The organism is Pseudophaeobacter leonis (assembly GCF_002087335.1).
In the GTDB taxonomy this organism is placed as follows: Bacteria; Pseudomonadota; Alphaproteobacteria; order Rhodobacterales; family Rhodobacteraceae; genus Pseudophaeobacter; species Pseudophaeobacter leonis.
Genome location: NZ_MWVJ01000067.1, coordinates 1 through 42367 on the forward strand (window position 1 = coordinate 1; position 42367 = coordinate 42367).

Annotated in this window: 35 protein-coding genes and 7 pseudogenes; 18 read left to right on the top strand and 24 right to left on the bottom strand. The window is 60.0% G+C overall.

The genetic code is table 11. From position 1 onward, the window contains the following. Window positions 1-200: pseudogene (locus tag B4968_RS14895) on the bottom strand (hypothetical protein); the annotation flags it as partial. Window positions 201-287: 87 nt separating this feature from the next. Between B4968_RS14895 and gloB the strand changes: the two are divergent. From gloB to B4968_RS26395, 3 genes are all read left to right on the top strand, one after another. Continuing rightward, the gene (gloB, locus tag B4968_RS14900) at window positions 288-1055 is read left to right on the top strand and encodes a hydroxyacylglutathione hydrolase (protein WP_083100235.1); all 768 of its coding nucleotides are present in this window, start codon (window positions 288-290) and stop codon (window positions 1053-1055) included. Between the two features lie 205 nt (window positions 1056-1260). After that, window positions 1261-3588, top strand: a complete 2328-nt coding sequence (gene clpA / locus B4968_RS14905) for an ATP-dependent Clp protease ATP-binding subunit ClpA (RefSeq protein ID WP_083100237.1) — start codon at window positions 1261-1263, stop codon at window positions 3586-3588. A gap of 227 nt (window positions 3589-3815) precedes the next feature. Next, window positions 3816-4745, top strand: coding sequence for a M23 family metallopeptidase (locus B4968_RS26395; RefSeq protein WP_241525778.1), 930 nt, complete (start codon window positions 3816-3818; stop codon window positions 4743-4745). On the opposite strand, the pseudogene B4968_RS26400 reads toward B4968_RS26395, so the two are convergent. The 3 genes and pseudogenes from B4968_RS26400 to B4968_RS14925 form a co-directional block, all read right to left on the bottom strand. Beyond that, window positions 4746-7123: pseudogene (locus B4968_RS26400) on the bottom strand (peptidoglycan -binding protein); the annotation flags it as partial. It lies immediately after the preceding gene. Window positions 7124-7126: 3 nt separating this feature from the next. Then, window positions 7127-8344 (bottom strand): biopolymer transporter ExbB, encoded by a 1218-nt coding sequence (locus tag B4968_RS14920; RefSeq protein WP_083100241.1) that lies wholly within the window; start codon window positions 8342-8344, stop codon window positions 7127-7129. Window positions 8345-8419: 75 nt separating this feature from the next. Continuing rightward, window positions 8420-8950, bottom strand: a complete 531-nt coding sequence (locus tag B4968_RS14925; RefSeq protein ID WP_083100243.1) for a gamma-glutamylcyclotransferase — start codon at window positions 8948-8950, stop codon at window positions 8420-8422. A gap of 85 nt (window positions 8951-9035) precedes the next feature. Here B4968_RS14925 and B4968_RS24600 point away from each other — a divergent pair, with 85 nt between their 5' ends. Further along, on the top strand, window positions 9036-9404 hold the full coding sequence (locus tag B4968_RS24600; protein ID WP_241525769.1) for a DUF2125 domain-containing protein: 369 nt from the start codon (window positions 9036-9038) through the stop codon (window positions 9402-9404). Between the two features lie 37 nt (window positions 9405-9441). Then, entirely contained in the window at window positions 9442-9822 is a 381-nt protein-coding gene (locus B4968_RS24605) for a DUF2125 domain-containing protein (RefSeq protein ID WP_241525770.1), read from the top strand. A 53-nt stretch (window positions 9823-9875) separates the two neighbouring features. On the opposite strand, the gene B4968_RS14935 is transcribed toward B4968_RS24605, so the two are convergent. The 4 genes and pseudogenes from B4968_RS14935 to B4968_RS14950 all read right to left on the bottom strand — a co-directional run bounded on the left by B4968_RS14935 (window position 9876) and on the right by B4968_RS14950 (window position 14296). Next, on the bottom strand, window positions 9876-10658 hold the full coding sequence (locus tag B4968_RS14935; RefSeq protein WP_083100245.1) for an extensin-like domain-containing protein: 783 nt from the start codon (window positions 10656-10658) through the stop codon (window positions 9876-9878). Next, window positions 10655-11574 (bottom strand): annotated as a pseudogene (locus B4968_RS14940) (prephenate/arogenate dehydrogenase family protein). The gene B4968_RS14935 and the pseudogene B4968_RS14940 overlap by 4 nt, the downstream one beginning before the upstream one ends. After that, window positions 11571-12662 (bottom strand): histidinol-phosphate transaminase, encoded by a 1092-nt coding sequence (hisC, locus tag B4968_RS14945; protein ID WP_083100247.1) that lies wholly within the window; start codon window positions 12660-12662, stop codon window positions 11571-11573. Before hisC ends, B4968_RS14940 begins: the two are co-directional and overlap by 4 nt. Before the next feature lie 209 nt (window positions 12663-12871). Then, window positions 12872-14296: pseudogene (locus B4968_RS14950) on the bottom strand (aminotransferase class V-fold PLP-dependent enzyme). Between the two features lie 106 nt (window positions 14297-14402). Here B4968_RS14950 and B4968_RS14955 point away from each other — a divergent pair. Next, window positions 14403-14864, top strand: a complete 462-nt coding sequence (locus B4968_RS14955; protein WP_083100249.1) for an Lrp/AsnC family transcriptional regulator — start codon at window positions 14403-14405, stop codon at window positions 14862-14864. Window positions 14865-14912: 48 nt separating this feature from the next. Here B4968_RS14955 and B4968_RS14960 read toward each other — a convergent pair whose 3' ends face one another. The 5 genes from B4968_RS14960 to B4968_RS14980 all read right to left on the bottom strand — a co-directional run bounded on the left by B4968_RS14960 (window position 14913) and on the right by B4968_RS14980 (window position 20145). Beyond that, a complete protein-coding gene (locus B4968_RS14960; protein ID WP_083100251.1) occupies window positions 14913-15485 on the bottom strand; it encodes a PA14 domain-containing protein in 573 nt (190 codons plus the stop codon). 242 nt (window positions 15486-15727) lie between these two features. After that, the gene (gene rpsD / locus B4968_RS14965) at window positions 15728-16348 is read right to left on the bottom strand and encodes a 30S ribosomal protein S4 (RefSeq protein ID WP_083100253.1); all 621 of its coding nucleotides are present in this window, start codon (window positions 16346-16348) and stop codon (window positions 15728-15730) included. Window positions 16349-16623: 275 nt separating this feature from the next. Beyond that, window positions 16624-17697, bottom strand: a complete 1074-nt coding sequence (locus B4968_RS14970; RefSeq protein ID WP_083100255.1) for a Hint domain-containing protein — start codon at window positions 17695-17697, stop codon at window positions 16624-16626. 110 nt (window positions 17698-17807) lie between these two features. Beyond that, entirely contained in the window at window positions 17808-18818 is a 1011-nt protein-coding gene (locus tag B4968_RS14975) for a lipid A-modifier LpxR family protein (protein WP_083100258.1), read from the bottom strand. 316 nt (window positions 18819-19134) lie between these two features. Further along, a complete protein-coding gene (locus B4968_RS14980; protein ID WP_083100293.1) occupies window positions 19135-20145 on the bottom strand; it encodes an AraC-like ligand-binding domain-containing protein in 1011 nt (336 codons plus the stop codon). Window positions 20146-20283: 138 nt separating this feature from the next. Between B4968_RS14980 and B4968_RS14985 the strand changes: the two genes are divergently transcribed. Beyond that, window positions 20284-20742, top strand: a complete 459-nt coding sequence (locus tag B4968_RS14985; RefSeq protein WP_083100261.1) for a cupin domain-containing protein — start codon at window positions 20284-20286, stop codon at window positions 20740-20742. Window positions 20743-20757: 15 nt separating this feature from the next. Then, window positions 20758-22245, top strand: coding sequence for a flavin-containing monooxygenase (locus B4968_RS14990; protein WP_083100264.1), 1488 nt, complete (start codon window positions 20758-20760; stop codon window positions 22243-22245). Between the two features lie 146 nt (window positions 22246-22391). Here the strand turns inward: B4968_RS14990 and B4968_RS14995 are convergent, their stop codons facing one another. From B4968_RS14995 to B4968_RS15020, 7 genes are all read right to left on the bottom strand, one after another. Further along, on the bottom strand, window positions 22392-23306 hold the full coding sequence (locus B4968_RS14995) for an ABC transporter ATP-binding protein (protein WP_083100267.1): 915 nt from the start codon (window positions 23304-23306) through the stop codon (window positions 22392-22394). Then, a complete protein-coding gene (locus B4968_RS15000; RefSeq protein ID WP_083100270.1) occupies window positions 23303-24289 on the bottom strand; it encodes an ABC transporter ATP-binding protein in 987 nt (328 codons plus the stop codon). Before B4968_RS15000 ends, B4968_RS14995 begins: the two co-directional genes overlap by 4 nt. Continuing rightward, window positions 24286-25167 (bottom strand): ABC transporter permease, encoded by an 882-nt coding sequence (locus B4968_RS15005; RefSeq protein WP_083100272.1) that lies wholly within the window; start codon window positions 25165-25167, stop codon window positions 24286-24288. Before B4968_RS15005 ends, B4968_RS15000 begins: the two co-directional genes overlap by 4 nt. Continuing rightward, entirely contained in the window at window positions 25167-25829 is a 663-nt protein-coding gene (locus tag B4968_RS15010; protein ID WP_241525771.1) for an ABC transporter permease, read from the bottom strand. The genes B4968_RS15005 and B4968_RS15010 overlap by 1 nt, the downstream gene beginning before the upstream one ends. A 35-nt stretch (window positions 25830-25864) precedes the next feature. After that, window positions 25865-26143 carry an ABC transporter permease family protein gene (locus B4968_RS24610; RefSeq protein WP_241525772.1) on the bottom strand — a complete coding sequence of 93 codons (279 nt, stop codon included), beginning with the start codon at window positions 26141-26143 and terminating at the stop codon, window positions 25865-25867. Between the two features lie 76 nt (window positions 26144-26219). Beyond that, window positions 26220-27806 carry an ABC transporter substrate-binding protein gene (locus tag B4968_RS15015; protein WP_241525773.1) on the bottom strand — a complete coding sequence of 529 codons (1587 nt, stop codon included), beginning with the start codon at window positions 27804-27806 and terminating at the stop codon, window positions 26220-26222. Between the two features lie 94 nt (window positions 27807-27900). Further along, window positions 27901-28860: a LysR substrate-binding domain-containing protein gene (locus tag B4968_RS15020; RefSeq protein ID WP_161492598.1), complete on the bottom strand. Its 960-nt coding sequence runs from the start codon at window positions 28858-28860 to the stop codon at window positions 27901-27903. Window positions 28861-28957: 97 nt separating this feature from the next. Here B4968_RS15020 and B4968_RS15025 point away from each other — a divergent pair, with 97 nt between their 5' ends. Genes B4968_RS15025 through B4968_RS24615 form a run of 3 tightly spaced genes read left to right on the top strand, consistent with a single transcriptional unit; the run spans window position 28958 to window position 31589 of the window. After that, window positions 28958-30586, top strand: a complete 1629-nt coding sequence (locus tag B4968_RS15025) for an amidohydrolase (protein ID WP_083100278.1) — start codon at window positions 28958-28960, stop codon at window positions 30584-30586. Next, the gene (locus B4968_RS15030) at window positions 30583-31371 is read left to right on the top strand and encodes a CobW family GTP-binding protein (protein WP_241525774.1); all 789 of its coding nucleotides are present in this window, start codon (window positions 30583-30585) and stop codon (window positions 31369-31371) included. Before B4968_RS15025 ends, B4968_RS15030 begins: the two co-directional genes overlap by 4 nt. Continuing rightward, window positions 31338-31589, top strand: a complete 252-nt coding sequence (locus tag B4968_RS24615) for a GTP-binding protein (RefSeq protein WP_241525775.1) — start codon at window positions 31338-31340, stop codon at window positions 31587-31589. Before B4968_RS15030 ends, B4968_RS24615 begins: the two co-directional genes overlap by 34 nt. A 76-nt stretch (window positions 31590-31665) precedes the next feature. On the opposite strand, the pseudogene B4968_RS15035 reads toward B4968_RS24615, so the two are convergent. Then, a pseudogene (locus tag B4968_RS15035) lies at window positions 31666-32297 on the bottom strand (TetR/AcrR family transcriptional regulator). 118 nt (window positions 32298-32415) lie between these two features. On the opposite strand from B4968_RS15035, the pseudogene B4968_RS15040 reads away from it, so the two are divergent. From B4968_RS15040 to B4968_RS15055, 4 genes and pseudogenes are all read left to right on the top strand, one after another. Continuing rightward, a pseudogene (locus tag B4968_RS15040) lies at window positions 32416-33227 on the top strand (ABC transporter ATP-binding protein). A 40-nt stretch (window positions 33228-33267) separates the two neighbouring features. Further along, window positions 33268-34038, top strand: coding sequence for a transporter substrate-binding domain-containing protein (locus tag B4968_RS15045; RefSeq protein WP_083100281.1), 771 nt, complete (start codon window positions 33268-33270; stop codon window positions 34036-34038). A 37-nt stretch (window positions 34039-34075) separates the two neighbouring features. Next, entirely contained in the window at window positions 34076-34801 is a 726-nt protein-coding gene (locus B4968_RS15050; protein WP_083100283.1) for an ABC transporter permease, read from the top strand. After that, window positions 34798-35574 (top strand): ABC transporter permease, encoded by a 777-nt coding sequence (locus tag B4968_RS15055; protein ID WP_083100286.1) that lies wholly within the window; start codon window positions 34798-34800, stop codon window positions 35572-35574. The genes B4968_RS15050 and B4968_RS15055 overlap by 4 nt, the downstream gene beginning before the upstream one ends. A 19-nt stretch (window positions 35575-35593) precedes the next feature. Here the strand turns inward: B4968_RS15055 and B4968_RS15060 are convergent, their stop codons facing one another. The 3 genes from B4968_RS15060 to B4968_RS24625 form a co-directional block, all read right to left on the bottom strand. Next, window positions 35594-38029 (bottom strand): GcvT family protein, encoded by a 2436-nt coding sequence (locus B4968_RS15060; RefSeq protein WP_083100288.1) that lies wholly within the window; start codon window positions 38027-38029, stop codon window positions 35594-35596. A gap of 140 nt (window positions 38030-38169) precedes the next feature. Beyond that, window positions 38170-38748, bottom strand: coding sequence for a LysR substrate-binding domain-containing protein (locus B4968_RS24620; protein ID WP_338153277.1), 579 nt, complete (start codon window positions 38746-38748; stop codon window positions 38170-38172). After that, window positions 38666-39175: a LysR family transcriptional regulator gene (locus tag B4968_RS24625; RefSeq protein WP_241525777.1), complete on the bottom strand. Its 510-nt coding sequence runs from the start codon at window positions 39173-39175 to the stop codon at window positions 38666-38668. Before B4968_RS24625 ends, B4968_RS24620 begins: the two co-directional genes overlap by 83 nt. A gap of 263 nt (window positions 39176-39438) precedes the next feature. On the opposite strand from B4968_RS24625, the pseudogene B4968_RS15070 reads away from it, so the two are divergent. The 3 genes and pseudogenes from B4968_RS15070 to B4968_RS15080 form a co-directional block, all read left to right on the top strand. Then, a pseudogene (locus B4968_RS15070) lies at window positions 39439-40441 on the top strand (taurine ABC transporter substrate-binding protein). A 72-nt stretch (window positions 40442-40513) separates the two neighbouring features. Then, entirely contained in the window at window positions 40514-41320 is an 807-nt protein-coding gene (locus B4968_RS15075) for a taurine ABC transporter ATP-binding protein (protein ID WP_083100296.1), read from the top strand. Beyond that, a partial coding sequence (locus B4968_RS15080) for an ABC transporter permease (RefSeq protein ID WP_083100291.1) occupies window positions 41317-42367 on the top strand: 1051 nt, incomplete at its 3' end. The genes B4968_RS15075 and B4968_RS15080, both read left to right, overlap by 4 nt.

Below are 42367 nucleotides of genomic sequence, written 5' to 3' on the forward strand. Positions count from 1 at the left end.
CCCGGCATCAGGGCGATAACCCGGCGGGCCTCGGCCAGATAGGGCCGCATAAGCGGCGCGGCAAAGCCAAAACCCGCCATGGTTTGCCCCGTCGCCTCGGGCCAGAACTCCAGCAGGCGATTGCGCACAGACGCCTGCGCCGCACGGCCCAGTTTGCTGCGGTAATAAAAGTTCCTAAGATCCTGAACATCAAGATGCATTGCGGGAGCCTGCTGCTTGGGCCAATCTGGAGGCAGTGTAACAATTCAGTCTAACAATGCAGTTTAACAATACGGAGGCGAAAGACCATGCCCCTCGAAATCATCACCCTGCCCTGTCTCTCGGACAACTACGCCTATCTTCTGCATGATGCCAAGAGCGGTCGCACCGCTCTGGTTGACGCCCCCGAAGCCGCCGCAATCAAATCTGCCCTCAGCGACCGCGGCTGGAGCCTCGACGCCATCTTGCTGACCCATCACCACAACGACCACATCGACGGCGTGCAAGAGCTGCGCCGCACCTATGGCGCCAGCGTTTACGGCGCCAAAGCAGATGCCCACCGTCTGCCGCCGCTGGATCATGCTCTGAATGACGATGCCAGCTTTGATCTCTTTGGCGAAGAGGTCAAAGTCCTCGATGTCTCAGGGCATACGGTTGGCCACATCGCCTTTTATCTGCCCGAGAGCCAGGCGGTCTTTACCGCTGACAGCCTGATGGCCCTTGGCTGTGGCCGCCTGTTCGAGGGCTCTGCCGAAATGATGTGGCACAGCCTGCAGCGCCTGATGGCCCTGCCGCCCGAAACCATGGTGTATTCCGGCCATGAATACACCCAATCCAATGCCCGCTTTGCCATCACGGTTGAACCCGAAAATGCGGCTCTCGTAGAACGAGTCGCTGAAATCAATGCAAAGCGCAAATTAGGTGAAGCCACCGTTCCCTCCCTTTTGCGCGTCGAACTCGACACCAATCCGTTCCTGCGGGCCAACCGCGCCGACCTAAAAGCCGCTGTAGGCATGGAAGACGCTGAAAATGCAGAGGTATTTAGGGAGATACGCCTGCGAAAGGACCGTTTTTAGACCGAAACACCAGATATGGGGCCAAAGCAGACTGGTAACAATTTGACCGCGTTCACAACAATTGTGACCGAATTTTGCAATAAAGCCCTTGAAGCTGGCGTTCTATCAACCAAACTCTAACACTATGACGACATGGTTGATGCAGGGGCGCAATTGGTAAACAGGCCAGCCGCCCCGGCCAACCCAAGAACAGAGGAGCACGCCCGTGCCTTCATACTCGAGCACAATAGAACAAGCCATTCACGCCGCACTTGCGCTGGCGAATGAGCGCCGCCATGAGTTTGCCACGCTGGAACACCTGCTGCTGGCACTGATAGAAGAACCCGAAGCCGCCCGCGTGATGCGCGCCTGTAGCGTCGACCTTGGGCAGCTGCGCACCTCGCGGGTTGAATTTGTTGAGGAAGACCTCGCCAAGCTGGTGACAGACGTCGATGGCTCAGAAGCGGTGCCGACCGCCGCCTTCCAGCGCGTTATCCAGCGCGCCGCCATTCACGTTCAAAGCTCTGGGCGCACCGAGGTCACCGGCGCAAATGTACTGGTCGCCATTTTTGCCGAACGCGAAAGCGATGCCGCCTATTTCCTGCAGGATCAGGACATGACCCGGTATGATGCGGTGAACTTCATCGCACATGGTGTGGCCAAGGACCCCGCCTTTGGCGAATCCCGCCCGGTTACCGGCGCCCCCGAGGGCGAAGAAGAGGCCATGGGCTCTGCCGCCCCCGAAGGCGAAAAGAAAGAGAGCGCGCTGGACAAATACTGCGTCGATCTCAACGCCAAATCCCGCGAAGGCGATATCGACCCTCTGATCGGTCGCAGCCAGGAAGTCGAACGCTGCATTCAGGTGCTGTGCCGCCGTCGCAAGAACAACCCGCTGCTGGTTGGCGACCCTGGCGTTGGCAAAACCGCCATTGCCGAAGGTCTGGCCCGCAAGATTGTGCAGGGAGAAGTCCCCGAGGTTCTGGCCAATACCACCATCTTCTCGCTTGATATGGGCGCGCTGCTTGCAGGCACCCGCTATCGCGGCGACTTTGAAGAACGGCTCAAGGCGGTGGTCACCGAGTTGGAAGATCACCCGGACGGTGTCCTGTTCATCGACGAAATCCACACGGTGATTGGCGCCGGTGCGACCTCAGGTGGCGCTATGGATGCCTCTAACCTGCTGAAACCTGCCCTGCAGGGCGGTAAGCTGCGCACAATGGGCTCGACCACCTACAAAGAGTTCCGCCAGCATTTTGAAAAGGACCGCGCCCTTGCACGCCGGTTCCAGAAGATTGATGTCAATGAACCCAATGTGCAGGATTCCATCGAGATCCTGAAAGGGCTGAAGCCCTACTTTGAGGAACACCACAGCATCAAATTCACCGCCGAGGCGATCAAATCAGCGGTGGAACTGGCCGCGCGCTATATCAATGACCGCAAACTGTCCGACAAGGCCATCGACGTGATCGATGAGGCGGGCGCGGCCCAGCATCTGGTGCCGGAAAGCAAGCGTCGCAAGACCATCGGCGTCAAAGAGATCGAGGCCGTTGTGGCCAAAATCGCCCGCATTCCGCCCAAGAGCGTCACCAAAGACGATGCTGAGGTGCTGAAAGATCTGGAGAAGAGCCTGAAACGGGTGGGCTTTGGCCAGGACGATGCCATTGATGCGCTCTCCAGCGCCATCAAGCTGTCGCGCGCAGGTCTGCGTGAACCTGAAAAGCCCATTGGCAACTACCTCTTTGCCGGTCCAACTGGCGTCGGCAAAACCGAAGTCGCCAAACAGCTGGCCGATACCCTTGGTGTTGAGCTGCTGCGCTTTGACATGTCGGAATATATGGAGAAACACGCGGTTTCCCGTCTGATCGGTGCGCCTCCCGGCTATGTCGGCTTTGATCAGGGTGGTCTTTTGACCGATGGCGTTGATCAGCACCCGCATTGCGTTTTGCTGCTTGATGAGATCGAAAAGGCGCATCCGGATGTCTTTAACATCCTGCTGCAGGTGATGGACAATGGTCAGCTCACCGATCACAACGGCCGCGCGGTGAATTTCCGCAATGTCGTGCTGATCATGACCTCCAATGCCGGAGCTTCCGATACGGCCAAAGCGGCCATCGGCTTTGGCCGTGATCGCCGCGAGGGCGAAGACACCGCCGCCATCGAGCGTACCTTCACGCCCGAGTTCCGCAACCGTCTGGACGCAGTGATCTCCTTTGCACCGCTGCCAAAAGAGGTGATCCTGCAGGTCGTCGAGAAGTTTGTTCTGCAACTCGAAGCCCAGCTGATGGACCGGAATGTCTCGATTGAGCTGACCCGCAAGGCGGCTGAATGGCTGGCAGACCGGGGCTATGATGATCGCATGGGCGCGCGTCCTTTGGGCCGCGTCATTCAGGAGCACATCAAAAAGCCCCTCGCCGAAGAGCTTCTGTTTGGCAAGCTGGCTAAGGGTGGCCTGGTCAAGGTTGGGATCAAAGATGGCAAACTGGAGCTGCGCATTGAGGGCCCGACCAAGCCCCGGATCTCCGGAGACAAACCGCCGCTGCTGACTGCTGACTGAACATGCGGCAGTCACTCGGAGCGTTCTTTTTCTCGCTCGTCGCGGCACCTGCCGTGGCGAGCGACATAACCTTGCAATGGCCGATTGACTGCAGCCTTGGCGAGACCTGTCGCATCCAGCAATATGTCGACCATGACCCTGGCCCCGGCGCTGAAGACTATCGCTGTGAGCCGCTGAGCTATTCCGGCCACAAGGGCACTGATATCGCCCTGCCCTATCTGGCAGATATGCGACGCGGCGTTGCTGTGCGGGCAGCGGCTCCCGGTGTCGTCAAGGGCCTGCGGGACTCGATGCCCGATGCCTATGCGACAAAAGCCACTGCCGAAAACCTGAAGGGCCGCGAATGCGGCAACGGCGTTGTCGTAAGGCATGAAGACGGCTGGGAAACGCAGTATTGCCACATGAAGCGCGGCTCGGTCCGCGTCGAAAAAGGCCAAAAGGTACAGGCTGGTGAACAGCTTGGCGAGGTTGGCCTCTCGGGGAAAACCCAGTTCCCGCATCTGCATTTGTCGCTGCGCCACAAAGGCAAGGGGGTTGACCCCTTTGCACCGCAGGGCCACAACAACTGCAAGGCTGAGGCAGCAGAGCCAGGCCTGTGGGCCTCGCCGCCAGCCTATGAGGCCGGCGACTTTCTGGGGGCCGGGTTCAGCAGCTATGTTCCTAACTTCCAAGAGATAAAATCAGGCGATGTAAAGGTTGTCCGTCTGTCAGACACGGCGCCCGCGCTGGTCTTTTGGGCCTATGCCTTTGGCGGACAAAAGGCCGACCGTATTCGCCTGTCCATTTCTGGGCCATCTGGCTTTTTCTCGGTGCATGAAATCGCACTGGAACGCAATCAGGCGCAGTTTTTCCGCGCCTCCGGCAAAAGATTGCGCAACGAGGCATGGGTCCAGGGCACCTACGAGGGTGTGGCGGTCTTTATGCGTGGTGACGAAGAAGTCGACCGGATCAGCAGAATTATCAATGTCAGGGAATTTGCCCATTTGATGACAGGGGCCATTGGTAACAGGGCGGCTGCTAACACGGACGGCGAATGTGCCGCTACGCCTTGTCACATAGCGCGCTTGCGGCGAGACCGGACTGGACTGGACTGGGTGGGGCCAGCTGGGAGGGGCTGGCTGGAAGGGGCCGGTCGGGCAAAGAGCGGGCCCTGCTAAGCGCTCTGTGAACTTCAGCTCGATCCGACGGTTCTGTGCCCGCGCCTCGGGTGTGTCGGCCGGGTTCACCGGTTGGTATTCACCAAACCCATTGGCCGCAAGACGACCCGGCGGAATGCCCAGACCTTCGATCATAAAGCGCACCACCGAAAGCGCCCGCCCCTGGCTCAACTCCCAGTTATCGCTGTACTTTGGGCTGCCCAGCATAGCGGTGTTATCCGTATGACCATCGACCCGAATGATCCAGTTCAGCTCCGGAGGGATTTCTGCCGCCACGGTCTGCAAAATGCGCGCCACTTTGGCGATTTCCACCTCACCGGCGGCTGACAACGTCGCACTGCCCGGATCAAAAAGAACCTCAGAGGCAAAGACAAAGCGGTCTCCCGCAATCCGCACACCTTCCTGATTGCCCAGGACATTTCTCAGGCGGCCAAAGAACTCAGAGCGGTACCGTTCCAGATCTTCTGCCTTGGTCTCAAGGTCTTCAGCCCTGCTGGCCAGACGCTCCGCTTCAACCTCCAGCCTTTTGCGCTCGCCTTCTTCCAGAAGACGGCGACGGCGTTCTTCAGACGCGGCCCGTGCCAGGGCAGCATTGAGGTCCTGCCCAAGGTTCTGCAATTGCACATTCTGGGCCACATCCCGCTGCTGATAGTCGTCCAGAATGGCCTGCAATCCGCCCAGCTGCTCTCTGAGGGCGGCAACCTGCTGGTTCAGCAATGCTGTCTCGCGCTGCGCTTTTTCGGAAACGGATCGTTGTTCGGACAGCGCATCCTGCGCCTGGGCCAAGAGGTCCGCCCGCGCCTGCGCCAGATCGCGCTGCTCAGAGGCGCTGGTTTCTGCGTCGGACTGGGCATTAAGGGCTGCCAAAAGCCGTTGCTGCAACACCGCCTGCTCACTGGCCGCTGCCTGCGCATTCTCCAATGCATCCAAAGCCTGCAGCAGACGCGTCTCAATCAGGGCACGCTCTTGCGCCGTCGATGAGGCCGCGTTGCGGGCCAGCACCAGATCATTCTGCGCCTGCGATAGCTCGGTCTCAAGCCCGGCCATCACGGACGCCGCATCAGCCTGCAGCGCCGCAAGCTCAGATTCAAGCTGGCGGCGGCTGGCATCCGCCTCAGTGCGCAGCGTGGCCATCTGCTGCTGCAGCGTGGCCAGGGTTGCCGCGTGTTGGTTTTGCAGGTTTTCCAGTTCGGCCTGATACTGCGTTTCGCTCTCGACGTTTGTTGCCCGCTGTCGTGCGAGCTCAGCCTCAAGATCCGCCTTGCTCTGCGCGGCAGCCTCACGGGCACCTGCAAGATCTGCAGTCAGTTGTTCCCGTGTTGCGGTGCTGTCCTGCCGCAGACGGGTCAGTTCCGTTTCCAGCGCTGAGACCCGGCCTTCGGCGGCGGATTGCGTTACCTGCATCTGGGCCAAAATCCGCGTCAGGCGTTCTGCCAGCTCGTCCCGGTCCTGCGTCTGCGCCTTTGCAGCCTCAAGCGTCGTGGTCAAAGCCTTTTCCAGCTCAGTGCTCAGACGCTCCTGCGCCACCTCAGCCGCGGCCAAGAAGGGTCAGGGTATCCTCAGCCTCTTGGCCGCTGGCGCTCCAGAGACAGGGTCATGGCGGTCCGCTCAGCATCTGCGCTTTCCAGTCTGGCCCGCAGAGCCTCGGCGGCGGCGGCCTCAATCAGTCGGGATTCTTCTTGGGCGCTGAGCCTGCTGGACAGATCCGCCAACTCAGCCGCACGGCTGTCGCCCTCAGATTTCGGCGCGGCAATCAAAGCTTCAAGCGCCTCGCGTTTGGCGGCGGCAAGCCGGGCCTCTTCTGCGCCCGCATCAACTTCGCCCCGCGCCTGCGCCAGCGCGAGATTAAGCGCGTCCTGATCGCTCAGCAACGTGCTGCGCTCGGCCGTGAGCCGGTCGCGGTCCTGCGTCAGGCCGGCGATTTTTTCCATCGCCGCCTCGCGCCCCGCGACAAAAGCCGCGACCTGGGCCTCAAACGCGGTTATCTGGCTTTGCGCCTGCGCCAGGGCTGCAAGTTGCTGGTCACGCTCTACGGTCAGGCCGGAAATAACGGCGCGTTGGTGATCTATCGCGCTTTGCGCCTTCGCCAGATCACCCTGGGTGGTCGAGAGGGTTGAGCTGAGCGCGCCAAGACGCGCGTTGAGCCTACTGTTGTCGCGCTCTTCCAGACCCAAGGCGTCTGCCAAGGCCTGAATTTCGGAGGACAGATCGTCCAGCTCGGTTTCCTGACCGCTGATTGTTTCGCTTAGCACAAACTGCACCACCATAAAGATGGTGAGCAGGAACATCAGGACCAGCAGCAGGCCGGTCATGGCATCGACAAATCCCGGCCAGATCGAGTTTTGAAACCTATGACCGCTGCGCCGCGACAGGGCCATAGCCTATTCCTCGTCCTGCGGAAAACCGGGTTGGGCCGGGGTCTGCGCCTGCTCCGGGGGCTGGCGCATGCGCCCGCGTGGCACCGCAAAGGCCTTGACCATAAGGTCGATGTCCTTACGCAATTCAGCCAGGCTTTCCTGTCTGCCGGCAGAGATCTCTTCCAGAATGCGCAGCATTTGCACATCGATCGAGCGCAGCCGCATGCGGCTTTCAGCGTCCATTCCAACATCGCCCTGGGCGCGCATGATTTCAGTCAGGGCTTCCTGCCCCACCGCCACCCGGTCCAGAGCGCCTGAAATAGTCGAGGTCTGGTCCTGACGGGCATTCATATCGGTGATCGCATCGACCAGCCGCGACAGTTTGTTGTCGACTTCGGCGCGGCTTTGCGCGTTCTGGACGAACATCGCCTGCAGCGCGTCCATCTGTTCCGCCATCGTATCCAGAACTTCGGTCACGACACCAGCCTCACCGCTATCGCCCTCTTCACCTGACGAAAAACTGACCCGGGTGAACGACGACAGCCACTCCTCCAGCTCGCGGTAAAACCGGTTCTGACCATGGCCTGCGAACAGCTCCAACATCCCCACAATCAACGAGCCCGCCAGCCCGAGCAACGACGATGCAAAGGCGACGCCCATACCGCCAAGCTGTGCCTCAAGGCCGGTCATCAGGCGGTTGAACACCGCCAGGCTCTCTTCGCCCTCCTGCGGTGACAGACTGCGGATGGTATCAACAACTGCTGGAACCGTGGTGGCAAGGCCGTAAAACGTCCCCAAAAGTCCAAGGAAAATCAATAAGTTGCCGATGTATCGCGTGATCTCGCGCTCTTCGTCGATACGCTGTCCGACAGAGTCGAGAATGGAGCGCGTCGAAGAGGAGCCCAGCTGCATACGGGCGGCACGCGAGCGCAGCAAAGCGGCCAGCGGCGCCAAAAGTGACGGCGCCCCTCTCTCGCCGCGGCTGCCGCCAGAGGCAAAACTCTCGATCCAGCGCACCGAGCCGATCAGCTGAAACACCTGCCAAAAACAGGAGAGCACACCGATCACAAAGACAATAAAGATAAAGCCGTTGAGCCATGGATTGGCCTGAAACACCGGCAGCACCTTGGGCAGGGCCACAAAGACCCCAAAGCTGGCGAGGCCAAGGACAATCAGCATCAGGATGATCTGGCGAACCGGTTGTGAAAACTGCGGCCTGATCTTGCGGTCTGGTTGGGCCATATTCGGATGCGTCCTGATACGTTTTTGCTGAGTTACCAAAGGAGCTTAAAGGCAAAGATGGTAAAGCACAAGGCTTTATGCCGTTATTTGCCGTACCCGTGCCATCAACCTCTCCAGTTCCGCATCTCCAAGGCCGATCTCGGCCAGATGTTCGGCAGTATTATAAAGATATTCCGTATTAGGGCCGCGCCCGCCCACCGCTGTGGCGATAATCTGGGCCTGCTTTTCCAGCGCCATGCCACCGCAATACTGTTCGTGGTGCGGGTCAATCACATAGGTGACGGCTGTGACCTGTTCGCCCGAGTGCAGCTCAATCGCAAGATCGCGCTCAAGATAGGCCGAAGAGATCAATTCGCGCGCGCGCAAATAGGCCACCGTCTGCTGCTCTTCACCCTGGGCGACCGCCAGTGCAAGCCCCTGACAGCGGGAGCCAGTGATTTCGTCCAGCGCCAGCACCAGTCCCGGCGCCGCCTCGGTGCCGCGATGATGAATGGAGGACATGCAGAAAGAGCGTGCAAAGCCCTGCAATGTCGCAACTTCACTGCGTGCAACCGGAAAACCCGGATTCCACAGCAACGATCCATATCCGAAAACCCACATTGTCATGATCTATGGCCCTTTTTACTCGGGGCCTATAAACAGCAAAAATCAATCAAGAAAAAGAGGATCTTTGCAGAATGCGACTGCGGAAATGGCTCAGCCTCGGAGCTGCGGTCTGGACGCTCTATTGGGCTGTCGCGGCCTGGGGAGGCTGGAAAGCTGGTTTGCGCATCAGCATCGCCTGGGCTGGCAGGTCTCCTATGGGCCCCTGAGCACCGGTGGTTTCCCTTTGCGACATGTGACAGGCATCGCCCAGCCCGTGCTGGCGGACCCCATGACCGGCGCGGCCTGGAGCGCCGACTGGATTGCCTTTGACAGCCCGGCCCTGTTGCCCGGCGCGCAGACCCTGCGCTTTCCCACAACCGAGCAGCGGTTTTCCGTCTTTGACCGCACCCATACATTGCGCGCCCAACATATGCAGGCCGCCTTGCAACTGGCACCGGGGCTGGCGCGCAGTTGAGCAGCGCCGCCCGCAGCCGCGCAACATTGATCTGGAGGTGGCCGAGGCCAGCTGGGGCGGTATGCGGTTTAAGGCCACCGGCCAGCTGCAGGTTGATGCGCAGGGGCGCCTTACCGGCGCGTTGGCGTTAAGGGCCGAAAACTGGCGGGAAATACTGGATCTCGCGGAACGGGGCAGCCTGTTGCCCCCCAGCAGCCGCGCGGTGGTGGAACGCCTGCTGTCTCTTTTTGCCAGTGGCAGCGGTGGCGGCAGCGGTGGCGGCGTGGGCAGCGGTGGGGGCGAAAAGCTCAATACAACCCATGCGCTTGCACCAGGGGCAGATGTGGATCGGGCCTTTGCCCGTCGGGACGGCTCCAAAACGGGTGTTGTGCTAGCGAGACCTTATGTCTGGCCAGATATGATGTCTAACCAGAGATAACAGCCGACACCTCAAAAGCCCGCAAACCGAATGCCGCCAAACCTGCGATAATACTATCGACAGTACGATCCGCCGCGATGACGCGCCACGTCGAGATGGAAATGATCGCGGTGATGGCGGTCCGCCTCCGGGCCAAGAACGGTGCCAAAGGGGCCGCACGCCGCTTTCCAGATCTTGGCCAGCCGTTTACGGGTGTCTCGTGCCTTCCAGCCTTCGAGCACCGTCACCAGCGTGCCATCTTCCAGTTTAAACCCAGAGATATCGATGGCTTTGCCACGCCCGTGTTCGGAAATTTTGGCGCCGGGGCGATTGTTGCGGGTGCGGCAGGCATAATGCGCTGCAACCCGCAGACTGACGACACGGTTGCGGCGGCCAAAGGCCTTTTCGACATCCTTAGAGACCCAGCGCTTCAATGCCTTTGCCGTCTCGCAGGTCATCACCGATTCCCGGCTGAGAGTCACACCGGCGATGGATTTCACCCGCACCGCATTTTTGGCACCGCAGCCCGGCAGCTTTGCCACCACTGATCCAACCGTTGAGCCCTGAATATCGATATCGCCACAAACCGACCCCTTACGCAGACGTCGCCGCTTGAACAGCGCCTGCTCGACAATTGTGTCGGGCCGCACAGCCGGGCGCAGCGAGAGTTGCATCACATCTGCTAGGACATCCGCAGGCAGCATCGCGGCGGCCAGAATCTGCGCCGAGACAGGCCGAGTTTCTGGGCGCAGGCTGGGGCGTAGCGACACATCAGGTGCTGTGGCCTGCAAGGGCGCGGCGGTAGCAGCCAGGGCCAGAACCACTGCAGCCAACCTGAGACAAGGCGCGCAGGTCATGGTTTTTTCACCCGGCCAAAATCCGGCGCGTCAGTATCCTGACCGGCCTCGATGATGCCACGGCGAATGGCCCGCGTGCGGGTGAAATAATCATGCAGATGCTCGCCATCACCGGTGCGGATCGCCCGTTGCAGGGCAAAAAGCTCTTCTGTGAACCGCCCAAGGATCTCAAGCGTTGCCTCTTTGTTGGTCAGGAAGACATCGCGCCACATGGTCGGATCCGACGCTGCGATCCGGGTAAAGTCGCGAAACCCCGCCGCCGAGTATTTGATCACCTCGCTATCGGTCACCCGGCGCAGATCATCGGCGACCCCGACCATGGTATAGGCAATCAGATGCGGCGCATGGCTTGTCACCGCCAGCACCAGATCATGGTGCTCGGCGTCCATTTCCTCGACATAGGCGCCCATGCCCTCCCAGAGCGCGCGCAGCTGCGCTACGGCTGCAGGGTCGCTGCCCTCAACCGGCACAAGCAGGCTCCAGCGGTTGTCAAAGAGCTCGGCAAAGCCCGCCTCAGGACCCGAGTGTTCGGTGCCAGCCAGCGGGTGCGCCGGGACAAAATGCACGCCTTCAGGGATATGTGGTGATACCGCCTCGATCACATGTGCCTTGACCGATCCCACATCAGAGACCGTCGCTCCGGGTTTCAGCGCCGGGGCGATCTCGGCATCACCGGCCCCATGGCGCCAATTGGCACACAGAGCACCACCAGATCGGCGCCTTTGACCGCCTCAACAGCGCTGTCACAGACGCGGTCACACAACCCGATGCGCCGGGCGGTATCGCGGGTTGCCTCACTGCGGGCATAGCCGGTCACTTCGCCCGCCAGCCCGGCGCGCTTCATCGCCCAGAACATGGACGACGCGATCAGGCCGAGACCGATCAGGGCAACGCGATTGTAGACAATTGTGCTCATGCTGTACCCTGCTCTGATTTGAAACCCGCGATGGCCGCAACCAGCTTTCGACAGGCGGCCTCATCGCCAATTGTGATGCGCAGCGCGCAGGGCAGCCTGTAGCCCGCCACCCGGCGCACGATCAGTCCCTGCGCCTGCAGGTAGGTATCGCAGGCCTCAGCCTCGGCCTGATCCGCAAACCGCGCCAGGATGAAATTGGTACAGGAGGTATCCGAGGCAATGCCGAGTTCGGCCAGGGCCTGCGACAGCCAGCTGCGCCATTTGGCGTTCTCGGCGCGGCTCCGGTCGATATAGGCACGATCCCGCACCGCGGCCTCGGCCCCGGCCAGCGCTGTGGACGAGACGTTGAAAGGCCCCCGCACGCGGTTCAGCACGTCAATAATGGCAGCCGGGCCATAGCCCCAACCGACACGTGCGCCGCCAAGCCCGTAGATTTTGGAGAAGGTGCGGGTCATGAAAACATTGTCGCGCTCAGCCATCAGCGCAGCGCCTGCATCAAAGCCCTCGACATATTCCGCATAGGCGCCATCCAGCACCAAAAGCGCGCCACCGGGTAGGCCATCAGCCAGACGCGCCACCTCGGCGGCGGAAATCATTGTGCCGGTGGGGTTGTTGGGGTTGGCGATAAAGACCAATTTGGTCCGCGCGGTGCAGCCTGCCAGCAGGGCATCCACATCGGTGACCCGTTCGCGCTCCTTGACCTCCACCGGCGTCGCACCCGCTGCCAAAGCGCTGATGCGATACATGGCAAAGCCGTGTTCGGTATAAAGCACCTCGTCGCCGGGACCTGCGTAACACTGGCACAAAAAGGCAATGATCTCGTCGCTGCCTGCGCCACAAATGATCTGGTCGGGGTTCAGCCCCTCGACTGATCCGATCGCCTGACGCAACGCCAAATGATCGGAGCTGGGATGGCGATGCATAGTCGCCGCCGCCTCTTGCATGGCTGTGATCGCGAGTGGGCTGGGCCCCAGTGGGTTTTCATTGGAGGAAAGTTTAATTGTATTGCTCACCCCCGCCACATGGGCCGCGCCGCCCTGATAGAGAGCGATATCCATAATACCTGGCTGCGGCGTGATCTGGGTCATTCTTCGGGCTCCTTGGTTCCCCTTGGTAATAGCGAGCCAGAACCCAATGGGAAAGCAACAAGATTACCAACGCGCCAAGGACAGCCCGCCCAATCAGGCCGCCCACTGAACCGGTCGACTAACACTGGAAAGCTGCCACCGATTTCAGCGCCGGCGTTTGAGGCCAGTCTTTGAGACCCGTCAGGGGGAACGCTGTTAAGATTTCCCCATCAGGCCGCAAAAGGCTGAAACCGCGCAGTGCTGGGGTCCGCCTGATAGTGCGGCGCCAGATCCTCGGCGCGGCGGCTCAACTCATTGACGCTGTCGATGATATATTGCGCCGTATCCCCGGACATCAGGTAAGAAAAATTTAGCCGCACCCAGCCGGGTTTGCGCAACTCACGCCCCGCCTGCAACTCCTGAAACAGCTGATCTGATTCCGCGTGATCAATACCCAACAGGCGATGCGCATAGGGACCTGCACAGGCGCAGCCGCCGCGCGCCTGAATGCCGTAGTGGTCGCTCAACATACGGGTAAAGAGCTGCTGGTGCACCGGCGCGCCGGACACACCCTGCACGGTAAACGAGAAAATCGGCAGGCGATGCGCTGTGGCGTGGCCCAACACGGTGAGCTGCGGGTTATCCGCCCAGCCCGCGCGCGCCATCTATGCAAACCTGGCTTCTGTGCTGGCAATTGCCGCCTCTCCCACGGCCTCTTTCACCAGAAAGGCCAGCGCGGCCCGGATGTCACCAATCACATTAGGGGTGCCGGCCTCTTCGCGCGCTGCCAGATCCTCGCTGTAGTCATGCCCCCAGGGCGAAACAAAGCTGACAGTGCCGCCGCCCGGCCAGGACGGGCTCCGGGTGCGAGTGGCGTCCTGATTGACAATCAACACCCCCGAGGCACCGGGCCCACCGGGGAATTTATGCGGCGAGACCACCACCGCATCCTTGTGAGCGCCGTTGGCTCCCTGCATCGAGATCGGCAAATAGGGCCCAGCCCCGGCATAGTCCCAGATCGCCAGCCCACCAGCCGCATGCAGCAGGCGGCTAATGGGGTCGGGGTCGGTGACAATACCGGTCACGTTGGAGGCGGCAGAAAAACTGCCAATCAGCAAATCACTTCCCGCATGCGCCGCAAGGGCAGCCTCCAATGCGCCCAGATCAACGCCGCCTTCGCGGGCCTCGGGGATCTCCACCACCTTTGCCTTGCTCTCGCGCCAGGGCAGGATGTTGGAGTGGTGCTCATAGGGGCCAATGAAAACCACCGGATCGCGGGCCTCATTGACCCCAAGCAGGCTGACCAGCCGGTTCAGTCCTGCAGTTGCCCCCGAGCCCGCAAAGATCACCGCATCGCGCGCAGAGGCCTGGGTCAGGCGGGCAATCTCGGCCCGGGCGGCGCGACGCAACCGCGTCACATAGGCACCACAGAACGAGGCCTCGGTGTGCGAGTTGGCGAAATAGGGCAGAACCTGAGTGGCGATAAACGCCTCGACCTGCTGCAGTGCGCGCCCCGAGGCCACGTAGTCGGCATAGACCAATGGCACCTCACCAGCGGGACCGGGAATCATCATGCCTTCCCCTACGAGGCCCTTTGCAAGGCTGCCATCACTTGCGGCCTGTGCCAGCTCTGCTTTGAATGTCTCAAGGGTCATGCGCGCATCTCCAGTTATCGCTGAAGATGAGTTTCCTATGTGTGATGCGCGAAATCATTCCAAATTATTGATTGATTCGGTGAATTTTTGTGTCATATGATCGCAAATGCCCCACATAATAGATCATATTGACAGAGAACTTTTGAAAGCACTGCAACGGGACGCGGGCCTGTCGCAACGGGAGTTGGCCGAGGTGGTTGGCCTATCCCAGAACGCCTGCTGGCGACGTCTGAAGGCTCTGAATGACAGCAAAACCCTGTTGGGGGCCACCATGCGGGTTGATCGTGCGCAGCTGGGACTGGATCTGGTGGTCTTTGTCATGCTGCGCACCGGGCACCACTCTGCCGACTGGCTCGACACCTTCCGCCGCCATGTTCTGACCATACCGGAGGTGGTCGATTTTCACCGTATCGGCGGCGACTACGACTATCAGCTGAAGGTGGTGACGCAGGATATGGCCAGCTATGACCGGGTGTATCAGCACCTGATCGGTGGCGTCGAGCTGGACAGCGTCACCTCGTATTTTGCAATGGAGACGATTGCCGAAGGTCGCCTGCTGCCGCTTTGACAGGGCGGCAGCGGCACATGAAACTCTGGGAAGCCGCGCCTTCAGGCCCTAGTGGCCAAAGGCCTTGTTTGGCATCCAGGAAACGCGTTTGCCTTTGGCGCCCATGCGCATGTGCAGGCACGAGGTATTGTAGCGCTGGAAATACAGAATATCCAGTTTGTACCAGCCAGCAGAGGGCACTTCGACCTCGCTCATGATGGTGGTGTCACAGGTCTGACGCCCATCAAATTTGCCCACCACCTGGCCGCCAATCGTGGCGCGCAGACCGTCGTTGGTGAGGAAGTCGATATTGTGAATGCCTGGCTTTGCAAAATGCACATAGCCCTTGATCGCAGCCGCGACATGTTCTGCCCGTTTGGAGGTAAGTGCTGGCTCCCCTTCGTTGGTATCGCGGTAATCCAGGCCGCTCAACGGACGTCCACGCTCAGAGCGGATCGTCAGGGCAGAAGACGCCTCCGACAGGTTTTTGACATTTTCAGGATAGGCATAGCGCACCGAAAGCCCCGATTTCAGGCCAGACGGCTGCGGGTTGGCCGGCTGCAGCTTCAACGGTGCCGCACTCAGCGCGGTGGCACAGGTCAAAACAATTGCGGCGATTGTGCTGGTCCAAAGCTGTTTCATCTCACACTCCCCTTTTCGCCCGACTCTCTGTAGTCAGGCTCATTTCCTTCACGGTAGCGGCGAGACCCGGCAAAAGACAACCGCTTTTCCGCCTAGGGAGTATCGCAAGCGTGACTTCAAATCAGGATTGCACATTCAGATCGCGGCGGATCACACAGCCTAATCACACAGCCAAAATCCAAAAAACAAAAAGGGCCGCCCGCAGGCAGCCCTTTTCTCCAGCACCCAAAGGGGCGCAAGGATTAGTTTTTGGCGTAGAATTCCACCACCAGGTTTGGTTCCATCACAACAGGGTAAGGCACATCGGCCAGACCTGGGGCGCGCACGAATGTGGCGGTCATTTTGGAGTGGTCGGCTTCGATGTAGTCAGGAACATCACGCTCGGCCAGGGTCACAGATTCCAGCAGAATTGCCAGTTGCTTGGACTTGTCACGCACAGCGATTACATCGCCTTCTTTAACACGGTAGGACGCGATGTTGACGCGCTGACCGTTGACGGTGACGTGGCCGTGGTTGACGAACTGACGGGCAGCAAAAACGGTTGGCACGAACTTGGCGCGGTAGACAACGGCGTCCAGACGGCGCTCGAGCAGGCCGATCAGGTTTTCACCGGTGTCGCCTTTAACACGCTCAGCTTCGGCGTAGATGCGGCGGAATTGCTTCTCAGTGATATCGCCGTAGTAGCCCTTCAGCTTCTGCTTGGCGCGCAGCTGGATACCAAAATCGGACAGCTTGCCCTTGCGGCGCTGACCGTGCTGGCCGGGGCCATATTCACGACGATTGACTGGGGACTTAGGACGACCCCAGATGTTTTCGCCCATGCGGCGGTCAATTTTATACTTGGCAGACGTACGTTTAGTCACGGCTGTTCTCCTTTTTAGTGGCTCCGCAATTTTCCCGAAAACCGGTTCCCACTTTTCGGATTGCGGACGCGGGCGCCTACAATCATGATCAGCCAGAACGCAGCCGGAAAAACGGCGGCTATAAAGGGCGTTGTCCTCTTAGGGTTGGATCAGAGATCCGCACCTATGACAGGAATCCCCTTGCGGGGTCCACCAACACCAATGAGGGGCGCTTATATGCGCAAAGGGAGCGGAGTCAACAGCGCTCTCTTTGCTTTTTTGCCAGCGGCACAGGTTTATGCAGCCTCATGCATCAGGATGGCCGCTTCAGAGCTGCTGAGGTTGCGCCGCGCATAGGCGCCATAGCTGTACGGGTCGTGCTCAAGCTGCGGCAAAATCCCGTTCAGACGAATACGATCCTGGGTGTCCAGCGCCGACATCGAGGCACTGGCGGGATGAAAGCTTTCGCTTTCCACCCCATTGGCCCAAAGCACCTGATGCGCGCCCAGCAGGAGATGAATGTAGGTCACGTCCGGCACTGCAGAATCGCTCACGATGGTGCGGCCATTGATCAGGTCCCGTGCCGCCACCAGCACCTCAGGGGTGTTGAACAGAGCCTGCACCTGAGAGCCCCGCAGCAACATGCGGTGATCCGGGGACACCAACAGCTCTTTTTCAGGCCGCTCGATCCCCAAAGCCCCGACACAGATCCGTACCGGCCGCAGCTTTGGCACCACAAAAAGACGCGCCCCACTGATGCGCCGCGCGCCAATCCACTGGATCTCGCAGGCGCCATTATCGCGGGTCTGAACCCGGTCGCCTTGGCGCAAATCCTCAACCCGGAGCGGACCATTGGGCGTGGCGATTTTGGTGCCCGGCGTGAAACAGATAACCCCACTGCCCGGCTGGCCCGGCATCGCATCGCCCGGACAGGCGATGCTGCCCAAAGAGTGGTGCACCACCCAGAGATCCGTCGCCTTTGGGGGGATTTCATCCACGAACATCAAGAGAGGTCGTGCGCCATCGCCGACTTCAATCAGGGTGACCGTGTAGCTTTGCACCCCGTTGGTGACCACAAAACTCTTGTCCAAAAGTGGATCATCGACCGCGACCTCGTTCAGATCACTCTGGTTCTGCACGGCGGCTCCCACCAGTCGGCGCACCGAGCGCGCAGCCCGCCGCCTCAGATCGGATTCTCCGTTCGCCTTCCCCAAACGCAACAGCTCTGTGGGGCCATCGACCCGCAGGGCCTCCCCTTGCCAGGACCATACAGCCCCGGCATCGATCATCTCGACCGGTGCGGCCAAAAGACCGTCTATTTCTGTTTGCGACCAAGAAATGACAAACGTGCCTCGAAAGCCCGTTTTCATCTGCCTGTTTGCCTGCTCATTATTTTTATTAAGCAAAACTTAACAAACATGCTTTTTCAGATAAAGAGCCAAGTCACGCAAGCAGTCCCAACCCTATGCAGGGTGTGTTTTCAAAACCTCAATTGCAGCTGCAATGATCCGGTCAGCTGGCTGTCGCTTTGGCCCGTGAACTCTTTGCCAAGGTAGGTCAGGCCATAAAAGGCAGCAACGCTCTCGCCCTGCCACCGCAGGCCCACCCGGGCCCGGCGGCGACTGTCTGCCAAATCATAGCCATTGCTGTCGGGCAGATAGATCGAGTCCGACACATAGGCGATATCCGCGCCTGCCGTCAGCGTGAGGCCCGTCGCCTCGCCCTGGATGGTGCGGTAGCGTTGTCCGGTGACCGTCTCGCGCACCAAGAGGCCGCCCTGGGCCAACTGGCCATAGGTCAGGTCCAAACCGGCACGCAGATAGGTCTCATCTCCGGCCCGCGCCTCAACAAAGGGGCGCAGCTCAATCCGGTCAGACAGCGTCATGGCCCGCCCGACCTCAGCCGAGATCAGCGGCTGGATCTTATTTGCCACCTGCCCGTTCAGGACCACATCCGAAACTTTTGGTGCGCTGACCAGACCATGCAGCCAGCTCTGCACCCGGTCCAGCTGCGTCTGTGGGCCAATCACCGCCAGCCCGCCGCCCAGCAAGATCTCATTGGAGCCGCGTTGCATGTGGCTGTTCAGCTCAGCCGTCAGGGCCCCGGCCCAGGGACGATCCGCAGCGTTGGGCACCTTTAGGTTGGCAGGCTGGACAATCTGGCCCTGCAGCCGCAGCTCTAAAAGGGCGCCAAACTGCGCCGGTGCCTGCCCCTGCCAGTCCGGGCCATAAAGCCTGGAGGACGTCACAGATCCGGTCCGCCAGCGGTCATGGCCATCGCCCAGAAGGTCGTTGGTGAACAGTAGCCCGTAGCCAATTTTGTGCCGCTCTTGGTTCTGTGTCTCGCCCTGTGTCACGCCCAGTGCCACCACCTGTGCCACCGGCTCTGCCCCCTGTGTCACAGGCTCTGCGAGCCCCGGCAGTACTGGCTCTGCGAGCCCCGGCATGGGGAGCAAAAATGCGAGGGCTATGGCCGCTATCTGTCGTCGCATCAAATTTATCCTGCTGTTCCCTGCCTTCACTGAAACAAGGCTAACAAATCGCTAGCACTTTGCGCACAACTGCAACTAGTGCAGCAAAGGCACAGTATAGGGGAATGCCCGGCGCTGATGCCCGCGTCTTGCCACAATCGCGCCACAGTTCGCGTGCAGCGCTGATCCGACAGGTAAAAACTTCATATTTTCAATACCCTACCCCATCAGGTAGCGGCCCAGCCAAGCCACAGCCCCCTGCCTCAATTGCCGCCGCAAAGGCGCAGATAATCTGCAGCTTTTTAACGACCGCTCATATGCGGTGTCCCTGCAGAGATCAGGCAGGGCCGCCCTGCCTCAGGGTTTCGCGTGGGGAGCGGCCAAAAGCCGCCCTATAGGCGATTGAGAATCGCCCCAAGTGGCTGAACCCCGCATCAAAGGCCACCGCCCCCACCCGGTGCTCCGGTGGCAGGCTTTGTAACAGATAATGCGCATGGATCAGCCGCTCGCGGGTGAGATACTGCATCGGCGAGCAGCCCATATGACGCTTAAAGCCCATTTGCAGGCTGCGCAGGCTGCAGCCTGCCTCGGCGGCGATCAACGCCAGGGTCAGCGGCTCGCCAAGATTGCCCCGTATGTAGTCCTGCGCCCGGCGCAGCTGAAAAGGTGCGGCGCCCGACAGATCCCCCTGCTGGAGGGCATGCAAGATATTGCTGGGCTGATGGCTGAGCAGGCCCAGGATCAGCTCTTCCTCCAAACGCGCCTGCTGCAGCGGCATTTGCCCACCAAAGGCCCCCTGGTTCTGCGCCAGACGCACCGCCAGGCCCAGTGATTTTGCCCAGCGCTGCAGGGCGGGCGTGGTCAAGTCCAGCAAAGGGTCAAACACCACAGCTTCGGTCAGACGACGCCCCAAAAGCTGTTCGGCCATAGCGTGCAACGCCGCACGGTCGATCTGCAGCAAGAGTTTTCGACAGCCAGCGTACCAGGTCATACGGGTTTCGCGGGTTGGGTTCAGAACCGAGGCCGTCGCAGGGCTCGCCCCAACCACAACCTTGCCATTTTGCACCCGCGCCGTTCCCTCAATCGGCACCTGGATCAGATAGAACCGCTCCAGCTCTCCGGGGTTGATGGCCACCTCGCAGCCATAGCTGAGATAGTTCAGAGACAGGCTCTGACCTGCGACGTGATTATGGCGCGCCTCAAAATTTCTGAACTGGCGTCCAGGCGTCAGATCATGCGCGCAAAACTTGCGGGCAACATTGTGCCGGGCACGGTCAATATCCCGCGTGTGAAACAGGGGATGCGCGCTCAGAGGATCGGCCAAAGGTGTCGAGGCTGTGGGCTCCATGCCTTCACCCTGCATAAACTTTAGACTTAAAACAAAGCTTTTCAGCCCATGGCGGCTTTCTTTTCGCTTTCTGGACAAAGAAAATGTCACAGCGAGCCTAGGCTAACGCAATAATCTTTCAATTTCGGGGAGCAAAACATGAAAGAGACAGCTGGCGTTACCCAATCTGACGAGGGGATCAACGGCGTGGCCTGGAACGTGGTTGGCCATACCTACACTCCTAAACTTCACTCGGACAATGCCTTTACCTGGCATGCGGATATTCCGGCCGACACCTTTGTGCCGCCGCATATTCACCCCACCCAGGACGAGTGGATCTATGTGCTTGAGGGTAATCTGGAGGTGGAGTTCGGCCATGACCAAGGCCCGCCCACCACGCATAAGGCCGCTCCGGGTGACACCGTGCGCATGCCCATGGGGATTGCCCACGGGATCTTTAACCGCAGCGGTGCAGGTGCCAAATGCGTCTTTGGCGTCGCCCCGGCTCGCAAGCTTTATGATCTGTTTGTGGCCCTTGACGGTGTGACCGACCCCGAAGAGCTGACGCGCCTTTCAGCGCTGCATGAAGTCGACTTTTTGCCACCCCCGGCCGAATAAGAAGGGGCAAGCACCATGGTAAAACGTAAAACCATCGCTGTCATTGGCGGCGGCGTCAGTGGGCTGGCAGCAGCCAAGGCCTTTGATGAAAAGGGTCACCGGGTTATTGGCTTTGAACGCAGTCACGACTTTGGCGGCGTCTGGGAGCTGTCACGCTCCTATCCTGACGTGCAGACGCAGTCGCCAAAAGACCTCTATTGCTACACGGATCATCCGATGCCAGAGGACTATCCAGAGTGGCCAAAGGGGCCGCAGGTGCATGCCTATCTGCACAGCTACGCCCAAAAGCACAAACTCAGCCGTCTGTTTCGGCTGAACAGCAACATCCTGTCGATGGACCGCCGCCACGATGGCAAGCCCGGCTGGACCCTGACGATTGACGAGGCTGGTCACGTCCGACAGGAAGATTTTGACTTTGTCGCCATCTGCACCGGGCAATTCTCGGAAAAGAACATCATCAGCCATCCGGGGCAGGAAGATTTCATCGCCCAGGGTGGCCAGGTGATCCATTCATCCGACTATACCGACCCCGCGATGATGCAGGGCAAACGCGTGGTGGTGCTGGGTGGGTCAAAATCGGCCACTGACATTGCCGTCAACGCCGCCAAGAATGGTGCCAAACAGGTCACCATGGTCTACCGCGAAAACGTCTGGCGGGTGCCCTATTTTGTCGGCGGCATCAATTTCAAACACCTGCTTTACATGCGCGCGCAGGAACAGCAGTTCAATCAATGGGGCAAATCTCCGTTTCAGCGCGTCATTGCCGGAATTCCGAAACCGCTGGTCTGGGCCAACTTTCGCGGGCTTGAGACCCTGCTCAAGCTGCAGCTGGGGCTGAAGAAATGGAACATGGTTCCGGACACACCGATTGAGAAAGAGGCCTCCTGCTCTTTGCCCATTGTGACACCCGGCCTGTTTGAGAGCTTCAAATCCGGGGCGGTGACACCAATCCGGGGCACCTTTGAGCGCTACGAGGGCGATGAGGTTCTGCTCACCACCGGCGACAGGGTAAAAGCTGATATCGTTGTGCTGGCCGTGGGCTGGAAACTGGGCATTCCCTATCTGGCGCAGCAGTTCCGCGACAAGCTGATCGAGGCGGACGGGCAGTACCGCACCTTCCGCCTGTCGGTGAACCCGGATCTGCCGGAAATGGGGTTTGTTGGCTTCAACTCCAGCTTTTGCACCATTCTGTCAGCCGAAATGATTGCCAACTGGCTGGTGCGCTATGCCGATGGCCAATTGGCACAGCAGCCAAGCCGGGCCCAGATGGAGGCCAATATCGAGATGATGCTGGACTGGCGCCGCCGTGAGCGGCCCGCCGCGCAGGTCTATGGCGGGCTGTGTTCGGCACCTTTCCACTTTAAGCACTTTGATGAATTGCTCAGCGACATGGGGGCCCGCAGGCGCAAGCGCGCAAACCCTCTGGCCGAGCAGTTCTCATACCCAAGTGCCCCGGCCTATGGGGAGTTCCTGGCCTCGACCCCACAGTATCACGCCGAATAGGCCTGATCGCTGCGACACTGCGCGCTCAGCGCGGCGCTCCCTCGGGGTCGCGCTGACGCGTCTTTCTGCACGGTTTCGGCCTGGCCTCAGCCTTCCACAAGATGACAGGCCACATTCCCCTGCCCGCTCTGGCGCAACGCGGGTTGCTAATCACGGCAAACCGCCGCCACCAGCGGGCAGCGGTCCGCAAAGGCGCAGCCTTTGGGCGGGTTGAGCGGGCTTGGCGGGTCTCCCAATAATTTTGCAGGCCGTACGTAGCCTTGCGCTTTGCGCCCTGTCAGCGAGGGCGCGGCCGAAAGCAGCGCTTGGGTATAGGGGTGTTTCGGATCCTCAAACAGCGCATCGCGCGGACCCTGCTCGACGATTTTACCCAGATACATCACGGCCACATCATCGCAGAGGTGGCGCACCACGCCCAGGTCGTGACTTATGAACAGATAAGACAGCCCCAGCTCCGCTTTCAGCCGCGCCAGCAGGTTGAGGATCTGCGCCTGAATGGCCACATCCAGCGCCGAGACCGGCTCATCACAGACCAGAAGTTTGGGATTGGTGGTAAGCGCCCGTGCAATCGAAATCCGCTGCCTTTGCCCGCCCGAGAACTGATGCGGAAACAGGTTGAGCTGATCCGGCCTGAGGCCCACCAGTTCAAACAATTCGCGCACCCGCGCTGTGCGGCTCGCCATATCGCCAATTTCCATGAGGTCCATGGGCTCGCGCACGATATCCACCACCCGCGCCCGCGGGTTGAGCGAGGAATAGGGATCCTGAAAGATCAGCTGCACATCACGTCGGCGCTGGCGCATGGCCGCGTCATCCAACTGCAGCAGATCATCGCCTTCAAACAGCACCTGGCCTCCAGAGGCCTGAACCAGTCGGATGGCCGCCATGGCGGTGGTGGTTTTGCCAGAGCCGCTTTCGCCAACGATGCCCAGCGCGCGGCCCTTCTCCAGTGAGAACGAGACCTGCCGCACCGCCTCTAGGTAGGGTTGTTCGGCAAAAAAGCTCGGTTTGGGCAGCGCAAAGCGCACCGCGAGGTCTTTGACCTCTAAAAGCTTGCTCATAGCCGCCCCTCCTCAACTGCGTGGCAAGCCACCGGGTGATGGCCATGGGCGAAGAGATGCGGTTTTTCCAGCTCACAGCGGGGTGCGCGCGCGGCGCAGCGATCGGCAAAGGCGCAACCTGCCCCCAGCAAATGCAACGGAGGCACCACGCCGGGGATTTCCGCCAGCATATCCGTCGCCCCCCCGTCCCGTTTGCCCAGCGCGGGAATGCAGGAAATCAGCCCGCGCGCATAGGGGTGTTGCGGGAAATCCAGCACATCATCCGCCCGGGCTTCTTCAATCACGCGGCCTGCGTACATCACCGCCACCCGATCCGCCATTTCGCTGATCGCGCCCATATCATGGGTGATCAGAATGATGGCCGAGCCATACTCGCGCTGGATCTCATTGAGCAGATCAAAGATCTGCGCCTGCACCGTCACATCCAGCGCTGTTGTCGGCTCATCCGCGATCAGTACCTTGGGGCGGCAGCTGACGGCCATGGCGATCATCACCCGCTGACGCATCCCGCCCGACAGTTGATGCGGGTAGTCACGCGCGCGCTGATCCGGCGAGGGAATGCCCACCCGGTCCAGCAAAGCCACCGCCCTGCGCATGGCCTGAGAGCGGTCGACGTTCTGATGCAGCATGATCGCCTCGGCAATCTGGGCCCCCACGGTAAAAACCGGGTTGAGCGAGGTCATTGGCTCCTGAAAGATCATCGCCATCTCGCCGCCGCGCAGCGCCTGCATGCGCCGCTCGCTGGCCTGGGTCAGATCCTCACCGTTCAGCCGGATCGCACCACCCGCGACACGCCCCGGCGGCATCGGGATCAGCCCCATCACCGAGAGCGCCGTGATGGATTTGCCGCAACCGCTTTCGCCCACCACGCCCAGGGTTTCGCCCTCGTTCACCTGCAGCGAGACTGAATCGAGCGCCGTGACCTCGCCATAGCGCGTGTTGAAGGTGACGCGCAGGTCTTCGATTTCCAACAGACTGCTCATCGCTCTCTCAGTTTTGGATTGAAGGCATCATTTAGCCCGTCGCCAATCAGGCTGACGGAAAACACGGTGAAAAAGATCGCCAGCCCCGGAAAGGTAACCGGCCACCAGGCATCAAGGATGTCCCGGTTGGCCCCGATCATCCGTCCCCAGCTCATGACATTGGGATCCCCCAGCCCCAGAAAACTGAGCCCCGCCTCAAACAGGATCGCGACCCCCACCGTAAGTGTTGCCGACACAATGAGCGGCGGCAGGGCGTTGGGCAGGATGACCTTCCAGATGATGCGCCTGTTGCGCGCGCCTATGGCACGGGCAGCGGTGACATATTCCAGTTGCTTGATTTTCAGAAACTCAGCCCGCGTCAGCCGCGCGGTTTGTGGCCAGCTGACCAGACCAATGGCCATGGCGATTGTCAGCAGCGAGGGCGAAAACAGCGTCACCAGCACCATGGCAAACAACAGAGCCGGCAGGACCTGAAAGAACTCGGTGATCCGCATCAGCAGATTGTCGATCCATCCGCCGTAATACCCCGCCAGCGCCCCCATCGTGATGCCAATCCCCATGGTGATGGCCGCCGCTGCTGATCCCACCGCCAGGGTTGGTCCACCTCCGGTCAAAAGACCGGCAATGATGTCGCGTCCCAGATAGTCGGTGCCCAGTGGAAACTCCGGTGTCATGCCGGGGGGCTCTTGCGGCGCCCAGACGATGTCAAAGGGGTCGCCCGCATAAAAGAAAGTGCCATAAAGGGTCGCCAGTATGATCACAGAGAGCATCACCACCCCAATGAGGGCCGGGATATTGCGGCGAAACATTCGCCAGGCCTCAAGCGCCGGGCTTTCGGCCTGAAATTCCGCTTGTTTCGCGGTCGCCTTGCTCAGCATCAGCCTTTCCCCCTCAGCCGCGGATCAGCCCATCGGTAGCGCATATCGGTCAGAATATTAGCGACCACCACCATGGCACTGGCAAAGAACAGCACCCCCATGATTGTGGGGTAGTCGCGGCGCAGGATGGAATCAAAGGCGAGCCGCCCCATACCGGGCCAGTTGAACACTGTCTCAACCAGCAAAGCCCCGGAGATCAGATTGCCAAACTGCAGGCCTGCCACGGTGAGGATCGGCAGGGCGGCATTGCGCAGCGCATGTTTGAACAGCACCGCGCGCGGCGAGGCGCCCTTGGCCCGGGCTGTGCGAATATAGTCAGAGCCCAGCACCTCAAGCATAGAGGCGCGCGACAGCCGGGCATATTGTGCCAGATAGATCACCGCCAGGGTAAAGGCCGGCAGCGCCAGATGATGCAGAATATCCAGCGCCTTTATCAGCACCCCGGCCTCGCGCAGCCGGACCGACTGCATGCCCTCGACCGGGAAAACAGGAAAGACACTGGCAAAGAGGATGATCAGCATGATGCCGGTCCAGAACACCGGCACCGCATAGCCAATGGTGGCAAAAACGCTGACAAAGGCGCTCATCACGCCATTGGGTTTGCGCGCCGCCAGCACGCCCAGCACCACGCCAATCACAATCGACAACAGCTGCGCTGTCATCACCAGCAGGATCGTGGGCAGGATCCGTTGCCCGATCAGGCTCGCAACCGGTTGGTTGAAAAAGAAGCTCTCGCCCAGATCCCCCGCAGCACATTGCCGATGTAAAACGCCAGCTGCACCAGCACCGGTTTGTTGAGGCCATATTCCTCGCGGATACTGTCGAGCATCTCTTGAGTGGCGCCGCCCATTTCGCCTGCAATCACCAGGGCCGGGTCGCCCGGAGCCAGACGGATCAGCAGAAAATTCAGCACCACGACGCCAAGCATGAGCAAGAGCCCATAGCCAAAGCGTTTGAGCAGAAAAGAGATATTCATTTAGGTGTCCTGTTCGGATGCCTTGGATAAAAAGCGGCGGACATGGATCGTTTCACGCCCGCCAACACAGGGAGTTTCAGACAGCAGTCACACGGCTATTCGCCCCAGGAGACCTGATCCATCGGATGCATGGTGCCCCAGATGCCGGTTGGGACATTCTGCAATTTGCTGTCATATGAGGTGTGATAGGGCAAAGTATTGATCCAGTAGCCGGGCAGGTCCCCCGCCACGATCTGCTGGAACTCCCATAGAGCGCGCGACGCTTGTCCTCGTCCAGTTCAACAGCGGCGGCATTCAGCAGCGCGTCCACCTTGTCACTGGCATATTGCTGGGTATTGGACCAGATCACGCCCTTGCGAATATTGTCGCTCAGATAGCTGCGATGCACGCCGATGACCGGGTCGCCCCAGTTAAAGACGATATCCATCGACATCTCAAAATCATGGCCGCCAACCCGGCCGGCCCAGGTGGGAAAATCAGGCGCAGCCCGCACGGTCACGGCAATGCCGATCTTTTTGAGCTGTGATTTCATATATTCCGCAAGGCTAAGCTGCTGCTCATTGGGCCCCGGGATATAGTCGATGGTCAGCTCCATGCCATCGGAAAATCCCGCCTCGGACATCAGCGCATTGGCCTTGTCGAGGTCCACATCATAGGCGGGAATACTGGCGTCAAAGTAGGGCGAGCTTTCGATGATTGGGCCGCGTTGCTGGGCCGAAACGCCCCGGTGCAGCGCCTTGGTGATGAAATCCCGGTCCACCGCATAGGCAATCGCCTGCCGCACCCGCACATCGCTCAGCTTTGGCGAGGACGTGTTGAAGGCCAGCCAGTTGATCGGGCCAACTGCGGCATAGCCCTCGGCGGTGATCTCAAGATTGTCCGCCTTTTGCAAGCGGCGGATCTCCTGGCTGCCCTGCATAAAGGGGTACATATCCGCCTCGCCATTCTCCATCGCAATCAGCAGCGATGAGGAATCCTTGACGATTTTGACGATGATCTCGTCCAGCTTTGGCCGCCCCTCCATAAAGAAATTCGGGTTTTTCTTCAGAACGATGGCTTCGCCCGCGGTGAATTCTTCGACCATAAAGGGGCCTGATCCAATGGGCATATTGTTCATCGGATGCGATTTCATATCCTGACCATCATCAAAGATATGTTTCGGCAGGATCGGGGCCAGCGCCGGAGACAGTGCCAACAGCAACGCCGGATGCGGCGCGCTGAGGTTGATCACCACGGTATGCGCATCGGGTGTGTCGATCGTCGAGACCGGCGCAAACATGGTTTTGAACGGATGGTTTTCCTTGATCGCCTGGATCGAGAAGGCCACATCGGCCGAGGTTACCGGCGCACCATCATGGAAGGTGGCATTGTCCACCAGATGCAGCGTCAGGCTCAGACCATCTTCGGCCATCTGCCAGCTTTTGGCGAGATAGGGCTGGGGTTCCCAGTTTTCATCATAGCGCAGCGGGGAGGCAAAAATCTGGGTCGAGGGCACGGCCGTGGCGATGCCGGATTGCACCGCCCCGTTCAGGTGGCGCGGCGTCTGGTTGGACCCAATCACCAGCGTGCCCCCATCGGCAAAAACGGGCAGTGCAGTAACGGATATGGCGGCTGACAAGGCGGCAACAGCCGCCGCGCCCAAAAGGCGTGACACTCGTTTCATCGTAAACTCCCTGATATGTTTTTTATATGGGATCAGGCTAGCTGGGCACCAAAGTACAGAAAACAGTCTTTTACAGGGGTGGAACTATCATTTTTTAGGAGAATAGGTGCGGCGGCCGTTCTGAAGCGCCTTTTGCAGGAAAGAGTAGCTCTTCAAAAGCGCCCTCCTCAGCCACCTCGCGACAGGTCTGCAACACCGTTTTTACCAGAGTGGAGCGTTGCGAGGCATGGGTATAGGCGACGCCATATTGTGGCGAATCCAGATCGCCGCGAATGGGGCGGGCAACATAGCCGTTTTGCCCGGCCCGGTCATGCGGCCCACAGATGTTCATCAGCGCATAGCCGAAATTTGCCGCCACCAGCCCGCGCAGCACGGATGAGCTTTTTGTGGTATGGGCGATGCTGGCTCGCAGGCCCTGGCTGGAGAACAGCCCGTTGAAATAGGGTCGTGTGCCCGGCAGATCCAACAGGATCATCGGTAGCGCCACAAGGTCCTGCAGCTCCACTTCCTCTTGCTGCGCCAGCGGGGAGACGTCGGGAATGAGGGCAATCGGCGTGGCCCGAAACATTGGAATAAAGGGCTGACTGCCCGGTGTTTCTCGCCGATAGGTCAATGCCAGATCCACCGCCCCAGAGTTCAGAAGATCGGTAATCGACTGCATGTCGCCTTCTTTCAGCTCAATACTGATGGACGGATATTTCTGCGAGATCCGCTTGAGCAGCGGCGGCAACACATAGGGCGCTGTGGGCGCATAGCAGCCCAATCGCAACGCGCCGGCCGGGTCCCCCGTGAGGGACAAAAGATCTGACTCAAAGATCCGCGCCTGCTCTAAAAACGCCTGCACCCGCGCCCCCACCGCCAGTCCTGTCGTGGTGGGCACAATCCCCTTGGCAGGCAGGCGGCGCAGCAGTTCCGCCTCGACTGTCTGCTCGATAATATCAATCGCTGCGGTGATTGAGGATTGCGAGATATTTATCTCCACCGCCGCCCGCGCAATCGAGCCCGTCCGCAGAGCTGCATCAAAGTAGCGGAGCTGTTTCAGAGTAAAGCGCATCACCATTCCCTAAAATTTACGGGGTTGATGAACACTAATTACATTTTTCCAATGATCAAACCTTGGATAGGCCTATGGCAAAGGTATGAGGTGAAAAATGTCCCAAACCGTTATTTATAGTGCCAAAAAAATCATCACTATGGACCCGAACCAGCCCGAAGCCAGCCATGTCGCGGTGCGCGATGGCAAAATATTGGCCGTTGGCGGCGCGGATTGTGCCGCCCCCTGGGGGCCTGCGCGCCGCGATGACCGCCTTGCTGATACGGTTTTGATGCCGGGATTTGTCGAGGGGCACGCCCATATGATGGCCGGTGCCATGTGGCAATATGCCTACGCAGGGTTTCACGACCGCATCGACCCTCAGGGCAAGCTCTGGCAGGGCATGCAGGACATAGGCGCCGTGATCTCGGGCCTCAAATCCTTTGAGGCCAGCCTGCCCGCGTCTGAGCCGATGGTCGGCTGGGGGTTTGACCCGATATTTTTGCCAACCGAGCGCCTCAACCGGCATCATCTGGACGAAATCAGCACAACCCGGCCCATTGCGGTGATCTATTCGAACTTTCACCTGATGTGCGTCAACTCTGCCGCCTTGGAGATGGCAGGCTATGGGCCTCAGACCGAGGCGGAAGGGGTTTTGAAAGGCGCAGACGGCAGTCTCACCGGCGAGTTGCAGGAAATGGCCGCGATGTTTCCGGTGATGCGGCGGATGCAAATTGATTTCCGCAGCCTCGCCCAGCGTGAGACCTCGATCCGCAGCTACGGTGAGGTTGCCAAACACGCGGGTGTCACCACAATGACCGACCTCTACTCTGCCATGGAGGCCGAGGACCTGGAGGTCATGCTGGCCATCGCCAGTGAGGCAGACTACCCCCTGCGCATCGTCCCCGCCACCGGGGCCATGGGTGCCCCCCCTGATCAGATCGCGGCAAATGCCAAGGCGTTAAAAGCCCGCTCTACCAACAAGTTGCGTCTGGGCGCGGTGAAGCTGATGACCGATGGCTCCATCCAGGGCTGGACCGCCCGGGTGAAATGGCCGGGCTACGTTGGCGGCCAGCCCAATGGCATCTGGAACAGCGCCCCGGAGCAGATCTTTGCCCTCTTCGACACCCTGCACCGCGAAGGTGTGCAGATGCATATTCACGTCAATGGCGATGAGGCCGCCGAGGTGTCGATTGCAGCCCTTGAAGCGGCGCTGCAAAAATCTCCCTGGCGCGGCCACCGCCATGTGCTGCAGCATTGCCAGATGATGGGAGTGGATCAGTTCAAACGGTGCGCCGAGCTCGGCATATCGACCAATATCTTTGCCAATCACATCTGGTATTTTGGCGACCAGCACGCCGCCCTGACGCTTGGCACTGAACGGGCTGAACGCATGGATGCCTGCCGGTCCGCCCTGGATGCGGGCGTCAATATCGCCATCCATTCCGACGCACCGGTCACACCCCTGGCCCCCCTTTTTACCGCCTGGTGCGCCGTCAACCGACAGACAATGTCCTGGCGTGTCCTCGGCGCGGCGCAGTGCATTTCTGTGCAGGAGGCGCTCTACGCCATCACTCTGGGGGCGGCCCACAGCCTGCATCTGGACAATGAGATCGGCAGCATTGAGGTTGGCAAAGAGGCCGATTTTGCCGTGTTGGGCGCCGACCCCACAGCGGTGGAGCCACAGGCGCTAAAGGATGTGCCGGTCCTGGGTACGGTCTGCGGTGGTGTGGTGCATCTGCTATGAGCGACACAGCCGCGCCCACAGCCAGCCCCGCACCAAAACCAACACTGCCGATGACGGTGATTGGCGGGTACCTTGGCGCTGGCAAAACCACCCTGATCAACCAGCTGCTACAAGCCCCCCCCGGGCGGCGGCTAATGGTTATGGTCAATGACTTTGGCGCTATCAATATTGACGCAGCCCTGCTGCAAAGCGCCGATGAGGATACGCTGACGCTCACCAACGGCTGCGTGTGCTGCACTATGGGGGCTGATCTGTTTCTGGCCATTGGCGACGTGCTCGACCGCCGCCTGCGCCCCGATCATCTGATTGTCGAGGCCAGCGGTATTGCCGACCCGCAAAAGATCGCCAATGCAGCCTTAGCTGAGCCCGATCTGAGCTATGGCGGCATTGTCACGCTGGTGGATGCCCAGAACTTTGCCGCGCTGCAGGATGATGCGCAGATCGGCCCACAGATCGAGGGTCAGGTGCGCTGCGCTGATCTCTTGCTGGTCAGCAAGACGGAAGCGCTCACAAAAGATCTCAACGCCCGGCTCAAGCGCCTCAGCGGGGTGGCGCCGCTTCTGACCGAGGCCAGCCCTGCCCTTGCGGATCTGCTGTTACAAGACATAGCACGCCCCCCCACCACGCCCAACTTCACATCCCATACCACGCCCTACAACACGGCCCAGAACACTGCCCCGACCCATCCCGGCTATATGCGCTGGAGCCATCAAAGCTCTGCCAGCGTGACGAGGCCGCACTGCGTGACGCTTTGCGCAACCGCCCCGCGGCACTCTACCGGCTAAAAGGGTTTGTTCAGGGCCAAGGCAGCACTGGCTGGCTGCTGCACTGCGTCGGCCAGCAGGTTTCTCTTGAGCCAATTCAATATGATACAGGCACGGCTCTGGTTGGGATTGGGCTTGCAGATCAGCTCACGGCGAAGCGCTGCGAGGCCTGGTGGAGCAGCGCCGTGCCCAGCCCGATGCCCAGCCCGATGCCCAGCGCTGCAGCTCTGGCAGATTAAGAAAGATCTGGCAGAACAAGAAACATATGACCGGTCCGACCCGTCTACATCACCCGTCTAACGGCAGGCCACTACATCATGCTTCCAGCGATAGGCCAATAATGGCGCCCACCGAGGTCAGGCCGATCTGAGACAACTCACCCGGCGCAAAGGCCTCTGGCAGCGCACCGCCCTCCATCCACAGCCCATCGATCAAAGCGTTGCTGGCGGTGGCCAGCTGATACAGGCGCTCGGGGTCGGCCGCGATGCCCGCCTCGAGCAGGGCCGCACGAATCAACTCCTGCAGCCGGTCGCGAAAATAGATATAGGTCTTGGCATGGGTTTCCTTCATCTGCGCGTCCTCTGCACCTTATTGAGGAACCCGGCCCACAGCGCGATAGAGCGCGGATCCACAACCGGCGGCGTCAGCGAGGACTGCACGAAGACCCTGAGCTGCGCGCGCGCCGAGCCCTTGACGCTGGCGGCTGGCGCAAAGGTGAGGTCTGTCATCTGCGTCATGTGATGTTCAAAGGCCGCCGTGATCAGCTCTTCCTTTGAGGAAAAATAGTGCCTTATCAGCCCCTGTGTCACCTCAGCCCGCTCGGCGATGCCGCGCACAGTGGCGCCGCGCACGCCTTTTTCGGCCACCAGCTCAAGCGTCGCGGCAATCAGCGCCAGTTTGCGCTGCCCGGCGCTTTCGCGGGTAAATTTTCGACGCTCTTCGCTCATCCCTGCCTCTTTGTATCCGGCCCTAGTTCTGTATTTACCCTGCGCCCGCAAATAATTATACACTTGCATAACTAACAGGGTTGAGCCTTACTACCCTAATAACCAAGGACGCCCGACAATGCCAACAGCTGCCAGCGCAGACCAAGACCCCGCAGCCCCCCTCCAAGAGCCCGCGCGTGTCAAAGACGCGGTGCGCATTGAGGATCTGCACAAATCCTTTGGCACGCTTGAGGTGCTCAAGGGAGTGTCGCTGACAGCCAAACAGGGTGATGTCGTGGCCATTATCGGCGGCAGCGGATCCGGCAAATCGACCATGTTGCGCTGCATCAATTTCCTTGAGGCGCCCTCGGGTGGCAAGATCATCATCGATGGCGAAGAGGTGGAAATGCGCGCCGATGGCAGCCCGGCCAACCGGCGTCAGATCGAACGCATCCGCACCCGTCTCGCCATGGTGTTTCAATCCTTTAATCTGTGGACGCACCTGACGCTGCTGGAAAACGTGATCGAAGTCCGGTGCATGTGCTGAAAGTCCCGCGCACCAAGGCCATCGCGCAGGCGCGCCTTTTGTTGCAGCGTGTTGGGCTTGCCGACAAGGAAGATGCCTTTCCTGCCTTTCTGTCGGGCGGCCAGCAACAGCGCGCCGCCATTGCCCGCGCTCTGGCGGTGGATCCTGCGGTCATGCTGTTTGACGAGCCCACAAGCGCGCTGGACCCCGAACTGGTCGGCGAAGTCCTCACCGTGATCCGCGATCTGGCCGCCGAGGGGCGCACCATGCTGCTGGTCACCCACGAGATGCGCTTTGCCCGCGAAGTCGCGGATCACGTGGTCTACCTGTATCAGGGGCGCATCGAAGAGCAGGGCCCGCCTGCCGAGGTCTTTGGCAATCCAAAATCAGAGCGCCTGCAACAGTTCCTCAAATCCGTATCATAATAAGATCAACACAAGAAAAACCAAAACAGGGAAAAGAAAAATGACACTCAAAACAATTCTGGCCACCGGCCTGACCCTCGCCACTGTGACCGCTGGTGCCGCCCAGGCCGATCAGGTGAAAATCGGCATTGCTGCTGAACCCTACCCGCCCTTTGCCTCGTTGGATTCCTCCGGCACCTGGGTCGGCTGGGAAGTCGAAGTGATTGATGCCGTTTGTGCGGCCGCCAAACTGGACTGCGTGCTGACCCCCGTGGCCTGGGACGGCATCATCCCCTCGCTCACCGGCCAGCAGATCGACGCCATCATGGCCTCTATGTCGATCACCGAAGAGCGTCTGAAAACCATCGACTTTTCAAACCCCTACTACAACACTCCAGCGGTGATTGCAGCGGACAAAGCCATGGATATCGCGCCCACCCCCGAAGGGCTGGCGGGTAAGATCATCGGCATTCAGGCCTCCACCATTCACCAGGCCTATGCGCAGGAATATTTCAAGGATTCCGAAATCCGCGTCTATCAGACCCAGGATGAAGCCAACCAGGATCTCTTTGCCGGACGCATCGACGCCACCCAGGCCGACAGCATTGCCATGGCAGATTTTGTCGGCACGGAATCCGGATCTTGCTGTGAAATCAAAGGCGCCGTTGCCAATGACATCTCGATCCTGGGCCGTGGTGTGGGCGCTGCCACCCGCAAGGGAGATGCTGAGCTGCAGGCCGCCTTGAATGCGGGCATTGCCACCATTCTGGCCGATGGCACCCATGAGGCCATCACGGCGCGCTACTTCAACGCCAGTATCTACAGCGAATAAGGTCACCCCTTTGGAACTGATCCTCGAATGGCTCGGGATGACCGAGAGTGCCGCATTGCTGTCGCTCTCGGCGCCTGGCTGGGGCGCAAATCTTTTGCGCGGACTGGCGAATTCACTGCAGATCGCCCTGGGTGCCTTTGGCATGGGGCTGGTGATCGGGCTTTTCGGGGCCTATGGAAAACTCTATGGCGGGCCGATCCTGCGGGACCTGCTCGCCATTTACACCACCGTAATCCGCGCCGTCCCTGAGCTGGTGCTGATCCTGATCCTCTATTATGTCGGCACCGATCTCATCAACAAGGCCTCCGGTCTGCTGGGCTATGGCCGGGTAGAGATCAGCGGTGTTGTCGCAGGCATCTGGGTGCTGGGCATCGTGCAGGGCGCCTATGCGACCGAGATCCTGCGTGGCGCTATTCAGGCTGTGCCACCGGGACAGATCGAGGCGGCCCGCGCCTATGGCATGCCCACTTTGATGACCATGCGCCGCGTGACTATTCCTGCAATGATGGCCTTTGCCACGCCGGGGCTGGCCAATCTGTGGCTGATTGCCACCAAAGACACTGCCCTTTTGGCTGTTGTCGGCTTTAATGAGCTGACGCTTGAGACCAAACAGGCAGCCAGCAGCACCCGCGCCTATTTTACATTCTTCCTTGCCGCCGGGGGGCTGTATCTGATGGTAACGCTCTGCTCTGGCGCCGTCTTTTCCCGCATTGAGAAATGGGCCCGGCGCGGTCAGCCCTCGCTGAAAGAGGCCAGCACATGAGCAGCATAAAATCTCTGATGCAGCCGCATCGCATCGTGCTGATGGCCCTGTTTGCCGCCTTTGTGCTGTGGTGCGCCCTGTCGCTGCGCTGGGACTGGATCCCCAAATATGCGCCGCTGGCACTGGAAGGCCTGTGGACCACGATCTGGATCCTCGTGGTCACCACTGTCCTTGGCTTTTTCCTCGCGATCCCGCTAGGCCTCGCGCAGGCAATCGGGCCCTGGTATCTCTCGGCACCTGCACGCGTCTTTTGCACCGTCATTCGCGGCACGCCGCTCTTGCTGCAAATCTGGCTGTTGTACTATGGGCTGGGATCACTGTTCCCGCAATTCCCCTGGATCCGCTCGTCTGAGCTGTGGCCCTATCTGCGACAGGCCTGGCCCTATGCGGTGCTGGCGCTGACGCTGTCCTATGCCGGCTATGAGGGCGAGGTGATGCGCGGCGCCTTTTCCGGCGTGGCCAAGGGCCAACTGGAAGCCGCCAAATCCTTTGGCATGCCACGCGTCACCATGTTCCGCCGCATCTGGCTGCCGCAGGCCATCCGCAATGTGCTGCCCACCCTGGGCGGTGAAACCATCCTGCAGCTGAAGGCGACACCGCTGGTCGCCACCATCACGGTGGTTGAGATCTACGCGGTCTCCTCGCGGGTGCGCTCTGATACCTTTATCGTCTACGAGCCCCTGCTGCTGCTGGCCCTTGCCTATATGGTGATTGCCGGTCTCATCGGTCTGGCCTTTAAACGCTTCGAAAACCAAGTCCCCGGACGGCGCTGATTATGCGGGTTCAGATCCCCTAGCTGCGCATCAGGGAATGCGTGGCATCATAGGGACTGGGCGCGATCACCTGTGCTGTGACCGGCGCGCCAAAATGATCAAGGGTCAGACTGCTGCCCGGCACGGCAAGGCTGGGCGCGACAAAGGCATAGGCCAGGTTTTTGCCCACCCGGTGCCCCCAGTCTCCCGACGTGACGGTGCCAACAACCGCGCCGTTATGCGAAACAGAGGCACCGGGCTGCGCCGGAGCTTTACTGCAGTCGATCTCAAGGCTGACCAGGTGTTTTTCTGGCCCCCTCTCTAGCCGTTTCATGAGAGCTGATTTGCCGACAAAATCAGGCTTGTCCAGTTTGACAAAGCGATCTAACCCGGTCTCAAACGGGTCAAATTCCGTCAACAGATCCGCCTGCCAGTGCAAAAACCCTTTCTCCATCCGCATAGAGTCAACCGCACGCGCGCCAAACAGAGACAGGCCACAGGCCTCGCCCGCCCGGCGCAGCGCCAGATAGGCGGCATAGAGCGAGGCGTTGGGCACATGGATTTCATAGGCCAGCTCACCCGAAAAGCTGACCCCCAGAACGGTGGCTGGCGCATAGCCGATAAAACACTCGCGCGCTGACAGCCAGGGAAAGGCCGGGGCAGACCAGTCGCCCCGCGCCGCAGCCCTAAGCACCTCGCGCGCCCTGGGGCCTGCCAGAACCAGAATGGTCTGCTCAGAGGTGAGGCTCTTGATGCGGACATCCTCATCGGCGCGAATATGCGCCTGCAGCCAATCCAGATCATGCAGCTCACTTGCGGCAGCAGACCCGTACCAAACCCGGCCAGGCCCGCGATCCGAGGCCGCAAGATTGGCCAGCGTGGCCTCGGCTTTGACCATGCCAAGGTGATTGAGCAGATAGCCAAGGCCAACGCGGCCCGGCTTTTCACTGACCCGACCACAGAACATGCGGTCCAGAAATGCATGGGTATCTGCGCCGGTGATCTCCAGCCGGTTAAAGCCGTTGACCTCGGCCAGGCCGACGCGCTGCTGCACTGCCGCCACCTCGGCGGCGACCAGATCGAAAGTTTCGACAAAATCAAACCCCAAGCTGGGATGAAAATCGGCGCTTGGTTTGATGTAGTCCACCCGTTCCCAGCCATTGACCACGGTAAACTCTGCCCCTTCGGCCGCCAGTACCGGGGTCAGCGGCGTGGTGCGGGCATTGCGGCCTGCGGGACGATGTTCATGCGGGAAGTGAAAGCGAAATTCGTTCTGGTAGTCCTCTATTGCCTTCAGCGCTGTCAGCTCAACATTGCTGTGGGGGCCAAAGCGGCGCGGATCAATGCACCAGGTGTCATAGCAGGCGTCGCCCTGCACGATCTGCTGCGCCAAGAGCCAGCCATGCCCACCGCCCTCGCCCAGACCAGCGCGCAGGCCGATGATGCAAAAGGCGTTGCGCTTGCCGGGGATCGGCCCCACCAGCGGGGCACCATCAATGGTATAGGTAATCGGCCCGTTGACCACGGTATGAATACCAGTCTCCATCAAGGCCGGCATCCGGGCAAAGGCCCCTTCCAGCACATCTGTGACCCGGTCCAGATCATCCGGACACAGCGCGTTGACGAAATTGGGGTCAATCCCGTCCATGCCCCAGGTCTTGCAGTCCTGCTCATAAAACCCGACCAACAGCCCGTTCTTTTCCTGTCGGCAATAGTAATCCGAGATCGGGCAGCGCAGCAGCGGCATGCGATGGTCTGCGTCGCGGATTGCCGGGATCTCTTCGGTCAGGAAATACTGGTGCTCCATCGAGGTGACGGGGTGCTGCACCCCCATCATCGCGGCGACCTCGTTAACGCGGTAGCCACAGGCATTCACCACGATGTCACAGTCTATGTCACCCTTGCTGGTTTGCACCGTCCAGGTGTCATCCCGGTGCTGCATGAGGCCCGTAACCGGCGTGTTACGATAGATCTCGGCCCCTGCCTTGCGGGCCCGGCGTGCCAGCGCCTGACAAAGCTGCGCCGGGTCAATATCGCCGTCCAATGGATCCCACAGCCCTCCGATCAGGTTGTCAGTGGAAATCAACGGATGGCGGCGGGCGCATTCCTCTGCATCAATCACCTCAAATTCCACCCCCATGCCCCGCGCCATCGAGGCAAAATGACGATAGCCCTGCATCTGCTCTGGGGTATTGGCCAGACGAATGCCGCCATCCCCGTGATGGTAGTTGATCGGGTAGTCGGGATCCTCTGCCAGCTCTTTGTACAGGCTGATTGAGTGGCTTTTGAGCCCCACCATAGTCTGGTTCATGCCAAAGTGGGTGACCTGCGCGGCCGAGTGCCAGGTGGTGCCGCTTGTCAGTTCGTCCCGCTCAACCAGCACCACGTCTGACCAGCCCTCCCGGGTCAGATGATACAGGGTTGAACAGCCTGCAATGCCGCCGCCGATCACGACGACTTTGGTTCGTGTTTTCATCTCATATACTCCCGGGCTACCGCACAGAGATCAGCGGCCCTGAAGCTGTTTTGGTCAAGCCTGCGCGCACCGCCGCGCGGAAAACCGAATGTAACCTACGGATTGTCGCGGTGGCCAAATTCCCCGCCTCCCGAGCCGGTCTAATCTTCGGTTTCGGTCTTGGCCGGCCCCGGCGCATCCTCGCCCAGAACGGTAAACTCATGCGCCAGCCAGGGCACCTTTGCGACCACCGGCTCTGTAAAGTTGCGGGCAATCAGGCGGCGCAGGGCACTGGCGACAACCTCGGCCATGCCGGGGGGAAAGACATCGGTACTAAACAGCGAAAGATTGCGGGCAAAGCCCTTGTTTGGAAACGGCAAAAGCGTCACCCGGTCGTGAAAGCGCTTGGCGCGAAAATAGCTGGCCGGGGTGGTGATCGCCCAGCCACTGCCCTCGGCCACCAGTCCCATCAGTGAATGATTGCTCTCCAGCTCAAACCGGTTCGGCAGGGTCACCTTGAGGCGGCGCAGGTGGATCTCGATGAGATTGCCAATAATCTGCGCACCCGAATAGCGAAGAAACGGCAGCGAGGAGTTGCCGTTGAGAAATTCTTCCGCGTTCAGGGTCGAGCTGCTTGGCACTGCCACCACAAAGGGATCACGCAGCAGACGGTATTCTACCAATCCCGGAATATCGCTCAATGGGCGGGTGGCGACGGCCGCGTCCAGTTTTTGCTCCACAAGAAGCTGCAAGATCGCATGGCTGGGCCGCGTGTAGTGCATAAAGCGGCATTTCGGCAGTGCCGTGGCGAGGAACTGCCGCCAGCTCCGGCGCCACTTCGCTGTCAAAATCATCCACCATACCAAAGCGCAGATCGCGGGATTCGGCCCAGTTTCCAGTTGTCAGCTCCGTCTCGCCCCGGCGGATCAGCCGGATGACATCCTCAACATAGCGGGCAAAGATCACCCCAGCGGACGTTAGCTGCATGGGGCGTTTGGAATGGTCCAGCAGTGCGACGCCAAGACTGTCTTGCAAACTGTGCAGATGCTGTGAGACGGTGCTGGGGGACAACCCGCTTTCCGCCGCCGTCTTTTGAATAGAGCCAGTGCGCGCCGCCAGCAAAAAGACCTCCAGCCACCGCATGCTGAGTTTCGAACGGTTTATCATTGGCACCCTTTCCCAATCCCGTGGCGCCGCGCGACCAAAGCCTGCAAAACCACAATGCCCCACCTAACCACTTATTCGACTTTTCCGATACTAGATTTCGGCTTTGCAGGAACCCCCAATTTTGTGCAGCCCGGCCAGCTTTGTTCGCTAAGTTTTTTCTACTGATTGCGCGTGCCCCAATTCCAGCGCCGCACTCCACAGCAAAAAAGCAGGCAGGCCAAACTGCCCAACAGATCAAACCAAACCGACAACAGGGTGAAAAAATGAAACTGACAAAATTAAAGTCCGTGATGACCTCGACAGCTGCGGCTGCGGCCATGCTCACCGCCTCTCAGGCGGCAGCCTTGGATGAGTTGACAGTGGCCTACTTCCTTGAGTGGCCAATGCCGTTCCAATACGGCAAGGCCGAAGGCATCTATGAGGAAAGAGCTGGGGGTCAAAATCAACTGGGTCGCCTTTGACACCGGCACCGCCATGTCCGCTGCCATGGCCTCGGGTGATGTGCATATTTCCGTCAGCCAGGGCGTTCCTCCTTTTGTTGTCGCCACCTCTGCCGGGCAGGATCTGCAGGCACTGGACGTGGCTGTTAGCTATTCGGAAAACGACAACTGTGTTGTCTCCGAGGGGCTGGAGATCGACAAGACCTCAGCCTCTGAGCTGACAGGCAAAAAGGTCGGCGTCCCAATCGGCACCGCCGCGCATTACGGCTTTCTGTCGCAGATGAAGCACTTTGGTGTCGATGTGAACTCGATGGAAATCGTAGACATGGCGCCCGCGGATGGCGCGGCTGCGTTTGCTCAGGGCAACCTGGACATGGTCTGCGGTTGGGGCGGTGCCCTGCGCCGCATGAAAGAGCATGGCAACGTGCTGTTGACCGGTGCCGAAAAAGAAGCACTGGGCATTCTGGTGTTTGACGTCACCACGGCGCCCTCGAACTTTGTCACGGAAGAGCCCGAGCTTGTTGCCGGCTTTTTGAAGGTGACCGCCGACATGAACGCCATGTGGAACGCAGGCGACAAAAAAGACGTCATGCTGCCGGTGATCGCCAAGGACTCGGGCATGGATCTGGCTGATACCGAGGCCACCATCTCGACCTTCAGCTTCCCCTCGGTCGATGACCAGCTGTCGGATAAATGGCTGGGCGGCGCGGCTCAGACCTTTATGCCCGGCGTGGCAAATGTCTTTGTCGATGCCGGCAGCATGGAAGGCGCGCTTGAGTCCTACGCCGCTGCGGTTGAGACCAGCCCGCTTGCCGCAAGCAAGTAAGTCAGAGACCTGACACGATATGGCCCGGACGCATCCGGGCCATTTTCCACATAAAACAGCAAGGGGATGGCCATGAACGGATTGGACATCAGCGGGCTTTCTATGCGCTTTGATCTGCCCAATGGCAGCTCGGTGCAGGCGCTGAAAGACGTATCGATTTCACTGAAACCAGGGGAGCTCATGTCGGTTCTGGGGCCCTCAGGCTGCGGTAAGACCACGCTATTGAACATTCTCGCAGGCTTTCTTGCGCCCACCGAAGGTAAGATCGAGCTGAATGGCCATATGGTCACGGGCCCAGATGCCGAACGCGGCATGGTGTTTCAGAAGGGCGCGTTGTTTGAGTGGATGAACGTGCGCCAGAACGTTGACTTTGGGCCCCGTATGAAAGGCATGCCCAAGCCCGAACGCGACAAGATCGCGGACCACCTGCTTGAGGTCGTGGGGCTGCAGGATTTCAAGGAAAAAGCCGTCTATGAGCTGTCGGGCGGCATGCAGCAACGTGTGGCTCTGGCCCGCTGCCTCGCCAATGAGCCCGACATTATTCTGATGGATGAACCCCTTGGCGCGCTGGACGCGCTGACCCGTGAAAAGATGCAGGGCCTGGTGCTGAAGCTCTGGAAAGAGACCGGCAAGACCATCACCCTGATCACCCATTCGGTCGAAGAAGCCCTGCTGCTGGGCGAGCGCCTGTTGGTGATGGCACCGCGCCCCGGTCGCATCCACAAGGAATACCGCCTGCCCTTTGCCGAACGCGGCGTCAATGCCGATCTGCGGGACGTAAAAAAATCCGAAGGCTTTGCCGAGACCCGCGATGAGATCCTGTCGATGATCTGGGAAATGGAAGAAGAGATCATGGGCCGCACGGAGGAGGTCGCATGAGTGTTCTGCTCTTTTACATCGCCCTCTTTGTCGGCGCCTTCCTGCTGGTCAAGGTGATCCGCAAAAGCATGACCTCGCAAAAGGATTTCACCAGCCTCAAGACCGTGACCTTTGGCGACGAAAGCGCGGTGACACCGGACCGGGCCGCCTCGGTTATCTCTGTTCTGGTGATCTTTGTGATCTGGGCCGCCTTTACCGGCTCCAAACTGCTGCCCTTTCATGTGCCAGGACCCTTTACCGGGGAAACCCAGTTCACCTACAGGGTTGAGGCGCCTGAGGGGCAAAAGGACGAGGCCACCGTGTTTGTCCGGGTTGCCCCTTTTGGAGAAGAGGCCGACCCCTTTGAGGTTCCCCCCGGTGAGGGGTTCGCCAAGGATGATGCCGTGGCAATGACCGCCTCGCGCTCGGCCACGATCCTGTTTGACAAAAACGATGAGATCCGCCGCAAGGATGGCGCCAGAATTACCGCCATCAATGGCAGCGCAAGTGCTTCGGACGGCAGTTTTGACGCAGGCGACGGCAGTATCACGCTGACCGCCAAAGGCGCCATTGTCTACACGCCCAATCTGGGCATGCAGATGAACCCGATCTGGCTGCCCTCGCCCGAGAAAGTCGTCGAGCGCTTCTTTGAGATCTCACGCGAAGGCTATCAGAATTTCTCGCTCTGGGAGCACCTCGGCTGGTCGCTGACCCGTGTTATCGTTGGCTTTATTCTGGGCGCGCTGGTCGGCATTCCTCTGGGCTACGCCATGGGGCTTTCGGGCTGGTTCCGGGGCTGGTTTGATCCCATCGTGGAATTCATGCGGCCGGTGCCACCGCTGGCGCTGATCCCGCTGGTGATCATCTGGTTCGGTATTTGGGAGACCGGCAAGATTGTCCTGCTGTTCCTCGCAGCCCTCTGGATCATGACCATCGCCGCCCGGGCAGGTGTGTCGGGGGTCAATATTTCCAAGATCCACGCGGCCTACTCGCTGGGCGCCTCCAGGGCGCAGATCATGCGCTATGTTATCGTGCCCAACTCGCTGCCCGAAATCTTTACCGGCGCCC

What these genes read in the sequence shown, in the direction of transcription:
- hisC (WP_083100247.1), bottom strand. Translation starts at nt 12,662, where the DNA reads ATGACCCAGATCACGCCGCAGCCAGGTATTATGGATATCGCTCTCTAT.
- B4968_RS14970 (WP_083100255.1), bottom strand. Translation starts at nt 17,697, where the DNA reads ATGAAAACGGGCTTTCGAGGCACGTTTGTCATTTCTTGGTCGCAAACA.
- B4968_RS15010 (WP_241525771.1), bottom strand. Translation starts at nt 25,829, where the DNA reads ATGACAGCGCAGCTGTTGTCGATTGTGATTGGCGTGGTGCTGGGCGTG.
- B4968_RS14960 (WP_083100251.1), bottom strand. Translation starts at nt 15,485, where the DNA reads ATGAAACAGCTTTGGACCAGCACAATCGCCGCAATTGTTTTGACCTGT.
- B4968_RS14955 (WP_083100249.1), top strand. Translation starts at nt 14,403, where the DNA reads ATGCCCCACATAATAGATCATATTGACAGAGAACTTTTGAAAGCACTG.
- B4968_RS14980 (WP_083100293.1), bottom strand. Translation starts at nt 20,145, where the DNA reads ATGGAGCCCACAGCCTCGACACCTTTGGCCGATCCTCTGAGCGCGCAT.
- B4968_RS15020 (WP_161492598.1), bottom strand. Translation starts at nt 28,860, where the DNA reads ATGCGCTTTACTCTGAAACAGCTCCGCTACTTTGATGCAGCTCTGCGG.
- B4968_RS15015 (WP_241525773.1), bottom strand. Translation starts at nt 27,806, where the DNA reads ATGAAACGAGTGTCACGCCTTTTGGGCGCGGCGGCTGTTGCCGCCTTG.
- B4968_RS15045 (WP_083100281.1), top strand. Translation starts at nt 33,268, where the DNA reads ATGACACTCAAAACAATTCTGGCCACCGGCCTGACCCTCGCCACTGTG.
- B4968_RS14925 (WP_083100243.1), bottom strand. Translation starts at nt 8,950, where the DNA reads ATGACAATGTGGGTTTTCGGATATGGATCGTTGCTGTGGAATCCGGGT.
- B4968_RS14985 (WP_083100261.1), top strand. Translation starts at nt 20,284, where the DNA reads ATGAAAGAGACAGCTGGCGTTACCCAATCTGACGAGGGGATCAACGGC.
- B4968_RS14920 (WP_083100241.1), bottom strand. Translation starts at nt 8,344, where the DNA reads ATGGCCCAACCAGACCGCAAGATCAGGCCGCAGTTTTCACAACCGGTT.
- B4968_RS14990 (WP_083100264.1), top strand. Translation starts at nt 20,758, where the DNA reads ATGGTAAAACGTAAAACCATCGCTGTCATTGGCGGCGGCGTCAGTGGG.
- B4968_RS14935 (WP_083100245.1), bottom strand. Translation starts at nt 10,658, where the DNA reads ATGACCTGCGCGCCTTGTCTCAGGTTGGCTGCAGTGGTTCTGGCCCTG.
- B4968_RS26395 (WP_241525778.1), top strand. Translation starts at nt 3,816, where the DNA reads ATGCGACGCGGCGTTGCTGTGCGGGCAGCGGCTCCCGGTGTCGTCAAG.
- gloB (WP_083100235.1), top strand. Translation starts at nt 288, where the DNA reads ATGCCCCTCGAAATCATCACCCTGCCCTGTCTCTCGGACAACTACGCC.
- B4968_RS15005 (WP_083100272.1), bottom strand. Translation starts at nt 25,167, where the DNA reads ATGCTGAGCAAGGCGACCGCGAAACAAGCGGAATTTCAGGCCGAAAGC.
- B4968_RS14975 (WP_083100258.1), bottom strand. Translation starts at nt 18,818, where the DNA reads ATGCGACGACAGATAGCGGCCATAGCCCTCGCATTTTTGCTCCCCATG.
- B4968_RS15060 (WP_083100288.1), bottom strand. Translation starts at nt 38,029, where the DNA reads ATGAAAACACGAACCAAAGTCGTCGTGATCGGCGGCGGCATTGCAGGC.
- B4968_RS14995 (WP_083100267.1), bottom strand. Translation starts at nt 23,306, where the DNA reads ATGAGCAAGCTTTTAGAGGTCAAAGACCTCGCGGTGCGCTTTGCGCTG.
- B4968_RS15075 (WP_083100296.1), top strand. Translation starts at nt 40,514, where the DNA reads ATGAACGGATTGGACATCAGCGGGCTTTCTATGCGCTTTGATCTGCCC.
- B4968_RS24600 (WP_241525769.1), top strand. Translation starts at nt 9,036, where the DNA reads ATGGCTCAGCCTCGGAGCTGCGGTCTGGACGCTCTATTGGGCTGTCGC.
- B4968_RS24625 (WP_241525777.1), bottom strand. Translation starts at nt 39,175, where the DNA reads ATGATAAACCGTTCGAAACTCAGCATGCGGTGGCTGGAGGTCTTTTTG.
- B4968_RS15030 (WP_241525774.1), top strand. Translation starts at nt 30,583, where the DNA reads ATGAGCGACACAGCCGCGCCCACAGCCAGCCCCGCACCAAAACCAACA.
- B4968_RS15055 (WP_083100286.1), top strand. Translation starts at nt 34,798, where the DNA reads ATGAGCAGCATAAAATCTCTGATGCAGCCGCATCGCATCGTGCTGATG.
- B4968_RS15025 (WP_083100278.1), top strand. Translation starts at nt 28,958, where the DNA reads ATGTCCCAAACCGTTATTTATAGTGCCAAAAAAATCATCACTATGGAC.
- B4968_RS15050 (WP_083100283.1), top strand. Translation starts at nt 34,076, where the DNA reads ATGACCGAGAGTGCCGCATTGCTGTCGCTCTCGGCGCCTGGCTGGGGC.
- B4968_RS15000 (WP_083100270.1), bottom strand. Translation starts at nt 24,289, where the DNA reads ATGAGCAGTCTGTTGGAAATCGAAGACCTGCGCGTCACCTTCAACACG.
- B4968_RS24610 (WP_241525772.1), bottom strand. Translation starts at nt 26,143, where the DNA reads ATGAATATCTCTTTTCTGCTCAAACGCTTTGGCTATGGGCTCTTGCTC.